Source organism: Comamonas sp. CAH-2 (assembly GCF_009668305.1).
Classification (GTDB): Bacteria; Pseudomonadota; Gammaproteobacteria; order Burkholderiales; family Burkholderiaceae_C; genus Comamonas; species Comamonas aquatica.
On record NZ_VSWF01000011.1, the window covers coordinates 1 to 57101 of the forward strand.

Below are 57101 nucleotides of genomic sequence, written 5' to 3' on the forward strand. Positions count from 1 at the left end.
CCGGTGGCCGCCGCCCCCCTCCCCGCCACCACCGCCCGTGTGGCCGCCTGAACATGCCAGGGCCCCACGTGATCCAGGACTTCGGTCTGGCCGTGCGCCAGCTGCGCGAAGGGCGCGGCTGGTCGCAGGAGCAACTGGCGGCCCAGGCCGACCTGAACCGCACCTATGTGGGCGAGGTCGAGCGCGGCCAGGTCGCCCCCTCGCTGCTCACGCTGCACAAGCTGGCCCAGGCGCTGCAGGTCAGCAGCACCACGCTGCTGGCGCATGCCGAGCGCATCTGCCAGCAGCGCGACCTCCAGCACCAGCGCCTGGCGGCCAGCTTGGTGGCGATAGCCGGTTGAAGCCGCACCGCCCCCGTTGAACACTGGCGCAGAGCTTGGTGCTCCGCCTGCACCCCGTTTTATTCCGACCCGCATCCACCAGGAGCCTTTTTCCATGACAGCAACCGTCGGCGGTACCACCGCCCTGGGCGACAACGCCGCCCGCCAGCTGGCCAATGCCACCAAGACCGCACCGCAGCTGGCCACCATCACGCCCCGCTGGCTGACCCATCTGCTGCAATGGGTGCCGGTGGAGGCCGGCATCTACCGCGTCAACCAGGTCAAGAACCCGGAGGACATCCAGGTCACCTGCACCGCCAAGCAGCACGAGAACCAGTTGCCGCGCACCTATGTGGACTACGACGCCCAGCCGCGCGAGTACTTCCTGAACGCCGTCTCCACCGTGCTGGATGTGCACACCCGCATCTCCGACCTGTACAGCAGCCCGCACGACCAGATCAAGGAACAGCTGCGCCTGACCATCGAGACCATCAAGGAGAACCAGGAAAGCGAGCTGATCAACAACCCCGACTACGGCCTGCTGGCCCAGGTCAGCGACGCGCAACGCATCTTCCCGCTGACCGGCGCGCCCACGCCCGATGACCTGGACGAGCTGCTGACCAAGGTCTGGAAGGAACCCGCCTTCTTCCTGGCCCACCCGCTGACCATTGCCGCCTTCGGCCGCGAAGCCACGCGCCGCGGCACGCCTCCGCCCACGGTCAGCCTGTTCGGCAGCCAGTTCATCACCTGGCGCGGCGTGCCGCTGATCCCTTCGGACAAGGTGCCGGTGGCCGATGGCAAGAGCAAGATTTTGCTGCTGCGCGTGGGCGACCGCCGCCAGGGCGTGGTGGGCCTGTTCCAGCCCGGCCTGCCCGGCGAACAAAGCCCGGGCCTGTCGGTGCGCTTCATGGGCATCAACAACCACGCCATCGCCAGCTACCTGATCTCGCTGTACTGCTCGCTGGCCGTGCTCACCCCCGATGCCGTGGCCGTGCTGGACGACGTGGAAATCCACAAGTACCACGACTACTCGGTGCTGGACACCTACAAGTAAGCCCCGCGCTGCGCGGGCGGTGGTTTGTGAGTCAAAACCACCTCCCGCGCATACCCAGAGCGTGCAAGCAGCTCACCTTTTCATATCGCGCACCACAGGAGATGCGGTTTTGAGCACCACCCCCGCGCACGCGCCCACGCTGGCGGCCGCCCAGGCTGCCCCGCTGGCGCCCTCGTTGCCTTCGCCCCCCGCCGCACCGCTGGACACCGGGGCCCTGGCCCAGCTGGCCACGGCCCTGTTCCGCAGCCTGCCCGGCAGCGCCACACCCCAGCCACCGTCCACGGCCGCCTTCGGTGCCCAGCCGCCCACCACCTGGGCCCCGGGCGGCTCGCCGCTGGCCAGCCCGGCAGGCTTTTCCCCCAATATCCCCGGCACGCCCATTCCCCCAGGGCAGATTCCGGGCACCAACCTGCTGCCCAGCGCCCCCGGCACCGTGCTGGCCCTGGGCCACCGCGCCGAAGCGCTGCGCCCCCACGCAGTGGCCGGCAACGGCGTACCCGACCAGGCGTTTGCCGCCCTGCCCGCCTATGAGCCCCGCCTGGGCCATGCCACCGATGGCGTGCCCCAGGCCGGTTCGACCGCCGCGTCCCACCCCGGGCTGGATGCACTGAGCCAGCAGGCAGTGGCGGCCTTGGGCAACTCTGGGCCTGCCTCCGGCACGCCCTACGTCCCCGGCATCCCTGCGGGCCTGCTCGCGGCACCCGCCGCGCCTGCGGCCGGGCTGCCTGGCAGCAGCCATGCCGCCGCCCCGCAGTTCTACTTTGTCGATGCGGTGCAGCTGCCCAGCGGTTTTGTCACCCCGGCCAAGGCCCATCCCCATGGGGAGCAAGCCAGCACACCGCAGGCCCAGGCCGACCGCCACCCCGGCTTTGACGTGCAGGCCGTGCGCCGCGACTTTCCCATCTTGCAAGAGCGCATCCACGGCAAGCAACTGGTCTGGCTGGACAATGCCGCCACCACGCACAAGCCACGCCAGGTGATCGAGCGCATTGCGCACTTCTACGCGCACGAGAACTCCAACATCCACCGCGCCGCCCACACGCTGGCCGCCCGCGCCACCGATGCCTACGAGCACGCCCGCGAAGTGGTGCGCCGCTTCATCCACGCCCCCGACGTGAACGAAGTCATCTTCGTGCGCGGCACGACCGAGGCCATCAACCTGGTGGCCAAAGCCTGGGGCGGCCAGAACGTGGGCGCAGGCGACGAGATCATCGTCAGCCACCTGGAGCACCACGCAAACATCGTGCCCTGGCAGCAACTGGCCCAGGCCAAGGGCGCCAAGCTGCGCGTGATTCCGGTCGACGACCAGGGCCAGATTCGCCTGGACGCATACGACCAGCTGCTGAGCGACCGCACCAAGATCGTCGCCATCGGCCATGTGTCCAACGTGCTGGGCACGGTGGTGCCGGTCAAGGAGGTGGTGGCGCGTGCCAAAGCGCGCGGCATCACCACGCTGGTGGATGGCGCGCAGTCCATCGCCCACACCCCGGTCGATGTGCAGGACATCGGCGCCGACTTCTTTGTCTTCTCCGGCCACAAGATCTTTGCCCCCACCGGCATCGGCGTGCTCTGGGGCCGCCGTGCCGTGCTGGAAGCCATGCCGCCCTGGCAGGGCGGCGGCAACATGATTGCGGACGTGACGTTCGAGAAGACCGTGTTCCAGCCGCTGCCCAACACCTTCGAGGCGGGCACCGGCAACATTGCCGACGCCGTGGGCCTGGGCGCAGCGCTGGAATATGTAGAGCGCATCGGCATCGCGGCCATCAGCCGCTACGAACACGCGCTGGTGGACTACGGCATGCAGCAGCTGGCCACCATCCCCGGGCTGCGCCTGATCGGCACCGTACCCGGCAAGGCCAGCGTGCTGTCCTTCACGCTGGAAGGCTATACGACGGAGGAAGTCGGCAAGGCGCTGAACGCCGAAGGCATTGCCGTGCGCACCGGCCACCACTGCGCCCAGCCCATCCTGCGCCGCTTTGGCGTGGAAACGGCGGTGCGCCCCTCGCTGGCGTTCTACAACACCTTCGAGGAGGTGGATCTGCTGGTCAAGGAAGTACGCAAGCTGGCGGCCCAGCGCCGCTGAAGCAGTGCATGCCCCTGTGGCGCTGCGCGCCTTCCCTCGCGCTCGCCATGCTGCGCACCGCGGGCAAGGGGACGACACCTTCGCTGCGGGGCGGCCCTTGCTCGGCGTCCCTGGCATGGGCCACGCCAGTTGCGCACCTCGCGCGCGGTACCAAGCCGCTGTGTGGAAAGTTCTGCACAGCGGCTTTATGCTTTTTAAGCCGCCAGCCCTTATCCAGAGAGCGCCAGCAGCTATTCATTTTGCGTCTCAAGGCTTGCGCGGTTGGACCTTGCTGGCGGCCAGCTTGGCCGTCACGCGCGCCTGCTCCACGTCCGCCGCGCGCGCCAGGGCCACGCCCATGCGGCGCTTCACAAAGCTTTCAGGCTTGCCGAACAGGCGCAGGTCGGTGCCGGGCAGTGCCAGCGCTTCGTCCACGCCGTCGAACACCAGGCCTTCGGCATCCTGGCCGCCGTAGATCACGGCGCTGGCGCCGGGGTTGCGCAGGCTGGTGTCCACCGGCAGGCCCAGGATGGCACGGGCATGCAGTTCAAACTCACTCTGCCACTGGGTGGTCAACGTGACCAGGCCCGTATCGTGCGGGCGCGGCGAGACTTCGCTGAACCACACCTGCTCGCCCTTGACGAACAGCTCCACGCCGAACAGGCCCAGGCCGCCCAGGTTGTCGGTCACGGCCTGGGCAATCTGCTGCGACTTCGCCTGGGCCGTGGCGGACATGGGATGGGGCTGCCAGCTTTCCACATAGTCGCCCGCCTGCTGGATGTGGCCGACCGGATCGCAGAAATGGGTCTGGACCTGGCCATCCGCACCCTTGGCGCGCACCGTCAACTGGGTGATTTCGTAGTCGAAATCGATGAAGCCTTCGACGATCACGCGGCCCTTGGCCACGCGGCCACCGGCCATGGCGTAGTCCCAGGCTTGCTGCACATCGGCCGGGCCGTCGATCTTGCTCTGGCCCTTGCCCGAGCTGCTCATCACCGGCTTGACCACACAGGGGTAGCCAATGGCGCCCTGGCCGTCGGTGCCATCAATGGCGGCTTGCAACTCTTCGGCGGAATCGCAGAAGCGGTAGGGGCTGGTGGGCAGGCCCAGGGTTTCGGCCGCCAGGCGGCGGATGCCTTCGCGGTCCATGGTCAGGCGCGTGGCGCGCGCCGTGGGGATGACGGTGACCACGCCAGCGGCTTCCAGTTCTTCCAGCATGGGCGTGGCAATCGCTTCGATCTCGGGCACGACCAGATCAGGCTTCTCGGCTTCGATCAAGGCCTTGAGCTGCGCCGGATCGCTCATGGTGGTGGTGCGCGCATGGTGGGCCACCTGCTGGCCGGGGGCGTGGTCATAGCGGTCGACCGCGATGGTCTCCACACCCAGGCGTTGCAGGGCGATCAGCACTTCCTTGCCCAGCTCGCCGCTGCCCAGCAGCATGACTTTGGTGGCGTGGGGGGTGAGAGGGGTTCCGAGGGTGGTCATGGCAAGCTTCAAGTCCAGAAAAAAGTGGGCATCCCGCACACCCCGGACAGCCCCAAGGCCCCCCAGCATGCGCACACTGCGCAGCATCATAAAGTTTTGCGCGCCCTCCACCCCCCAAGCGGCGTGCGTCGATCACGGCGGCCCCCCTCAGGGTCGTGAAGCCGTGCGGTACCCCGCAGTGAGCCCTGCTTAACCCCTGGCCCCCCTTGGCTAAGGCGGCTGCCCGAAGATGCGGGCCTGCGCGCGCCAGGGCTGCCCTGCCGGCGTGCCCTGCGCCTGGTTCCGTCTGTTGCCCCCTCCCCTATGAAGCTCCGTCTCCAACTGCCGCTGGTGATTGCCAGTGCCCTGCTGCTCATGCTGTGCGCAGCCCTGTTTGGCCTGCTGCGCCAGCAACAGGCCCTGTCGCTGTACCACGACGATGTGGCCCGCCACATGGCGCACGAACGGCTGACCAGCCTGATGCTCAACGATTTCAAGCTGCAGGCCCAGGAGTGGAAGAACATCCTGCTGCGCGGCCACCAGGACCAGGACCGCACCCGCTACTGGCAGGCCTTCGAAAGCCAGGAGCAGGCCATCCAGGCGCACAGCCAGCAGTTGCTGGACCAGTTGCCGGCCGGTCTGGCCCGCCAGCAGGTCGAACAATTCCTGCAGGCCCACCGCCAAATGGGCCAGGCCTACCGCCGTGGGATGGAGGCGTTCATCGCCAGCGGCCACGACCCGCGCGTGGGCGATGCCCAGGTCCGCGGCATCGACCGCCAGCCCGCCGCCCTGCTGGAGCAGGCCGCCCGGCAGATCGCTGCCGACAGCGCCGCCCTGTCGCTGCAGGCCCAGGCCATGGCCGAGCAGGCCCGCTGGCTCAGCCTGGGGGTGTGCCTGCTGGTGTTTGCCGTGGGGCTGGCGATCAGCGTCGGCTACAGCCGCCACATCACCCGCCCGCTGGCCCAGGCCGTGGACGTGGCCCGGGGCATCGCCGCAGGCGACCTGCGCCAACCGATCACCATCACGGGCCGCAACGAAATCACCGACCTGATGCGGGCCCTGCAGCACATGCAATCCAGCCTGTCCGAGCTGGTGCAGCAGGTGCGCGCCGACGCCGAGCAGGTGGCCACCGCCAGCCAGCAGATTGCCGGCGGCAACCACGACCTGTCACGCCGCACCGAAAGCCAGGCCAGCGCGCTGCAGCAAAGCAATGCCAGCATGGAGGCCCTGGCCGGCAACGTGCGCCACACCGCCGACAACGCGCAATCCGCCCTGGCGCTGGCGCGCCAGGCCAGCCAGGTGGCCACCGACGGCCGCGGCAGCATGCTGCAGCTGGTACAGACCATGCAGGACATCGAACACAGCAGCCAGCGCATTGCCGACATCACCAGCCTGATCCACAGCATTGCCTTCCAGACCAACATCCTGGCGCTGAACGCGGCCGTGGAAGCCGCGCGCGCCGGCGAGCAGGGCCGCGGTTTTGCCGTGGTCGCCAGCGAGGTGCGGGCCCTGTCGCAGCGCACCACGGCGGCGGCCAAGGACATCAGCACGCTGATCGCGCGCAGCGCCGAGCGCGTGACCGCCGGTGTGCAGCAGGCCGGCGCCACCGGCAGCACCATGGACAGCATCGAAGCCACCATCCACCGCGTGACCGCGCTGGTGCAGGACATTGCCCAGGCCAGCCAGGCGCAGAGCACGGGCGTGCTGCAGATGGGCGGTGCCCTGTCCGACATCGACAACAGCACCCAGCACAACGCCGCCCTGGTGGAAGAGATGGCTGCCGCGGCCAGCAGCCTGCACAGCCAGTCCCAGGGTCTGCTGCGCAGTGCCAGCGCGTTCCAGACCGACGCGGGCACACCTCGCCCGGCCGTCCCGGCCCTGCAGGCCTGAGGCCCCGCCGTCCGCGCCCCCGCTGGCGGCCCGACGGGCGGTTCAGTGCGTGGTGGCCTGCCCGGCGGCGGCGCCACCACCGTCGCGGCGCGGGATGTGGCCCAGGGCAAAGTCCATGTCTTCGGTCCACACCACGCTGTCCCACAGCCAGGGGCTGCTGGCGGTCTCCAGGCTCAGCAGCTGCACACCGGCCGCATCCTGCAGGCGGCCGCGCAGCCAGTCGATCTGGTCATCGCGCACGAACACCAGCAGGCCGATGCTCCAGTCACTGCCCGTCACCTGCAGGCGCTGCAGTTGCTCCAGCAGCGGCGCATACCATTTCTCCACGCGCTGGTTCACCTTGTCCACCAGGCCCAGCGGGTAACCCGAGGCCGAGACCTCAACCACCCACACCTGCTTCTTGGCCGGGCGCAGCGCCACCAGGCTGGGTCGCATCCAGCCGGCCGCCACGTCGTAGTGCGCCGCGATGAAGGTGTCCCCGTTCGCAGTCATCAGCTGCATCACCGCCTCTTCGTGCCGGTCCATGGCATTCCTTTAAAAGTTTGATAGCTGTCTGCGCTGATGGAATCTGCGCCCAAGGCCTATTTTGCTTATAAAAAAAGGAGCCGCAAGGCTCCTTGACCGGTGCACGACCGTCGGGCTCAGAAGGTTTCCCAGTCGTCGTCGTTGGGGGCCGTGGCCTTGCTGGACAGCGGAGCAGGCTTGAGCAGCTGGGGCGCTGCCGCCGGCTTGGCCGCAGCGGGGGCCTTCTTGGCCGGCGCAGGTGCCACGGCGGCAGGCGGGGTCACGGCGGGCTGGGCGCTGGCCACACCCTGGGCGCCCCGCTGGGCCGGCGCCACAGGGGCACGCGCAGCAGGCGCCGCCACGGTCGGCCGGGCCAGGGCCGCCACGGCCCCCTGCCCCACGTTGAACACGGCCACCACGTCGGCCAAGCGCTGCGCCTGCTCGTTCATCGAGGTGGCCGCCGCGCTGGATTCCTCGACCAGGGCGGCGTTCTGCTGCGTCATCTGGTCCAGGTTGCTCACCGCCTGGTTGACCTGGCCGATGCCATCGCGCTGCTCGGTGGCCGAGGCCGTGATCTCGCCAATCAGATCCGTCACGCGGCGCACGCTGGCCACGATCTCCTGCATGCTTTCACCGGCCTGCGCCACCTGGGCCGAACCGGCGTCCACATTGCCCACGCTGGCGGTGATCAGCTGCTTGATTTCCTTGGCCGCCTCGGCGCTGCGCTGCGCCAGGCTGCGCACCTCTCCGGCCACCACGGCGAAGCCCCGGCCCTGCTCGCCGGCGCGGGCCGCTTCCACGGCGGCGTTCAGCGCCAGGATGTTGGTCTGGAAGGCGATGCCGTCGATGACGCCGATGATGTCGCCGATCTTGCGGCTGGAGGTGTTGATCTGCTCCATGCTGCGCACCACCTGGTTCACCACCTCGCCGCCCCGTTCGGCGGCCTGCACGGCGGTGGAGGCCAGCTGGTTGGCCTGGCGCGCGGTGTCGGCCGACTGGGTCACGGTGGCGGTCAGCTCCTCGATGCTGGCCGCGGTTTCTTCCAGGTTGGCGGCGGTCTGCTCGGTGCGGGCCGACAGGTCCTGGTTGCCGGTGGCAATCTGGCTGGCGGCCGAAGAGACGGAATCCACACCGTTGCGCACCTCGCCCACCACGCTGCGCAGTTTCTGCGTCATGGCACTCAGGCTGCGCAGCAACTCGCCCAGTTCGTCCTTGCGGTCATCGTGCACGTCCTGCGTCAGGTTGCCGGCCGCAATCGCATGCGACAGCGCCACGGCCCGCGCCAGCGGGGCGGTCAGCTGGCGCACCAGCCAGACCGCCAGCAGCAGGCCCAGCACCACCACCACGGCCAGGGCCGCCAGCCCCAGGGCATAGCTGGTCGTGCGTTCACGCTCGGCCTGCGCCAGGGTGCTAGCCAGCATCTGCTCCTGCAATTGCACCAGGGCGTTCAGGTCCGCGATGAAGCTCTCGACCGCCGGCACCAGGTCGGCGCGCACCAGGCGCACCACGTCGCCGTCGTTGCGGCGCTCCAGGCCCACCTGCTCGGCCACGGTGTTGAGCTTGGCGCGCTTGTCCACGATTTGCTGGAACAGGGCCCGGCCTTCGGCACTTCGCAGGCGCGACTCGGTCGACTGCATCAGCTCGGTCATGTGGGCCGCCGCCTGGCCAAACTTGCCCTCGAAGAACTGCATGGACTCGCTGTCCTGCGCCAGGTTGCCGGCGATCAGGTAGCCCGCCGCCGTCTCCACGCTGCCGCGCAGCTCCACCACCAGGCGGATGCGTTCTTCCATGGTCTGGACTTCTTCCCGCAGGTGGCTTTCCAGCTGCTTCATGCTGGCGGTCATTCCCACCCCGGCCAGCAGCATGGCCGCCATCACCAGGAGCATCAACAGCCAAATTTTCTTGGCAACGGACAAATTTTTGAACTGCATACCGACTCTGAAAAGGAAAAGCCGCGAAGCCAACGCATCGCGGCACAGGGGCTACAAACGGCAACAATTACACAGGGAATACCCGCAACCTCCAAATTTTTTTAACGTTTGCTGACATAAATCGCTGCGGATTGCGTGCAACAAAAAAGCAGCCTGCGGGCTGCTTTGCTGTGCGATCGGCGCAAAAACCGCTCAATGCGCAACTTCTCCCAGGCAAATACCAATATCGCGCGCCATGGTCAGCAAGGGGTGCGCCAGGTCGATCCTGCGTTGCGTATTGGCAACCTGGGCGATCTCCACGCTGCCGATCTGGCCCTGCTGCAGCGTGACCATGCGGCCAAAGCGGCCCGACAGCACCAGCTGCGCGGCATGGTGGCCGAACTGCGTGGCCAGCACGCGGTCGAACGGCGTGGGATCGCCCCCGCGCTGCACGTGGCCCAGCACCGTGGTGCGGACCTCGCTGCGCAGGTGGGGCTGCAGGCGTTCGCGCAGCACATGGCCGACGCCGCCCAGGCGCACCGGGTCGGGGCTGTGGGCGATGGTCTCGCGCACCGTCAGGCTGTGGCCGCTTTCCTTGGCACCCTCGCCGATGCAGATGATGGTGTAGCGCTGGCGTTGCTCGCGCGCCCGGCAGACGTCGACGATGGCCTGCAGGTCGTAATCGATCTCCGGCAGCAGGATGATGTCGGCCGCGCCGGCCACGCCCGCCTCCAGCGCCAGCCAGCCGGCGTTGCGGCCCATGGTCTCGACGATCATCACGCGGTGGTGGCTGTTGGCCGTGCTTTCGATGCGGCGCAGCGCCTCGGTGGCCGTGGCCACCGCCGTGTCGAAGCCAAAGCTGCGCTCGCAGCTGGCAATGTCGTTGTCGATGGTCTTGGGCACACCCACGCACTGCATGCCCACGGCATTCGCCAGGCCGTTGGCCAGGCTCATGGTGCCGTCGCCCCCGATGGCCACCACCACGTCCAGGCCCAGCGCCTGCACATTGCTTTTCACCTGGGCCAGCGTGGCCTCGCTTTTGAGCGGGTTGGCGCTGTTGCTGGTGCCCAGGATGGTGCCGCCGATGTGCAGGATGCCCGAGACTTCGTCCCAGGTCAGCGGCTTGACCCGCGGGGCAGCTTCCATCAGGCCCTCGAAACCATCGGCAATACCGATGACCTCGCACTGGCCCTGGCTGATCAAGGATTTCGTGACCGCGCGGATCACGGCATTCAGGCCTGGGCAATCGCCGCCGCCTGTCAATACGCCCACTTTCATTGCTTGCTTCATTCCGTTCACTTCAACAAACCCAGGGCGTCGCGGTAGGCCGGCTGCAGCATCAGCTCGTCCCACGGCTGGGGCACGGTCTCGGGCAGCAGCGCCACGCGGCGCGATTCGGAGTCGGCATCAGGCACCCAGCGCCCGGTGCGCAGGGCATCGTCCATGCCGTCCAGCAGTTCATCCACGTGCGCGCCCAGGCCCAGGCTCTGGTTGCACAGCAGCACCATGTCGCAGCCGGCGGCCAGGGCGCGCAGCGCGGCCTCGGTGTAGCTGATGACCTGGCCGTCGATGCGGCGCGCCGCCTCCATGCTCAGGTCGTCGCTGAAGATGGCGCCGTCGTAGCGCAGCTCGCCGCGCAGGACGTCCTGCAGCCAGACCTTGGAAAAACCCGCGGGCAGCGCATCGACCTTGGGGTAGATCACATGGGCCGGCATGACGGCGGTGAGCACGCTGGACAGCCAGGGATAAGGGGCCGCATCGTCGGCCAGGATCTTCTTGAGCTTGCGCTTGTCCACCGGCATGTCCACGTGCGAATCCAGCGTGACATGGCCGTGGCCGGGGAAATGCTTGCCGCAGTTGCCCATGCCGGCCTGCAGCAGGCCGTGCATCAGGCTCTTGGCCAGGGCGGCGACCACGCGCGGATCGCGGTGGAAGCTGCGGTCGCCGATCACGCCGCTGGCGCCATGGTCCAGGTCCAGCACGGGCGTGAAGCTGAAATCCACGCCGCAGGCACGCAGCTCGCTGCCCAGCACATAGCCGGCGGCCGTGGCGGCGTTCATGGCGCGCATGGCGCCGTGGCCCTTGTGGCGCTTCTTGCCCTTGCCGTCGTCCATCCACATCTCGCCGAAGGCGCGCATGGGCGGCAGGTGGGTGAAGCCATCGGTCTTGAAGCGCTGCACGCGGCCGCCTTCATGGTCCACGCAGATCAGCAGGTCGGGCTTGACGGCCTTGATGTCGGCGCACAGCTGCACCAGCTGGGCACGGTCCTCCCAGTTGCGGGTGAACAGGATGATGCCGCCAACCAGCGGGTGCGCCAGGCGGTCACGGTCGGTATCGGTCAGGGCCTTGCCGGCGATGTCGATGATCAGGGGTGCGTGGAGTGCGGTCATACGGGCCTTCGGTGTCACTGGCGCGGCGGGGCGCCTGCCATGCCATAAAGCCTCCAGTATGACCGCGAAGCAGGCCCGTCGGAATCTGCCGCGGGGCGCCGGGGGCTCAGACGTTGAGGGACGTCAGCAGCACCCACACCAGGGCCAGGCCGGCGAGGGGAAACAAGACTGGCATTTATTCCCCCTTGCGCTCCACCACGCAGAAGCTGGCGGCGTATTCGCTCTCGTCGGTCATGGTGATGTGGGCGGTCAGGCCGCGCGCCTCGAACCAGTCGCGCAGCGCGCCGTACAACACGATGGTCGGCTGGCCGCTGGGCAGGTTGGCGATTTCGCAGCTGCGCCAGGTCATGGGCATGGTCATGCCCAGGCCCACGGCCTTGCTGAAGGCTTCCTTGGCCGAAAAGCGCGTGGCCAGGTACTTCACGCCGCGCTCGGGCCAGCGGCTGCTGCGCAGGCGCCAGACGGCCAGCTCGTTGGTGGTGAGGACTTTCTCGGCAAAGCGATCGCCGTGGCGCTCCAGGCTGGCGCGGATGCGGCGGATGTCGCAAATGTCGGTGCCGATACCGTAAATCATGATTACAAGCCAAATTGGCATCCAGCGCTTGCCCAGCAAGCGCCAGCAGCTCATCTTTTAGAAAAACCTCAAGGGCGTTGCGCCATGCCGGCGTCGATACAGGCCTGGTAGGCCGTCACGGTCGCCGCATAGCCCAGCTCCAGCGCATCGGCAATCAGGGCGTGGCCGATGGAGACCTCGGCCAACCCCGGCACCTGGGCCACGAAGGCGGCCAGGTTGTCACGGTTCAGGTCGTGGCCGGCGTTGACCTCCAGCCCGGCGTCCAGCGCCGCCTGGGCCGCCTGGGCATAGAGTGCCAACTGCGCGTTTTGTTCCGCCGTGCCCCAGGCTGCGGCATAAGGCTCGGTGTACAGCTCGACACGGTCGGCGCCCACGGCCTGGGCCGCCGCCATCTGCGCGGGCACGGGGTCCATGAACAGGCTGACGCGCACGCCCAGGGCCCGGCATTCGGCGATCAGCGGCGCCAGGCGCTCGGCATCCTGCGGGAAGTTCCAGCCGTGGTCGCTGGTGAACTGGTCCTCGCTGTCGGGCACGAAGGTGGCCTGGTGCGGGCGCACCTCGCGGATGAAGGCCATCAGGTTCTGCGTGGGATTGCCCTCGATGTTGAACTCGGCCTGCGGCCAGTCGCGCATCAGCGCGGCCAGCTCGAACACGTCGGTGCCGCGGATGTGGCGCTCGTCCGGGCGCGGGTGGATGGTGATGCCCTGCGCGCCCGCCGCCAGGCACAGCTGGGCCGCGCGCGTGACCGAGGGAATGCCCAGGTGGCGCGTGTTGCGCACCAGGGCGACCTTGTTGACATTCACGGACAGGGCCGTGCGGCGGGAGGGGGTCGAAGCGGTCATAGGGTTTGCAGGTCCATCATCAGCTGCCGCGTGCGCAGCAGCGGGCTGCCGCAATGGTATTGCAGCAGGTGTCTCAACTGGGGCTTCAGGGCCGTGGCCACGGCGGCGCAGGCGCGCACGGTGGCCGAGTAGGCGCTCTCGCCCTGGGCCAGGGCCTGCTGCAGCAGGCCCCACTGGCGTCCGGTCAGCGCGGCACGGTCGCTGTCCAGCGCCGGGCGCAGGCCCATCTCGGCCACCAGCACGTACAGGGCCTCGGGCTGCAGCGGCTGCAGCGTCAGGGTTTCCTCGTGCAGCGTGGGCAGCAGGCCCAGCTCGCGCAGCACGATCAGCTCGAAGGCACGCAGCACCGGCTCGATCACCTCTTCGGGCTGGGTGGCCAGCAGCTTGACCACGGCGCCATAAACATCGAACAGGTAGGCGTACGGGTCGTCGCGCGCCAGCAGGCGCATCAGCAGCTCGTTCAGGTACAGCCCGGTGAGCAGGTTGTTGCCCATGGGCATGATGTGGCCGCCGGCCCATTCCGCGCCCTTGAGGACGTGGATGTCGGCCTGGCCGTCGCCCGACAGGGTGTAGCTGACCTTGAGCGGCTGCAGCGCCAGCAGCACCGGCCGGAAGTTGGAGGTGTGCTTCTTGGCCCCCTTGGCGACCAGCGCCACGCGCCCGCGGTGGCGCGTGAACACCTCCAGGATCAAGCTGGATTCACTCCAGTCGTAGCGGTGCAGGATGAACGCGGGCTCTTCGCCCACCCGTTTGGCGGCCATAGGTTTTCACAAAGACAAAAAGGCCTCGGAGAGACCTTTTGAACAAGCACAGTGCTGCAAGTGTCGCACAGCCGGGGGCGCCGGTGACCGCGGCGCGGGTGTGGCCCGCAGACTGCGGCAGGGTCACGGCCAGCGCAGACCCCAGTCCTCGGCCACGCCAGGCCCTCGAGTTATTCGTAGCCGAAGGATTTGACGCGGGCCTCGTCGTCGGCCCAGCCGGAACGCACCTTGACCCACACTTCCAGGAACACCTTGGCGTCCAGCAGCTTTTCCAGCTCCTGGCGCGCTTCGGAGGAGATGCGCTTGAGGCGCTCGCCGCCCTGGCCGATGACCATGGCCTTGTGCCCATCGCGCTCGACCACGATGGTCGCGGCAATGCGCATGAAGCGCTTGTACATCTTGCTGGGCTCTTCCTCGAACTTGTCGATGACCACGGTCGAGGTGTAGGGCAACTCGTCACCGGTGAAGCGGAACAGCTTCTCGCGCACGGTCTCGGAGGCCAGGAACTTCTCGCTGCGGTCGGTCAGCTCGTCCTCGCCGTAAAACCAGGGCTGCTGCGGCAGGTACTTGCTGCAGATGCCGAACAGGCGCTCGATGTCGCCCTTGTTCTTCGCCGACATGGGCACGAACTCGGCGAAGGGGTGACGCTCCTGCATGCTCTTGAGCCAAGGTGCGATCTCATGGCGGCGGCCCACGGCGTCCAGCTTGTTGGCGATCAGCAGCGTGGGAATGCCGGGCTTGAACAGGCTCAGCACCTTGGCGTCGGCCAGGGTGAAGTTGCCGGCCTCGACCACGAACAGGATCAGGTCCACGTCGCCGATCACGCCCATCACGGCCTTGTTCAGCGACTTGTTCAGCGCCGTGGAATGCTTGGTCTGGAAACCGGGCGTGTCCACGAAGATGAACTGGGTGGCTTCCTTGGTGCGGATGCCGGTGATGCGGTGGCGCGTGGTCTGCGACTTGCGCGAGGTGATGGAGATCTTCTGCCCCACCAGCGCGTTCATCAGCGTGGACTTGCCCACGTTGGGCTTGCCGACGATGGCAATCAGGCCGCAGTGCTGTTCTTCGGGCGCATAGATGCGCACGGACACTTCGGCTTCTGCCGCCTTCTCAGCCTCGATCTCGTGGGCACGGGCCACCAGCGAGGGCGTGGCCCCGGGCTTGGCGGCCGCCAGCATGGCGTCCAGCTCGGCCATGCTCTGGCCGGCCGGCGTCACGTCGGGCAGGCTTTGGGTCTCTTTTTTGCCTTTGGCGCCCTTGGCGCCTGCGGTGCTAGCTACTTTTTTCGCAGCATCGTTCATGGGTGTTTCGCTTTCAAAATTTCCAGCATGGCGGCCGCAGCGGCCTGCTCGCCGGCGCGGCGCGAGCCGCCTTGGCCCCGCGCGCCCAGGCGCAGTTCGGGAATCACGCATTCCACCTCAAAGGTCTGCTTGTGCGCAGCGCCTGTGATCTGGGACACACTGTATTGCGGCAGCTGCATGCGCCGCCCTTGCAGCCACTCCTGCAACGCGGTCTTGGGGTCCTTCTCGGCCGCGCGCATGTGGGGGTTGATCTCCACGCCCTCGAACAGGCGGTGCACCACCTGCTCGCCGGCGGCGTAGCCGGCATCCAGGTACACCGCACCCAGGATGGCTTCCACGGCATCGGCCAGGATGGAGGGGCGCGCCTTGCCGCCGGACTTGGATTCGCCCTCGCCCAGGCGCAGCAGCTCGGGCAGGCCCAGCTGCAAGGCGATCTGGTGGAGCGTGCCTTCCTTGACGAGGTTGGAGCGCACGCGCGAGAGATCGCCCTCGGGCAGATCGTTCAGGCGCTGGTACAGCAGGCTGGAGATGGCCAGGCTCAACACCGAGTCGCCCAGGAATTCCAGCCGTTCATTGTTGTCTGCCGAAAAGCTGCGGTGCGTCAGTGCGCGCTGCAGCAAGGCAGGGTTTTGGAAAGAATGCTGCAGCTGGCGCTGCAGGTCGTGCAGGGTGATTGGCACCTAGTTGGTCTGGTAAGAAAAACGGTAAACAAGGTAGGCCGGGCCTACCAGCGGGATGTCGCGCTCGTACTCGAAGCCCACCACCACGCGCTCATTGACTTTGCTGACGTCCAGGTCCTGACCACGCAGGCTCTTGATGTCGTCGATCTGTGCGGCACGGTCGAAGATGTTGCGGACTTCGGGCACGGTGGTGCCTTCGTTGGCGGCCTTCTGGGATGCTTTCTTGGCGGCTTGGTATTCCAGCCACATGGGCAGCGATTGTCCGCCAATCGCAAAAACCGCGACGGCCAGCACAGCAATCAGCACAAATCCGATGAAGGACAGCCCCTTCTGGCTGTGACGTGGTGCACTACGCATGATCCCCCTCCTCTAGTGAAAGTGGCCGCATCAGCGGCCACAGAATCTTTGGATGACGCCCCGGGCGTTCAGTTGAAACTGCCGATGCGTTTGAGATTACCGAAATTCATCCAAACGAAAAAGGCCTTTCCGACAATGTTCTCGTCCGGCACGAAGCCCCAGTAGCGCGAATCCAGCGAATTGTCGCGGTTGTCGCCCATGGTGAAGTAGTGGCCTTCGGGCACCTTGCAGGTCACACCTTCGACGGTGTAAGTGCAGTTCTCACGGAAGGGGAACTCGCTGGCGCCCTGGACGAAGGCCGGCATGCCCTTGGTGTTCAGCAGGCGGTGCGGCTTGTCGCCCAGCTGCTCCTCGAACTGCGCGAAGTAGCGCATGGCATCGGTGTCGAAGAAGTCGGGCAGGTCCTTGGTCGGCACTTCCTGGCCGTTGATGGTCAGGCGCTTGTTCAGGTAGGCCACGGTGTCCCCGGGCACCCCCACCACACGCTTGATGTAGTCCAGCGTGGGCTGCGGGGGATAGCGGAACACCATCACATCGCCGCGCTGCGGGGCGTTGCCCTGCGTCACCTTGGTGTTGAGCACGGGCAGGCGGACGCCATAGGTGTACTTGTTCACCAGGATCAGGTCGCCCACCAGCAGGGTGGGGATCATGGAGCCGGACGGAATCTTGAACGGCTCGAACAGGAACGAACGCAGCACGAAGACCACGAACAGCACGGGGAAGAGGCCGGCCGTCCAGTCCAGCCACCAGGGCTGCTTGAGGATGCGGGTCTCGCCCTCCGTGGTGTCGACCATGTCATGGCGCAGGCCCTGGCGCTCCAGCTCGGCGCGGCGCGCGGCGGCCTCGGCGTTCAGGCGCTCGGCCTCCTTCTTGCGCTGGGGCCAGAAGTAAAAGCGCTCGGCCAGCCAGTACAGGCCGGTGATGAAGGTGGCCAGGAACATCAGCAAGGCGAAGTTGCCCTCGATGGCACCGGTGTACCAGGCACCGATGTAGCCCACAAAAGCGGCCAGGATGACCGCGGTGATCCACTGCATGGCTTGCATGAGTTTCCTTGTTAGTCTTCGACCTGCAGGATCGCCAGGAAGGCTTCCTGGGGCACTTCCACCGCGCCGATCTGCTTCATGCGCTTCTTGCCCGCCTTCTGCTTTTCCAACAGCTTGCGCTTGCGGGTGATGTCACCGCCATAGCACTTGGCCAGCACGTTCTTGCGCAGGGCCTTGACGGTCTCGCGCGCAATGATGTTGGCACCGATGGCGGCCTGGATGGCCACGTCGAACATCTGGCGGCTGATGATCTCGCGCATCTTGGCCACCACGGCACGGCCGCGGTACTGCGACTGGCTGCGGTGCACGATGATGGACAGCGCGTCCACCTTCTCGCCGTTGAGCAGGATGTCGACCTTGACCACGTCCGAGGCACGGTATTCCTTGAACTCGTAGTCCATGGAGGCGTAGCCGCGCGACACGCTCTTGAGCTTGTCGAAGAAGTCCAACACGATCTCGCCCAGCGGCATCTCGTAGGTCAGCATGACCTGGCGGCCGTGGTAGGCCATGTTCATCTGCACGCCACGCTTCTGATTGGCCAGGGTCATCACCGGGCCGACGTATTCCTGGGGCATGTACAGGTGCACGGTGACGATGGGCTCGCGCACTTCCTCGATACGGCCGGCGTCGGGCATCTTGGAGGGGTTTTCCACGTCGATCAGTTCGCCATCGCCCTTGAGCACCTGGTAGACCACGCTGGGCGCGGTGGTGATCAGGTCCTGGTCGAACTCACGCTCCAGGCGCTCCTGCACGATTTCCATGTGCAGCAGGCCCAGGAAGCCGCAGCGGAAGCCAAAGCCCAGCGCCTGCGAGACTTCGGGTTCGAACTGCAGCGCCGCATCGTTGAGCTGCAGCTTTTCCAGCGCATCACGCAGCTGGTCGTATTCAGAGGCTTCCGTGGGGTACAGGCCGGCGAACACCTGGGGCTTGACTTCCTTGAAGCCGGGCAGCGCCTTCTCGGCCGGGCCCAGGTTGTTCGGCAGCTTCTTTTCCAGGGTGATGGTGTCGCCCACCTTGGCGGCCTTCAATTCCTTGATGCCGGCAATGATGTAGCCCACCTCACCCGCCTTCAACGCATCGCGCGGCGAGTTGGCCGGCGTGAACACGCCGACGTTGTTGGCTTCATAGGCCGCGCCCGTGGCCATCATCTTGAAGCGCTCGCCCTTCTTGAGCTGACCGTCCACCACGCGCACCAGCATCACGACGCCCACATAGGGGTCGAACCAGCTGTCCACGATCATGGCGCGCAGCGGCGCGTCGGGATCGCCCTTGGGCGCCGGCACCTTGGCCACGATGGCTTCCAGGATCTCGTCGATGCCCATGCCGGTCTTGGCCGAGCAAGGGATGGCGTCGCTGGCATCGATGCCGATCACGTCCTCGATCTCGGCCTTGGCGTTGTCCGGATCGGCCTGGGGCAGGTCCATCTTGTTCAGCACGGCGAACACCTCGACCCCCAGGTCCAGCGCGGTGTAGCAGTTGGCCACGGTCTGGGCTTCCACGCCCTGCGAGGCATCGACCACCAACAGCGCACCTTCACAGGCCGACAGCGAGCGCGAGACTTCGTACGAGAAGTCCACGTGACCGGGGGTGTCGATCAGGTTCAGGTTGTAGACGTTGCCGTCCTTGGCCTTGTACTGCAGCGCCGCAGTCTGTGCCTTGATGGTGATGCCACGCTCTTTCTCGATGTCCATCGAGTCCAGCACCTGCGCCTCCATCTCACGCTCGGCCAAGCCACCACAGCGTTGGATCAAGCGGTCGGCCAGCGTCGATTTGCCGTGGTCAATATGCGCAATGATGGAAAAATTTCGGATGTGCTTCATCAACGATAAGCGTCTGTAAATAAAGGGGAAAGCGGGCTCTTGGCAAGAAAAAAGGGCGCGTCTTCAAGCGACGCGCCCTGAACCAACAATCTCTGGCAACTGCGATTGGTTGGATGGCCGATTGTAGGCAAAACTGCCCAAAATCCAAGCATCCATTTCCGATGGCTGGGGCATAGCTGGATGCCTCAAAACCACTTATCTACAATTTATCCACAGCTCCGTTGATCACTCACAGGCGGGGAACCGGGCCCTTGTCTGCTTTCCGTTCACAGCAAGTGCTCGCTCGTGCATGGCCTGTAGCCGCGCTCATTACTCGGGCATTCTACCCAAGGCCCCGGGTAAAACCCGGGAGGCCCTCAGTAGGTCAGTCCTACACAAGGAATAGCCTCCCCTGTACAGAACCGACAGGGCAGCGCTTTACTTGCCGTTGGGGCGAATGAGGACGTACTGGGTCCACTCGCCACGGCGCACCAGCAGGCTCAGGGGCTTGCTCTTGTCCACCTTGGCCAGCACGGCTTCGAAGGCCTTGACGTTGCTTACTTCGCTGTTGGCGATCGCCAGCACCACATCGCCCTCGCGCAGGCCCGCACGGGCGGCTGCATCTGCGGCCGAGACGATACGCACCCCGCCCTTGATGGCCAGCGACTTCTTCTGTGCCTCGGTCAGGTCGGCCACCACCAGACCAATCTGCTTGGCCGTGGCCGTGGCCCCGGGGGAGGACTTGCCTTCGGCACGCGCCACCTGGGCCTCGTCGGGCTCGACCTCGGCCACGGTGATCGTCAGATCGCGCATCTGCCCGCGGCGGAACACGCTGATGCTGCTCTTGGTGCCAGGCTTGGTGTTGCCCACCAGGCGTGGCAGGTCGGCGACCTTGTCGATGGACTTGCCATCGTATTTCACGATGATGTCGCCGGCCTCGATGCCGGCCTTGGCCGCGGGCGAATCCGGCTCCACCGCCGACACCAGGGCGCCGCGCGCCGTGCCCAGGCCGATCGACTCGGCCACATCCTTGGTCACCTGGCCGATCTGCACGCCGATGCGCCCACGCGTGACCTTGCCGGTGGCGCGCAGCTGATCGCTGACCCGCACCGCCTCATCGATCGGGATGGCGAACGAAATGCCCATGAAGCCGCCGGAACGCGAGTAGATCTGGCTGTTGATGCCCACCACCTCGCCGCGCATGTTCAGCAGGGGACCGCCCGAGTTGCCGGGGTTGATGGCCACGTCGGTCTGGATGAAGGGCAGGTAGTCGCCTGTGTCACGCTGCTTGGCCGAGACGATGCCGGCCGTCACCGAGTTCTCCAGGCCGAAGGGCGAGCCGATGGCCATCACCCATTCACCGACCTTCAGGCGGCCGACGTCGCCGATCTTCACCGCGGGCAGGCCCTTGGCGTCGATCTTGACCACGGCCACGTCGGTGCGCTTGTCCGAGCCGATGATCTTGGCCTTGAACTCGCGCTTGTCGGTCAGCGTCACGATCACCTCGCTGGCGCCTTCGACCACGTGGGCATTCGTCATCACGTAGCCGTCAGGGCTGAGGATGAAGCCGGAGCCCACACCGCTGGGGCGCTCCTCGCCCTCGTCGGCATTGCCCCCGGGCGTGCCCTGGCGGGGCACGTTCGGCACAGGCAGGCCGAAGCGGCGGAAGAACTCGAGCATGTCCTCGTCCATGCCGCTCATCGAGGGCTGGGTGGAGATTTTTTCCGTGGTGCGGATATTGACCACGGCGGGGCCGACAGCGTCGACCAGTTGCGTGAAGTCGGGCAGGCCCGTCACCAGCGGCGCGGTGGCCGGCGCGGTCTGCGCGTGGGCCGGTGCGATCAGCTGGTGGTCCGAAGCGCCCCACCACGCACCGGTGGCGGCACCCGCAGCAATCGCCAGGGACAGCACCGCAGCATGGATGGGCTTGGGTTGCATAGAAGGCATTGTGGTCATCCTTTCCAAAATCACAGCCTGCGCAGCGCGCAGTTACATCCTCAGAAAACCGCCACGCGATTTGGTTCCCGCATCCTGCGGTTTGCACGTGGCAGTGGTGCCTGCAAGGCAAGGTGTACAGCAAAAAAAAGAGCGCCTTGTGTGCGCTCTTTCTTGAGTTCATAGTGTTTTACCGCTGAAACGCTTGATATTCAAGCGCAGTCAGCTCACTTTTTTTGTCAGCCAGACGCTCGAATTGACCAACGGTCACTGGTTAGCGGCCTGCGTGCTGCGCGCCGCAAAGCTGGCGTTGCGCAGGAAATCGGCGGGCGCCTGCAGGGCGGCGCGGTACTGCTGGTGGCTGGCCATCAGGGCGTCCAGGCGCGGGTCACGCAGCACTTCGCCGTTCTCGGTGGCCACCACCACAGGCGCAGCGCCCAAGCCATTGCTGGCCAGCTGGGCCCCCTGGCCGCCGGCCGGGGTGGTGCTCACCAGGTTCCAGCCCAGTGCCGCCACGGCGGCGACGGTGGCAAAACTGGCCGCCACCTTCCAGCGGAAGACCGAGGTGTTGGCCGCCGGGTCGCGCAGGGCCACCACCGGGGTCTGCTGCGCCAGGCCGGCTGTGACCTGCTCCAGCTGCGCGGGCTGCAGGCGCAGCGCCGGCTCGGCCGCCAGCTGCTGGCGCAAGCCGGACAGCAGGTCGTGCTGGCTGTGGTGCGCCAGGTCGGGCGAGCGCAGCACATCGCCGACCAGGTGGTACAGCTCCCAGCTTGCGCAGCCGTCGGCACTTTCCGCGCACGCCAAGGCCTGCTCCAGCTCATCGCCGTGGAGCTCGCCGTCCACCAGGGCGGACAGCAATTCCTTGTTCATCTCTTGTTCCATCATGGGTTCACCTGCTCACTGGCTTTTGACCGATGTCGCTACCTTCACCACCGTTTGCCCCCCTGCCGCTCCAGCAAGGGCTTGACACGTGCCGAGATGGCCTCGCGGGCCCGGAAGATGCGCGAACGCACCGTGCCGATGGGACAGTTCATGGCAGCCGCAATCTCTTCGTAGCTCAGGCCCTCGATTTCGCGCAGCGTCACAGCTTGGCGCAAATCTTCAGGCAGCGCTTCCATGGCCGCATTCACCGCGGCGGCAATCTCTTGCGCAGCCAAGACGGTCTCAGGCGTCTCGTCGGTGGTTGGTTCATGGCGAGGGCGGAAAGTTTCATCCTCGTCGTCGGCAATGTGTAACGCACTCTCCAGCACCACCGGGTCGCGCCGCATGTCCACCAGGGCCTTCTTGGCCGTGTTGACGGCAATCCGGTACAGCCAGGTGTAGAACTGCGCTTCGCCGCGAAACTGGTGCAAGGCGCGGTAGGCCCGCAAAAAGGTTTCCTGCGCGATGTCCTGCACCAGATCCGGGTCGCGCACCATGCGCGCAATCAGGCGCTCGATGCGCCGCTGGTACTTGATCACCAACAGCTCGTAGGCGCGCTGATCGCCGGCGACGGTGCGCTCGACCAGTTGCAGATCGCTGTCAGAGGAAGAAGAAGGCGCAGAGGCAGATGTCATGAATGCGAAGTCTCGCGAGAACGCCTGACCGCAATGCTGCATCCGGCGCCCTCCCAGGCTGGGAGCGTCGGCACATCTTACGGAGGATGGGCTGGTGAATATACCGCACGCCGCACATCGCCCCAGGCATGCGGCGCCCAATCCCTCTGTAGCCAAAAGCGCTGGCCCCGCTGTGCGCTGCCGGGCCAGCGCAGCAACAGCAGCGACTGCCCGTCCAGCACCACCTGCACGCTCCCCACCAGCACGGCCGACGCCCCGGGCCCCTGCCAGGTCCAGACACGGCCATCCCACTGCAGCGCCCCCACCGGCATCGCACGCCAAGCCTGCCAGCCCCAGACGGCACAACCACTCCAGATCGCCACCGCCCCCGCCATGCGCAGCCATTGCCAGCGGTCATGACCTGCGCCCTCGACAGCCCACAGGGCCAGAAGCACGGCCTCCAGGATCAGCACCGCCCACAGGCCGTTGCGCAACAGCGGCACAGCGCGCAAGGGGTAGGTCACCGCAGGGCTGTGGCGTTCTGGCATGGCAGGCTCTCGCTAGCCAAGAAAAAACCCGCGGCTTGGCAGGCAAGCAGCGGGTTGTAAGGAGGTCACAGAAGGCATGCGTGCCCTTGTGCTGTCGGGGTTCAGATGCGCTTGAAGATCAGCGAACCGTTGGTGCCGCCGAAACCGAAGTTGTTCTTCAGCGCGACGTCGATCTTGGCGTCCCGCGCCACATTCGCGCAGTAGTCCAGATCACAGTCAGGGTCCTGGTTCAGCAGGTTGATGGTCGGCGGAATCTTCTGGTCATGGAGGGCCATGACCGTGAACACGCTTTCCACACCACCGGCACCACCCAGCAGGTGGCCGGTCATGGACTTGGTGGAGCTGACCACGGTCTTGTAAGCGGCATCGCCCAGCGCAGCCTTGATGGCGTTGCTCTCGTTCTTGTCGCCCAAGGGGGTCGAGGTACCGTGCGCGTTCAGATAGTTGATCTGGTCCGGGTTCACACCGGCATTGCGCATGGCATTGATCATGGCGCGGCGGGGGCCGTCCATGTTGGGCGCCGTCATGTGGCCGGCATCGGCACTCATGCCGTAGCCACCCAGTTCGGCGTAGATCTTGGCACCGCGTGCCTTGGCGTGCTCGTACTCTTCCAGCACCAGCACACCTGCGCCTTCGCCCAGCACGAAGCCATCGCGATCACGGTCCCAGGGGCGCGAGGCAGACTGGGGATCGTCGTTGCGTGTGGACAGGGCGCGCATGGACGCAAAGCCACCGATGCCCAGGGGGGACACGGTCGACTCAGCGCCACCGGCGACGACGATGTCGGCGTCGCCGTATTCAATCATGCGCCCGGCTTCGCCGATGCAGTGCAGGCCCGTGGTACAGGCTGTCACCACCGACAGGTTCGGACCCTTGAAGCCGAAGCGCATGGATACGTGACCGGCCACCATGTTGATGATGGAGGCGGGCACGAAAAATGGGGTGATGCGGCGGGGACCGCGATTGGACAGTTCGATCTGGGTGTTCTCGATCAGGGGCAAGCCCCCGATACCGGACCCAATCACGCAACCGATGCGGGTAGAAAGATCATCGGACAAGGCCTCGCCCGTGGGCAGACCTGCATCCCTGACCGCTTGCTCCGCTGCCGCAATGCCAAAGTGAATGAAAGTGTCCATGGTGCGCGCATCCTTGGCGCTCATGTACTCCTCCACGTTGAATCCCTTGACCTCGCCCGCGATCTGGCAGGAGAAGTTCGAGGCATCAAACTTGGTGATGCGGTCAATGCCGGACTTGCCGGCCAAAAGATTGGCCCAGGCATCGGCCACCGTGTTACCCACGGGGCTGATACATCCCAGGCCGGTCACGACAACGCGACGACGGCTCATGCGTTCAAACCTTATTCTTATCGCTCGGTGCGTAAAGACCTATTAGGCCTTGTGGTGGGTGTTGGCGTAGTCGATGGCGTTTTGCACCGTCGTGATCTTTTCAGCATCTTCATCGGGGATTTCGATGCCGAATTCATCTTCCAGGGCCATCACCAGTTCGACCGTGTCCAGGGAGTCAGCGCCCAGGTCAGCCACGAAGGCCTTTTCGTTGGTCACTTGGGACTCTTCAACGCCGAGTTGTTCAGCAATGATTTTTTTGACACGTGCTTCGATATCGCTCATGGTTTCCCTCAGGGGGTTGTGAATGAACCCGCGATTCTAGCCGCTTCGAGGAACTTGCCTCTGTTCGGCCTGCCGTCGCGAGGAAACGGCTTAACTTTCGTTAATTTACATGTACATACCGCCATTGACATGCAATTCGTGGCCGGTGATGTAACCCGCGCCTTCGGAGGCCAAAAAGGCCACGGCATGTGCAATGTCGGAGGGCTTGCCCAGATCCCCCATGGGGATCTGAGAAGTCAGCGCCTTCTTCTGCTCTTCTGGCAGAACCGATGTCATATCTGTAGCAATGAAGCCAGGCGCCACGCAGTTCACGGTGATACCGCGGCTGCCCAGTTCGCGAGCCAGCGCACGGCTCATGCCGGCCACGCCGGCCTTGGCGGCCGCGTAGTTGGCCTGACCGGCATTGCCCATCGCGCCGACCACGCTGGTCACGCTGATGATGCGCCCAAAGCGCTGTTTCATCATCGGGCGAATAGCCGCACGGCTGAGTCGGAAAACCGCTTGCAAGTTGGTGTCGATGACGGCGGACCAGTCATCGTCCTTCATGCGCATGGCCAGGGTGTCACGGGTGATGCCAGCATTGTTCACCAGCACATGCAGGCCGCCATCGGTCTTGAGGATGTCGTCCAGCAGGGCATCCACGCCGGCGGCATCGTTCACGTTCAGATTCACGCCGCGGCCGCCCTTGGCAGCCAGGGTTTCGCCGATGCGGGCCGCGCCAGCGTCGGTCGTGGCTGTGCCGATCACGGTGTAGCCGCGCTCGGCCAGCTCCAGCGCAATCGCGGCGCCAATGCCACGCGAGGCACCGGTCACCAGCGCCACTTGTTTCTTTTGTTCGGTCATGCGAGCAATTCTTTCACTTCAGCCAGGGTGGCCGGGTCAAACAGGGCCACGCCCACCAGGTCCGCGTCGATGCGCTTGGTCATGCCAGCCAACACCTTGCCAGGGCCGCACTCTACCAAATGCGTGATGCCACGGGCTTTCATGGCCTGTACGCATTCCACCCAACGCACGGGGCCAAAAGCTTGACGGTACAGCGCATCGCGGATAGCAGCTGCTTCGGTTTGCACCGCCACATCGATGTTGTTGACCACCGGAATCTGGGGCACACCCAGCTCCAGCGCCTCCAGCGCCAGCTTGAGCTTTTCGGCCGCAGGCTTCATCAGGCTGGAGTGGAAAGGGGCAGACACCGGCAGCGGCAGGGCACGCTTGGCGCCCGCTTCCTTGGCGGCCGCGCTGGCAGCCTCGACCGCGGCCTTGGAGCCAGCGATCACGGTCTGGCCGGGGTCGTTGAAGTTCACGGCTTCCACCACTTCAGCACCACCCAGCTGCGCCGTCACGGCAGCGCAGACTTCGCGGACCTTGTCGGCCGGCAGGCCCAGCACCGCAGCCATGGCCCCCGTGCCCACGGGCACGGCTTCCTGCATGGCAGCGGCACGCAGGCGCACCAGCGGCGCAGCCTGAGCCAGCGTCAGCACGCCGGAGGCCACCAGGGCGGAATACTCGCCCAGCGAATGGCCGGCCACCGCAGCAGGGGTCGCCCCGCCTTCGGCCTGCCACACGCGCCATGCGGCGACGCCAGCCACCAGCATCACGGGCTGGGTGTTGGTGGTCAACGCCAGATCTTCCTTGGGGCCGTTCTTGATCAGCGCACCGATGTCTTCACCCAGGGCGTCCGAGGCTTCCTGCAGGGTCTGGGCCACCACGGGGTGATCACCCCAGGCATCCAGCATGCCCACCGATTGCGAGCCCTGGCCGGGAAAGACAAATGCAAATTTGCTCATATTGCGGTCTCTCATTCTTCGTAAAAACAGGCTTCAACGCTTGCGCAGCAAGCGCTTACAGCTACATATTCAAAAGCACCGCACCCCAGGTGAAGCCCCCGCCCACCCCTTCCAGCAGCACGGTCTGACCGGGCTTGACCTGACCGTTGCGCACGCCATGGTCCAGCGCCAGCGGGATCGAGGCCGCCGAGGTATTGCCATGCTGGTCCACGGTGACGATCACCTTGTCCATGGGCAACTTGAGCTTGCGGGCCGTGCTCTGCATGATGCGGATGTTGGCCTGGTGGGGAATCAGCCAGTCGATGTCGGCATCGGTCTTGCCCGCCTTTTCCAGCGTGGCACGCGCCGCTTTCTCCAGCACGCCCACGGCCAGCTTGAACACCGCCTGACCGTCCATGGTCAGCAGGGGCGAGCCCAGCACCTGCCCTCCCGAGACGTTGCCGGGCACGCACAGGATGCCGACGTGGCTGCCATCGGCGTGCAGGTCGCTGGCCAGGATGCCTGGCGCATCGGAAGCCTCCAGCACCACGGCGCCGGCGCCGTCTCCGAACAGCACGCAGGTGGTGCGGTCGTTGAAATCCAGGATGCGGCTGAACACCTCGGCCCCGACCACCAGCGCACGGCGGGCCCCGCCGGAGCGGATCATGGCGTCGGCCACGGTCAAGGCATAGACAAAACCGCTGCACACGGCCTGCACGTCAAAGGCTGCACAGCCGTTGGCGCCCAGCTTGTTCTGCAAGATGCAGGCGGTGGAAGGGAACACCATGTCGGGCGTCGAGGTCGCGACGATGATGAGGTCGATGTCCTGCGGTGCCAGGCCTGCGGCCTCCAGCGCCTTGCGCGAAGCCTCCAGCGCCAGATCGCTGCTGCTGGTGGCGGCATCGGCAAAGTGGCGCGCCTCAATGCCGGTGCGCTCCACGATCCATTCGTGCGAAGTCTCGATCCCACGTTCAGCCAGCTCGGCCGCCAAATCGTGGTTGGTCAGACGGCGCGGAGGCAGATAGCTGCCCGTGCCGGTAATGCGTGCGTAACGTGTCATCTCGTCTCAATCTGCCGCAGCAGCAGGCGCGGAAGGGGTGCCCGACGCTGCCAACAGCGTGGCCGCCTGGGCAATCCGACCTTGCACACGGTCTAGAAGGTTGTTGCGGGCTGCATCATAAGCGCGGTTGAGCGCATGCTCGTAAGCCGACTTGTCTGCGGAGCCATGGCTCTTGAACACCAGGCCGCGCAGACCCAGCAAGGCGGCGCCGTTGTAGCGACGGTGATCCATGCGCTTCATCAGCGCTTTTAGCACCGGATACGCCACGATGGCCGCAAGTTTCGTCAAGATATTGCGCTTGAATTCGGTCTTCAAGCCACCCACGATCATGGCTGCCACGCCTTCGGAGGCCTTCAACGCCACATTGCCGACAAAACCGTCACACACGACGATGTCCACGTTGCCCTTGAAGATGTCGTTGCCTTCCACGTTACCGATGAACTGGATGGCCTTGGCATCACCCGCCGCGCGCAGCAGTTCGCCCGTGCGCTTGATGACTTCGTTGCCCTTGATGGCTTCCTCGCCGATGTTCAGCAAGCCCACCGAAGGTTCGGCATGACCAGCGTCCAGCGCTGTCACCAGCGCCGAGCCCATGACGGCAAACTGCAGCAGGTGCTCGGGCTGGCAATCCACGTTGGCCCCCAGGTCCAGCACCGTGGTGGCACCACCCTGGTCGTTGGGCAGTTGCGTGGCAATCGCCGGGCGGTCGATACCGTCCATGGTCTTGAGCAGGTAGCGCGACACGGCCATCAAAGCGCCGGTGTTGCCGGCGGACACCGCCGCCTGGGCCTTGCCGTCCTTGACCTGCTGGATGGCCACACGCATGGAGGAATCTTTTTTGCGACGCAAGGCCACCTCGACGGCGTCGTCCATGGTCACCACTTCCGAGGCATGCACGATCTCGGCGCGCTCATGCGACTGCCACCCCGCAAACGCCTGCGGCAGGCCGACCAGCAGCAAGCGCACATCCGGGTGGGTGGTGAGAAATTGGCGGCACGCGGGAAACGTGACGCTGGGGCCGTGGTCGCCCCCCATGCAATCGACTGCCAGTGTGATCATGAATAGCATTACCCGTCTGCACGAGACCGGTAACCAGTGACTAATAAATAAGCGGCATTAAAAAGCACAAAAGCCCGAGCTACAACAAAAGTAGCTGCGGGCCTTGGATCAGCCGAGGCGAATTAGGCTTCGGACTTGTTCTTCAGCACTTGACGGCCACGGTACACGCCGTTGGGGCTGATGTGGTGACGCAGGTGCACTTCACCGGTGGTGGTTTCCACAGCGATGCCGGGCACATTCAGAGCGTTGTGCGAACGGTGCATGCCGCGCTTGGAAGGGGACTTTTTGTTTTGCTGAACAGCCATGATGGCTCCTGGTCTTGAAAGGGTTGGTGAAAAACGCGATCAGCCCATTAAAGACACGAGGGGGTTTCGCGCGAAGCCCCCGATTATAGCTCAAACCCTTGGAACAAAGCGAACCACCCCGCAACTTGGCAAGATGACCTCGGTACACACCGGTTCACACCACGTATCTTCCACAGCTTGGTCGCTGGGTTACCCACAGCGCACCAACAGGAAACCGCCTTGCGGCGGCTTGCAACTGATCACCAAAAAACGTCAGTCTTGGCCGCTATTCTTGCGCAGCCCGGCCAACACTGCAAACGGATTGGTCTTTTCCGTGACGGCCTGCTCGAAGTCTTCATCGCTGGAGGCCATGGGCACCACGGCCGGGCACACCTCGTGCATGGGCACCAGGGGCAGCTCCATCAGCAGCTCATCCTCGATCAGCTCGCGCAGGTTGAAGTCCTTGCTGATGGCCAACAGGTCTTCTTCCGCCTCGTCATCCAGGACTTCGGCCGTGGCCTCGTCCTTCACAAAGCGGAAGGAGCGCTCGGCATGCAGCGCAATCTCGGCCACTTCCAGGCAGCGCTGGCAGACCATGGGCACGCTGCAGTCGGCCTGCAGGTGCAGCCAGATGTGGCCGGCGCCACCCATTTCGGCCACATGCTCGCCTTCGGCACTCCAGGTGACGACCGCTGCATCCTGCACCGGAGCTTGCGCCTCCTGCTGCAGACGCTCATACATCGATAGCGGATCCTGACCTTCCAGCAGCGCGCCAGCCTTGGCAAACGCGGCCACATCAAGGTGATCCAGAGAAAAGTCCTTGCTCATGGCGGCAGTGTAAGAGAATCCCAGCATGTCTGAATCCCACACCCCACAGCGCCCCTTGATCCTGGGGTCCACCTCCCGCTACCGCCGCGAACTGGTGGAGCGCCTGAACCTGCCCTTCACCACCGTTTCGCCCGAAGTCGACGAAACCCCGCTGCCCGGCGAAGCCCCCGGCGCGCTGGCCCTGCGCCTGGCCCTAGCCAAGGCCCATGCCGTGGCCGCCCTGCACCCCGAAGCCATCGTGATCGGCTCCGACCAGGTCTCGGACCTGAACGGCCAGCCCATGGGCAAACCCGGCACGCACGAGCGCGCGGTCGAGATGCTGCGCGCCATGCGCGGCCAGACGGTGATGTTCCACACGGCCGTGGCCGTGGTGTGCCATGCCACCGGATTTGCACAAAGCGATGTCGCCGTCATCCGGACCGTGTTCCGCAGCGACCTGAGCGACGACGCGATCGAGCGCTACCTGCGTGCCGAGCAGCCCTACGACTGCGCCGGCAGTGCCAAGAGCGAAGGCCTGGGTATCAGTCTGCTGGACGCCATCCACAGCGACGACCCCACCGCCCTGATCGGCCTGCCCATGATTCGCACCTGCCGCATGGTGCGCGCCGCCGGGATTACCCTGCCATGAGCACGCCGGGCACGCTGTACCTGGTCCCCGCGCCGCTGGACTTCGGCTGCGCCACGCAATCCCCCATCACCGATGTGCTGCCGGAGCTGACGCTGCGCACCGCCGCGCGCCTGCAGCACTGGGTGTGTGAGAACGCCAAGAGCACCCGCGCCTACCTCAAGCGCGTGGGCGAACACCACCCCCTGGCCGTGCCGCTGCAGCAGATGCAGCTGCAGGAACTGCCGCGCGAAGCCCATAAAAAAGGTGACCACGGCGGCCAAGGTGGCGCGGTGTTTGATGCCAAGGCCCTGCTGGCGCCAGCCCTGGCGGGCCACGACATGGGCCTGGTCAGCGAAGCCGGCATGCCCGCCGTGGCCGACCCTGGCAGCTCCATCGTGCGCGCGGCACACGATGCCGGCATCCCGGTGGTGCCACTGGTGGGCCCCGTGTCGCTGCTGATGACCCTGGCGGCCAGCGGCCTGAACGGCCAGAACTTCGCCTTCGTCGGCTACCTGCCCCAGGATGCCGCCCAGCGCGTGCAGCGCATCAAGGAGCTGGAGCAGCTGGCCCAGCGCCACAACCAGGCCCAGCTGTTCATCGAAACGCCCTACCGCAACCCGGCCCTGTGGCAGGCGCTGCTGGGCAGCCTGCAAGCCGGCACCCGCCTAGCCCTGGCCAGCGGGCTGACGCTGGAGAGCGCGCGGATTGCCAGCCGCAGCGTGAAGGACTGGAAGAAGCTGGGCACCGAGCCGGACAACCGGACCCCGGTGGTGTTTGCCATCGGCCAATAGGCAACCACCAACAACCAGAGCGCCTTGCGCTTGGCCTGCAAGACTTTCAGAGGCAAAACCATCTGAAAACCACAGCAGACCAGCGCAAGGCGCTCTTTTTTTATGCAGAACCCACCGCTGCAGCAGCGGCGGGCTGACGATCAGCGGATGGCGGGCAGCATGCCGTGCAGCGCATCCACCGCACCACCGCCCACGGCAGCGCCGAAGCGCTTGGCAAAGCGCTCGGCAATGTTCTCGCTGCGTGTGTAGTCGATCACCTGCTCGGCCTGCACCACATCGCGGGCCACGCTGTCCAGGGTGCCGTACTTGTCGGCCAGGCCCTGCTCGATCGCTTCCTGGCCCGTCCAGAACAGGCCGCTGAAGGTGTCATCGGTTTCCTTCAGGCGCTCGCCGCGCCCCTGGCGCACCACATCGATGAACTGCTGGTGGATCTGGTTCAGCATGGTCTGCGCGTGGGCGCGCTGCCCAGGCTCCAAGGGGCTGAAGGGGTCCAGCATGCCCTTGTTGCTGCCGGCGGTCAGCAGGCGGCGCTCCACGCCCAGCTTGTCCATGGCGCCGGTGAAGCCAAAGCCGTCCATCAGCACGCCGATGCTGCCGACGATGCTGGCCTTGTCGACAAAAATCTCGTCGGCGGCGGCGGCAATGTAATAGGCCGCCGAGGCGCAGGTCTCCCCGACCACGGCGTAAATGGGTTTCTGGTGCTGGGCCTTCAGGCGGCGGATTTCGTCGTTGATCATGCCCGCCTGCACGGGGCTGCCGCCGGGCGAGTTGATCATCAGCACCAGGGCGCGCGAGCCCTGGTCTTCCAGCGCGCTGCGCATGGCGGCGATGATGAATTCCGCGTTCGCGTTCGCATCGCTGGCGATGGCGCCCTTGATCTCGACCACCGCCGTGTGCGGCCCGCTCATCGCCGCCGTGGCGCTGTCACGCCCCAGCCACCAGAACGTGGCCAGAAAGGCGCCCAGCCATGCAAAGCGCCAGAAGATGCGCCAGCGCCGCGCGGCGCGCTGCTCGCGCACCGTGGCGAACACCAGGCGCTCCAGCACATCCCGCTCCCAGCCCGGAGCGGCAGGCGGTGCCGCCTGCGGGGCACCCGATGCGGCACGCGCCCACAGATCCTGCCCCGGCTGCGGTTCAGACGATGGAAACCCCTCGCGATCGGGGGTGGATGGTGTGCTCATGGGTGCTCTATTCTCAAAATCAGGCCAGAACGGCAGTATGCCAGCGCGGCCGCGGGCAGCGGGGGCAAAGTGCGCCGCTCAGGCATTGCTGCGCAGCCACTGGTGCAAGTCTGCGACATCCGCCGCCACGTGCAGGGGCTGGCAGGCCTGCAGGTCCCGGGGGTCGTGCGCGCCATAGGCCACCGCCACGCTGGCGCAACCGGCGTTGCGCGCCATCTGCAGGTCGTGCGTGGTATCGCCGATCATCAGCAGGCGCTCGGGCGGCACGTCCAGCTCGGCCATCAGCTCCTGCAGCATCAGCGGGTGGGGTTTGCCGGCGGTCTCATCGGCCGTGCGCGAGCTGTCGAACATGCCGCGCAGGTCGGCATGCTGCAGCGCCTCGTTCAGCCCGCGGCGGCTTTTGCCCGTGGCCACGGCCAGCCAGTGCCCACGCTCGCGCAACGCTTCCAGCATCGGCAGCACGCCGGCAAACAGGGTGATCAGCTCCTGCTGCTTCAGATAGTGGTAGCGGTAGCGGTTGGCCAGGTCGTTGTACTTCTCCTGGGGCACGTCGGGCGCGGCATGGGCCAAGGCCGGCAGCAGCGCCATCCCGATCACGTAGGAGGCCTGGGCGTCCGACGGCACCGTGCCGCCAACATCGGCCACCGCCAGCTGGATGCTGCGGGTGATCGCCGCGGTGGAGTCGAACAGGGTGCCGTCCCAATCGAAGGCGATCAAATCAAATTTACGAGCAGACATCGCAATACAGTTCCAGGTTGCAGGCCATTCAGGCCACAAAGTCCGCCAGCTCCGGCGGCAGTTCGGCCCGCAGCTCGATGCGCTCGTCCGTGGCCGGATGGTTGAACTGCAGGCGCCAGGCATGCAGGAACATGCGCTTCAGCCCCTGCTTGGGCAGGCGCTTGTTCAGGTCGAAATCACCATACTTGTCGTCCCCCGCAATCGCATGCCCTTGCGAGGCCAGGTGCACGCGGATCTGGTGGGTGCGACCGGTCTTGATGGTGACTTCCAGCAAACTCATCGCCGGCAGCCCCTGCAGCGGGCGCGGCGCATGCTGGCTGCGCACCTTCACCAGGGTCAGGGCCCGCATGGCATCGGGATCGTCGGCCGTGGTGGTGCGCACACGGCGCTCCCCGTCGGGCAGCAGGTATTTGTGCAGCGGGGCGTCGATGACCTTCTTGTTGGCCGGCCAGACGCCGGGCACCAGGGCCAGGTAGGTCTTGCCGGTTTCGCGCTCGCGGAACTGGTCCTGCAGCTTGGTCAGCGCCGAGCGCTTCTTGGCCACCAGCAGGATGCCCGAGGTCTCGCGGTCCAGGCGGTGCACCAGCTCCAGGAACTTGGCCTGGGGCCGCGCCTGGCGCAGTTGCTCGATCACGCCGAAGCTCACACCAGAGCCGCCATGCACGGCCACACCGGCCGGCTTGTCCAGGGCGATCAGGTGGTCATCTTCAAACAGTATGGGAAACTCGCGCGCGGGCGCCGGACGCTCGGCCTTTTCCTGCACCCTGTCGGAAATGCGCACCGGCGGCACGCGCACCACATCCCCAGCTTCCACTCGGGTATCGGCATGGCAGCGCCCCTTGTTGATGCGCACCTCGCCGCTGCGGATGATGCGATAGACATGGGTCTTGGGCACGCCTTTCAGGTGGCGCATCAGAAAGTTATCCAGGCGCTGGCCCGCACCATCTTCGTCCACCGCAATCAACCGTACAGCGGAAGCTGCGGGGTTCTGGGTAGGTTCTGGGGGCTGTTTGCCCTCTATAATGTGTTTCACCTGCGCGATATATAGTGTAAGTGGTTGATTTTTTTGGATTTTAGTCCACACAGCCATTTCCCCGGCGCAGGCAGGTCGATGCCACGGATGCCGTGCCCATCAAAATCCACCCGATTGTCGGTGGTCTCGGGGCGGGATCTGGCTGGTTGACGCATTGAAACACTGAACGGAATCTTCACGTGGATGGTGGTGTTTGGAGCCGCTTGCTCCAAGCCATCCACGTCTTCGAAATCGGCGAGTATGTGGGTACTTCTTTCTTGGTTGCTTGGTATGACGCAGCGGCAGATGCCGGTGCTGCGTGCCCGCACGCCAGGCGCCCACCCTGTCCTTCACGCTGCCACAGGCCATCACCGCACGGTGCGGGACCTGCGCACAGCGTCACTCGCCCCCTGCCCCCTGCCCTTGCCACCGTTGCTGACCTAAGCAACGCCATCGCAATCAGGCCCAGGTCGATTCCCCCTTCTTTTCGTTTCAGCGCGGCAACCCGGCATCTTCGGCTCCTACAGAGCCTGTCTTTGATGAAGAGTCAAAGGCGTGTCGGTACCGCAGCGCGTTGCTGCTGGCCGGCCGCCACACAACGAAAAGGATATGCATCATGAAACGGATGCTGATTAACGCGACGCAGTCTGAAGAACGCCGCCTGGCCATCGTCGATGGCCAGAAGCTGCTGGACTACGAGATCGAGATCGAAGGTCGCGAACAACGCAAGGGCAACATCTACAAGGCGGTGGTCACCCGCGTGGAGCCCTCGCTGGAAGCCTGCTTCGTGGATTACGGCGAAGACCGCCACGGCTTCCTGCCCTTCAAGGAAATCTCCAAGCAGTACTTCGCCGAAGGCGTGGCCCCCAGCCAGGCCCGCATCAACGATGTGATCCGCGAAGGCCAGGAGCTGATCGTCCAGGTCGAGAAGGAAGAACGTGGCAACAAGGGCGCCGCCCTGACCACCTTCATCTCCCTGGCGGGCCGCTATGTGGTGCTGATGCCCAATAACCCCCGTGGCGGTGGCGTCTCGCGCCGCATCGAGGGCGAAGAGCGCGCCGAACTCAAGGAGGCGATGGACCAGCTCGAGTACCCCAAGGGCATGTCCATCATCGCGCGCACGGCCGGTATCGGTCGCTCCGCCCCCGAACTGCAGTGGGACCTGAACTACCTGCTGCAACTGTGGACCGCCATCGACGGCGCGGCCAAGGGCGGCAAGGGTGCCTTCCTGATCTACCAGGAATCCAGCCTGGTGATCCGCGCCATCCGCGACTACTTCAACAATGACATCGGTGACATCCTGATCGACACCGACGACATCTACGAGCAGGCGCAGCAGTTCATGGCGCACGTCATGCCAGAGCATGCCGCCCGCGTGAAGCGCTACCGCGACGACGCCCCGCTGTTCAGCCGCTTCCAGATCGAACACCAGATCGAGTCGGCCTACTCCCGCGTGGTGCAGTTGCCCTCCGGCGGCGCCATCGTGATCGACCACACCGAAGCCCTGGTGTCGGTGGACGTGAACTCGGCCCGCGCCATCAAGGGCGGTGACATCGAGGAAACCGCCACCCGCACCAACCTGGAAGCCGCCGACGAAGTGGCCCGCCAGATGCGCCTGCGCGACCTGGGTGGTCTGATCGTGATCGACTTCATCGACATGGAAGAGTCGAAGAACCGCCGCGAAGTGGAAAACCGCCTGCGCGACGCCCTGCGCCAGGACCGTGCCCGCGTGCAGTTCGGCACCATCAGCAAGTTCGGCCTGATGGAAATGAGCCGCCAGCGCCTCAAGCCCGCGCTGAGCGAAGGCGCCCACATCAATTGCCCACGCTGCGGTGGTTCCGGCCACATCCGCGACACCGAGTCCTCGGCGCTGCAGATTCTGCGCATCATCCAGGAAGAGTCCATGAAGGACAACACGGCCGCCGTGCACTGCCAGGTGCCCGTGGAAGTGGCCTCCTTCCTGCTCAACGAGAAGCGCACCGAGATCGCCAAGATCGAACTCAAGCAGCGCGTCTCCGTGCTGATGGTGCCCAACAAGTCGATGGAGACGCCGCACTACAAGCTGGAGCGCCTCAAGCACGACGATCCACGTCTGGAAAACCTGGACGCCAGCTATAAGCTGGCCGAGGAAACGGAAGACGTGACCAAGGTGACGCGCCGCTCGCAGGAACCCACCAACAAGCAGACGCCGCTCATCAAGGGTGTGCTGCCCGATGCGCCGCCCGCGCCCGAAGCGCGTCCCCAGCCTGTCGCCCGCAGCGCCGACAAGCCCCGCACCGGTGGTGCCCAGCGCCCCCAAGCCGCCGCAGCGGCTGCGCCACGCACCGAAGTGCGCGAGCAAGGCTTCTTTGCCTGGCTCAAGAGCCTGTTCGGCTTCGGCGCCAAGCCGGCGGCGGAATCTGTGGCACCGACCAAGGCCGAGACCCCGCGCGAAGGCCGCCAGGGCGAGCGCAATGGTCGCAACGGTGAGCGCAATGGCCGCAATGGCGAGCGCGGCAACCGCCGTGGCGAGCGCAGCGAACGCGGTGACAACAGCGAACGCGGTCCCCGCAACGAAGCCGGTGGCAGCGAACGTGGCCGCCGCGGCGAACCGCGCAACGACCGGAACGAGCGCGGCGAACGCAGCGAACAGCGTTCGGGCGACAGCAACCGCCCCCAGCGCGAGCCCCGCGGCCGTGAACGCCAGCCACGCAATGCCGAGGTGAGCGAGCAGCGCAACCTGCAAGCTGCGGCCCCTGGTGACGCCAGCCTGCAAGCCCCGGAGACCGAACGCGCGGAACGTACCGAGCGCCAGCCACGCCGCGAGCGCGGTGAGCGCCGTGACCGCCGTCAGGGCGACGCACCGGCCCTGCCCGTGGCTGACACCAACGTGCAGGACGTGACCGGGGACCTCCAGGCCGTGGAAGGCCAGGATCCCAGCGCGACCAGCGCCGAGGACGCGCCCCGCAATGGCCGCCGCTCGCGCGACCGCTACGGCCGCGATCGCCGCAACGGCCGCGACCGCAACGGTGCGCCCCGTGACGAGGACACCGTGAACGGTGAGGAAGACGCTGCCGTGGTGGCCCCTGCCGCCGTGGACGCCGACGCCGAGACCGTGGTGGACAGCACGCCGCGCCGCAGCTACTTCAGCCAGGTGACAGCCGCCGAAGAGGCCACCCCGGCCGCCGCAGACACCGCCGTGGCTGCACCGGTCGAAGCAGCCCCTGTCGCTGCGGCACCCGCCCCTGTGGTTGTGGCCGAAGTGGCAGCGGCCCCCGCAGCCCCTGCTGTGGCACCCGCCGCCCCGGCCGCTGCAGCCGCCATGCCCCGTGTGCAGGCCTATGCCCTGCCCGTGGGTGAGCTGGTGCAGCTGGCACGCGATGTAGGCCTGGAATGGGTCAACTCGGACGCCGACAAGGTGGCCGCCGTGCAGGCTGCGATTGCCGCGGAACCACAACCCGTGCGCATCCCGCGCGAACGCCCCCCCGTGGTGGTGATCGACGAAGGCCCGCTGGTCCTGGTCGAGACCCGCAAGGACCTGAGCGACATGGTCCTGCCGTTCGAGCAGACCAGCACCACAGCCTAAAACGCTGACAGCTACCGGGGGCCTAGGGCCCCCGGTGCTTTATTGACGCCCGCTGTTGCCGCCCTACCGACCGTGCCCATGCTGTTGTTGCTCTCGCCCGCCAAATCCCTGGATTACGAACGTCCGCTGCCTGCCGGACTGCCCCACACCCTGCCCCCCTTCATTGCGCAATCCGCCGAACTCATCGCCCACTTGCGCCAGCTGCCACCGCAGGACGTGGCGGCGCTGATGTCGATCAGCGACAAGCTGGCCCAGTTGAACACGGCGCGCTACGCCGCCTGGCAGCCGGAGTTCACGCCCGACAACGCGCGCCAGGCGCTGTTTGCCTTCAACGGTGACGTGTACGAGGGGCTGGATGCCTATTCCCTGAGCTCCGACGACATCGCCTGGGCGCAAAACCACGTGCTGATGCTCAGCGGCCTGTACGGCGCCCTGCGCCCGCTGGACTGGATGCAGCCCTACCGACTGGAAATGGGCACGCGCCTGGCCACGGCCCACGGCAGCAACCTCTACCACTTCTGGGGGACACGCATCGCCCAGCTGCTCAACGAACGGCAGGCCCGCAGCGCACAGCCGGTGGTGGTCAATCTGGCCTCGCAGGAATATTTCAAGTCCGTCGATCTGAAGCACCTCCAGGCCCGCGTGGTGGAGTGCGTGTTCGAGGACTACAAGGGCGGCAAGTACAAGATCATCAGCTTCCACGCCAAGCATGCCCGCGGGCTGATGGCGCGCTATGCCATCCAGCACCGGCTGACCCGGCCCGAGCAGTTGATGCAGTTTGACGAAAAGGGCTACGCTTACGCCCCAGAGGTCTCGTCCCCCGACCGCCTGGTCTTCCGGCGCAACGCCGCCTGAGCCCGCAGGCGGCCCCGCCCACCCTGAGGACGCGCCCACGACAAGGAGATTGCCGTGCCCCAGTCTTTGGAACAGTTGTCGGCCCAGGTCCCCGGCAGCACCCCCGCCCTGCTGCAATGGGTTCAGACCCAGCTGACCGCCGGCCACTGCCCGGCCGCGCTGCAGCACAGCCTGGTCACCGCGGGCTGGTCGGCGCCCATTGCCCAGGCTGCCACCGACCTGCTGCTGCGCCCGACGGCTGCCGCACCGGGTGCATCCGTGGAGATGCCGGACCTGCGCCTGCAGGACGGCTGCAACGCGCTGGACGCCGGCGACCGCCACGTCCAGGTGCTGCTGTCCATGCAGCGCCCGCGCCTGGTGCTGCTGGACCAGTTGCTGAGCCCCGAGGAATGCGCCCAGCTGATTGCCGAAGCCCGCCCGGCGATGGCCCGCTCCAGGACCGTGGCCAAAGAGGCCGGCGGCGAAGAGATCAATCCCGACCGCACCAGCGATGGCATGTTCTTCCAGCGCGGCCAGACCCCAACGGTGCGCGCCCTGGAGGCCCGCATCGCCCACCTGCTGCAGTGGCCGGTGGAACGCGGCGAAGGCCTGCAGGTGCTGAACTACCGGCCCGGCGCCCAGTACAAGCCCCACCACGACTACTTCAACCCGCAGGACCCGGGCAGTGCGCCGGTGCTGCGCCGCGGTGGGCAGCGCGTCGCCACCCTGGTGATCTACCTCAACACGGTCAGCGCCGGGGGCTGCACCTATTTCCCTGAAAGCCAGCTGCGCATTCACCCACGCCCGGGGCAGGCGGTGTTCTTCCGCTACCCTCACCCCGAAGCCCAGAGCCTGACCCTGCACGCCGGCGACCCCGTGCTGCAAGGCGAAAAATGGATCGCCACCAAATGGCTGCGCGAGCAGGCCTTTGCCTGATCCCTCAAAGTTTGACCCCCAATCGCCCGACAGCGCTCACCCAGCCTGCGCAGGCAGCTATGAATATCTATGAATACACCTGAACAATCGCAACTGGGCAAGGCCTCTGCCTATGCCGACCAGTACGACCCCAGCCTGCTGTTTCCCATTCCGCGCAGCGGCAAGCGCGAGGAAATCGGCATCACCGGGGCCCTGCCCTTCTTCGGTGCCGACCTGTGGACCGCGTTCGAGCTGTCGTGGCTGAATGCCCGTGGCAAGCCCCAGGTGGCGCTGGCGCACTTCACCATCCCCTGCGAGACCCCGCACATCATCGAGAGCAAGTCGTTCAAGCTGTACCTCAACAGCTTCAACAACAGCCGCTTCGACAGCCTGGAGGCCGTGCAGGAGCGCCTGCGCGAGGACGTCAACGAGGCCCTGTGGCGCAGCGCCGCCGTGCGCCAGTCGTCGGCCAGCGTGCGCGTCATCGCCCAGGATGCCTTCGAGCTGCAGAAGGTGCAGGAGCTGCAGGGCCTCAACCTGGACCGCCTGGACATCGAATGCAGCGACTACACGCCGCGCCCCGACCTGCTCAAGGCCGACCACGACAACCCGCCCGTGTCAGAGACCCTGGTCAGCCACCTGCTCAAGAGCAATTGCCTGGTCACCGGCCAGCCCGACTGGGGCAGCGTGCAGATCAGCTACACCGGCGCGGCCATCGACCAGGAAAGCCTGCTGCGCTACATCGTGAGCTTTCGCAACCACAACGAATTCCACGAACAATGTGTGGAACGCATCTTTATGGACATCACGCGCCAGTGCCGCCCGCTCAAGCTCAGCGTCTACGCGCGCTATACGCGCCGTGGCGGTCTGGACATCAATCCGCTGCGCACCAGCCACCCCATGGCTTTGCTGCCAAATGTGCGCACAGCCCGCCAGTAGCCTACGCAGACAGCTATGAAAAAAGGAACCCAAAGGTTCCCTTTTTTTCATGGACACGGCCCGCAGCCGGCCTGCGGGCCGGCATGGCCTCAGGCAGCAAAAGTAGCGGGATCGAAATCCAGCACATAGTTCTGCGGTCCCTTGGACGCCACCTTCAGTGCCCCCACGCGGTTGCCCAGCGCCGCGCAGCGTACCAGGGACCAGCCCTGCTCCAGACCGAACAGCAGCGCACCACGCCAGGCATCGCCGCAGCCGGTGGGGTCAACCACCTCGGTGGGCGCCACCGGCGCCACCAGGGTCTTCACGCCCTGCTCCCAGACTTCGCAGCCCTGGGCGCCCAGGGTCACCACCAGGCCCAGCACCTTGTGGCTCAGCGCCGCCAGGTCCAGACCGGTGCGGTCGCACAGCATCTTGGCCTCGTAGTCGTTCACGGCAATCCAGCTGGCCTGCTCGACAAAGGTCAGCAGCTCCTGGCCATTGAACATGGGCAGGCCCTGGCCCGGATCGAACACAAACGGAATGCCCGCGGCCTGGAACTGCGCGGCGTGCTGCTGCATGGCATCGCGGCCATCGGGTGAGACGATGCCCACGGCGGCGCCTTCGCTGCCGTCGATGACGTTGACATGGGCCTCGGTCATGGCACCGGGGTGGAAGGCCGTGATCTGGTTGTTGTCGCTGTCGGTCATGATCATGGCCTGGGCGGTGTAGGTGTCGTCCAGCTGCCGCACATGGCGCGTCTCGATGCCCAGGGCGCGCATGCGGCCCAGGTAGCTGGTGCCATCCTCGCCCACGGTGGCCATGGGCAGGGGCTGGCCGCCGAGCAGCTTCAGGCTGTAGGCGATGTTGCCGGCGCAGCCGCCAAAATCGCGGCGCAGCGAAGGCACCAGGAACGACACGTTCAGGATGTGCAACTGCTCCGGCAGGATCTGATTGGCAAACTTGCCCTCAAAACTCATGATGGTGTCAAAGGCGAGGGAACCGCAAATCAGTGCAGCCATGGTCAAACTTTCGTGAGGAGAAAAAGAAATCAGGGATAGAAGGCCAGCACCCGGTAGCCGGACACGGCCAGGTGCAGCCCTTGGGTGACCACCGACAGGCTGCCCTCCCATTCGGTCTGGGCGGACAGCTCGACCGGCGCGCCGATGTCGCTGGGCAGCAGCACCTTGCGCACCAGCACCTGGTCCTGGGCATCGGTCAGCGTCAATTCCACCGCCGGCGTGGCCACCGAGGTGGTCGCCTGGTTCTGGATGCTCAGCTCCAGACGGTAGCGGTGGGGTTGCGCATCCTGCCGGAACGAGGAGCCGGTCAATACCACGGCCGCAATGTGCTGGCGCGGCGCCAGTTCACAGCGCAGCGCGATGCACATGGTCTGGAAAAAAGGGCGCCACTGGGGTTTCCAGGCGACCAGGGTGTTGCGCTCGTGCACGGCGATCTGCAGCAGCAAGGCCAGCGGCAGCAGGATCACCAGCATGCCCATGGCAAAACGCACGCCGGGCTGGTTCCACCAAGCCTTGCGCTGGGCTTCCTTGACAAAGCTGGGCAGGGCCTCGGTTTCGAGATCGTCGGTTTCTTCGACCTGCAGGGCCTCAGGGGCCGTGGGTGCGTGCAGTGACGGTTCTGGTGCCACGACCTCCTGGGCCCCAAGCTCCGTGACCATCGGGGGCAGCGGCTCGGGTTCGGACTGCGTTTGGGGTGGAGTCTGCAGCGCCTGCTGCCAGGCCGCTGCCTGGGCTTCCTCGGCAGGCAAGGCCTGCTGTGGCTCCCAAGGGGCGGCCTCCTCCCAGACGGGCTCGCGCGGTGATGTAGCACCGGCAGCACCAGCACGCCACACTGGCGCATCGTGGACTGCCGCCATCGGCTGGTCCAGCCAGGCTTCCGGGGCCAGCTCGCTGTCCGGATCCACCGGCGCGGGCAGTTCATAGCCCGCCGCCAAGGGCTCGGCGCGCGGCGCCAGCGTGGACAGTTCCACAGGCACGGCAGCCAGTGGCACAGCAGGCAGGGAGACTGGCTCTGGCTCTGGCTCTGGCTCTGGCTCTGGCTCTGGCTCTGGCTCTGGCTCTGGCTCTGGCTCTGGCTCTGGCCGGGTGACCGCAACGGCCACAGGTGCCAGCACCTCAGGCGCAGCAGGCACGGGCGCAGGCGCCGCCGGGGGTGCCTCTTCCAGGGCCTGGGCCGCATCGAACACTTCCTGACAACGACCACAGCGCACCCAGCCATCGGAGATGCGCAGTTGATCGGCCACCACACGGAATTTGGTGCCGCAAGAAGGACAGCAGGTAATCAGGCTCATCGCGCGTGGATTGTAGAAGCTGGGGCACACGCCCCCTGGCAGGCAGAAGATGTCCGATGTTAATCAGCCACGCGCCAGGGCACGCGGCCAGGTTCAGGCGCGGTGCGCGGTCATCAGGATCCAGCCGTCCTCGCTGTCGGCCACTTCCAGCTGCAGGTAGGGCGCGTAGGCTTCCTTCAGCTCGTCGGCCTGGCGCTCCAGGATGCCGGCCAGCACCAGATGGCCGCCGGGCTGCACGTGGGCGCACAGCAGGGGGGCCAGGACCTTCAGCGGCGTGGCCAGGATGTTGGCCAGCACGGTCTGGTAGCTGCCCTGGGCCTTGTCCGGCAGACCGGCCTTGAGCGTGACCTCATTGGCCTGGGCATTCAGCTCGCACGACACCACGGCATCCTGGTCGATATCGACCGCATCGATGTCCTGTGCGCCGAACTTGGCCGCACCGATCGCCAAAATGCCGGAGCCGCAGCCATAGTCCAGCGTGCGGCCCAACGCCCCTTGGGGCTGGCGTGCAATCCAGCGCAGGCACATGCGGGTCGTGGGGTGGGTCCCGGTGCCGAAGGCCAGGCCGGGGTCCAGGCGGATGCTGACCTTGGCGGCTGGCGGCAGTTCATGCCAGGTGGGCACGATCCAGAATTCGGGGGTGATGTCCACGGGCTGGAACTGGGACTGCGTCAGGCGCACCCAGTCCTGCTGTTCGACTTCCTGGATGCCCAGCACCTGGCAGCCAGCAAAGAAGTCCTGCAACTGCAGCAGCACCTGGGCCTGCTGGGCCGCGTCCTCGGTCGGGAACAGGGCCACGATGCGGCTGCGGTTCCAGCCTTCCTTGGGGGCTGGCATGCCGGGTTCGCCGAACAAGGGCTGCTCGGACTCGGTTTGCGCATCCATGTCTTCGACCGAGACGCTCAGCGCATCCAGGGCATCGAGCGCATCGCTCACATCTTCGACCCGTTCTTCGGGACACATCAGGCTGAGCTCAAACATGAGGCAGCTCCTTCAAGCTTTATAAAAACGAAATGCTGGCCCCCGTCGCCAGGGGCCAGCATGTGGGTGCTCAATGCACGGGGATCAGCGCTTGCGCTGCTCCAGCCATTGTTCCAGGTAGTGGATGTTGGTGCCGCCTTCGGCGAACTTGGCGTCCACCATCAGGTCCTGGTGCAGGGGCACATTGGTCTTGATGCCTTCGACCACCACTTCCGACAGGGCCGTGCGCATACGCGCCATGGCCTGCTCGCGGGTGTCACCGTAGACGATCAGCTTGCCGATCATCGAGTCGTAGTTCGGTGGAACGAAGTAGTTGTTGTACACGTGGGAGTCCACACGCACCCCGGGGCCACCAGGCATGTGCCACATGGTCACACGGCCGGGCGAGGGGATGAACTTGTAGGGATCTTCCGCGTTGATACGGCACTCGATCGCATGGCCCCGCATCTGGCTGTTGACCTGGCGCTGGGTGAAGGGCAGCTTTTCGCCGGCCGCCACCATGATCTGTGTCTTCACGATGTCGATGCCGGTGATCAGTTCGGTCACGGGGTGCTCGACCTGCACACGGGTGTTCATCTCGATGAAGTAGAACTCGCCGTTTTCAAACAGGAACTCGAAAGTTCCCGCGCCACGGTAGCCGATCTTCTTGCAGGCGGCGACGCAGCGCTCGCCCACCTTCTCCACCAGACGGCGGGGAATGCCAGGCGCAGGCGCCTCTTCGATCACCTTCTGGTGGCGACGCTGCATGGAGCAGTCGCGCTCGCCCAGGTACACGGCGTTCTTGTGCTGGTCGGCCAGCACCTGGATTTCGACATGGCGGGGGTTCTGGAGGAACTTCTCCATGTACACCGCGGGATTGCCGAAGGCGGCACCGGCTTCGGCCTTGGTCATCTGCACGGCATTGACCAGAGCGGCTTCGGTGTGCACCACGCGCATGCCGCGACCACCGCCGCCACCGGCGGCCTTGATGATCACGGGATAGCCGATCGCCTTGGCAATGCGCTTGATCTGACCGGGGTCATCGGGCAGCTCGCCATCCGAACCGGGCACGCAAGGCACGCCGGCCTTGATCATCGCCTGCTTGGCCGACACCTTGTCGCCCATGATGCGGATGGAATCGGCCGTCGGGCCGATGAACTGGAAACCGCTTTGCTCGACACGTTCGGCAAAGTCGGCATTTTCGCTCAGGAAGCCATAGCCGGGGTGGATGGCTTCGGCGTCCGTCACCTCGGCGGCCGAGATGATGGCCGGCATGTTGAGGTAGCTCAGGGGCGATGCGGCGGGGCCAATGCACACCGCTTCGTCGGCCAGCTTGACGTATTTCGCGTCGCGGTCGGCCTCGGAGTAGACCATCACGGCCTTGATGCCCATCTCGCGGCAAGCGCGCTGGATGCGCAGGGCGATTTCACCCCGGTTGGCAACCAAAATTTTCTTAAACATGGAAGTCCTCGTTGTTCACCGCCCCTCGCGGGGCGAATCGTGGAATCTGGTCAGCCCCACAGGGTGGGACTGCGGCAGATCTCACTCGATCACGAACAGCGGTTGTCCGTATTCCACGGCTTGGCCATTGTCGGCCAGGATACGGGTCACGGTACCCGACTTGTCAGCCTCGATCTCGTTGAGGATCTTCATGGCTTCGATGATGCACAGGGTCTCGCCTTCCTTGACCTGGGAGCCAACTTCCACGAACGACTTGGCGCCTGGGCTGGAAGCACGGTAGAAGGTACCCACCATGGGGGACTTGACCTGGTGACCGACCACGGCCGCAGGGGCGGCAGGTGCTTCGGCCGCAGCAGGGGCAGCGGCAACAGGGGCGGCGGCTTGCACGGGGGCGGCTTGCATGGGCGCGGCAACGAACTGCTGCACCACGTTGCCTCCGCTCTTGACGATGCGGACTTTGCCCTCTGCCTCGGTAATTTCCAGTTCCGAAACATTCGATTCGGACACCAAGTCGATGAGGGTCTTGAGTTTACGCAGATCCATGGAAGCTCCAACGGCTAAAACTAAATAAGGGCGCGAATTTACCCTAAATCCGCCCTTCTGCGCGCTTTGTTAGATATTTTTCGCCATCGCCATTGAGGTTTTTTTTGATGAAACCCGGCTGGATGGTCGTGTCCACTAGCTGAAAGTGGCCCATTGCTGCAGTTCTTTTTCTGAAAGTTCGCCGATTTTACGCGCTTGCACATGACCCTTGCCGTCCAACAAGATGGTGAACGGCAAGCCCCCATTGATATTGCCCAGGCTGCGTGTCAGCGTGACCCCACCGGCACCGGCCAGGGCCACGGGAAAGCTCAGGGGTTGGCGCGCCAGCCATTTGTTCACGGCGGCCGCCTGGTCCACGGCAATACCCAGCACGCGCACGGCATGCGTCCCGCGCGCAGCCTGGGCCTGGGCAAACTGATTGATCAAGGGCAGCTCGCGCACACAGGGGGGGCACCAGGTGGCCCAGAAATTCACCAGCAGGGGCTGGCCGCGCAGGGAGGCCAGGGGCAGGACGCCCCCCTCGGGCTGCTGCAGCTGCAATTGCCAGAATGCTTCCAGCGCGGCGTCGTTGCTGGTGGCGCTGCGGGTTTGCTCCCAGGCCAGCCAGGCGCCGCCTGCGGCCGCGGTCAGCGCCACCCCTCCGGCCAACCAGCGCCGCCGCGCCACGGACATGGGCGGGTGCGCGCTCATACCGCCTCCTCGGCCAGCAGCTGGCGCACGGCCTCGGCGTCGCCACGCTGGCTGCGCCCTTGTGCATCGTTGCGGCGAGCCCCACGCAGGTCGTCATAGTCGTACACCATCAGGTGCACGCCGACCACTTCGTTCAGGGGCTTGCACAGGCTGCTGATGCTCAGCGCATCCACCGCCTCGCCATGGAAGCCTGCAACCTGCGTCACGTCGTACTGGACGTTGTTGTTGATCAGCGCAATCTCGGCCGACTTGGAGTCGTCGCAAAACAGCTGGATATAGATGTCGGAGTTGCGCGTGGCCGTGCCGCGCCACACGGCACCGGCCAGGTGGGGGCGGAATTCCTGCAGCCGGTCCATCCACACCAGGGCCAGCTCGCGCAGGGCCCGCAGCTCCTGCGGCTGGGTGTCGGCGCAAAAGATCTCGATGTATTCGCGCACGGCGGCTTCCAGCGCATCGTTGTCCGGCAAGGGGGTGCGCGGCGGCAACCCCAGTTGCTTGGCGGCGAGGCGTTTGGCGGGGCCCCATTCCAGCCCCTCTTCCACCACCATGCGGGCGGCAGTCTGGGCGATTTCGTGCAGGGCGGAAGATGAATGCATGCCGTGTTCTCTGGTCAACCATCAAAGCCCCGATTATCGGAAGCCAGCGGCCACCCGGGTGGTAGACAGCCCATCGCCCCCAGGGGTTAAAGGCCGGCGCTGCCGGATGGCTCCCATCCCTGGCGCCCCCTTGTCGCCCGCTGCCCAGCCGCCCTGCACCGGACTGCGCATGTTTGCTATCTAAAACAAGAGCTGTTTGCGCTGATAGAACGCGCATTTTCTGACCATATCTATCTGAAGTGCTTGCTGATGCTGCGCAGACCGCTACTGTTTCTATGGATTGCTGCTGTTACCGCTGCTTGCACCAGCTGCACCCAGACGGCCAGCGTGGCGAGCAAAGCACCCAGGGAGCGCACACGAGGCCACCAGTCCCTGCCAATGGCAGCACAAGCATGAACACGCCCTAGAATCCGGGCATGCATATTCATATCTTGGGCATTTGCGGTACGTTCATGGGTGGCGTCGCCGCGCTGGCACGCGAAGCGGGCCACACCGTGACCGGCTGCGACGCGGGCGTGTACCCGCCCATGAGCGACCAGCTGCGCGCCCTGGGCATTGAGCTGATCGAAGGCTTTGGCACCGAACAGCTGGCCCTGCAGCCCGATATGTTCGTGGTCGGCAACGTGGTCAGCCGCGCCCACCTGGCCGATGGCAGCCCCAAGTTCCCGCTGATGGAAGCCATCCTGGACCAGGGGTTGCCCTACACCAGCGGCCCGCAATGGCTGAGCGAGCATGTGCTGCAAGGCCGCCATGTGCTGGCCGTGGCCGGCACGCACGGCAAGACCACCACCACCTCCATGCTGGCCTGGATTCTGGAATGTGCCGGTCTGACCCCAGGCTTTCTGGTCGGCGGCGTGCCGCTGAACTTCGGCGTCTCGGCCCGGCTGGGTCAGCTGGCCACCGCCCAGGAGCGCCCGCTGTTCGTGATCGAGGCCGACGAGTACGACACGGCCTTCTTCGACAAGCGCAGCAAGTTTGTGCACTACCGCCCCCGCACGGCGGTGTTGAACAACCTGGAGTTCGACCACGCCGACATCTTCCCGGACCTGGCCGCCATCGAGCGCCAGTTCCACCACCTGGTGCGCACCGTCCCCGCTTCGGGCCGCGTGGTCTGGAACGGGCTGGAGGAAGCCCTGGCCCGCGTGCTGCACCAGGGCTGCTGGAGCACCCAGCGCAGCTTTGGCGCGGCGGTCAGCGACTTCACCGCCGAAGGCGCCCACCATGCCTTCGATGTGCTGCAGCAAGGCCGCAAGGTCGGCCGTGTGGAGTGGGAGCTGAGCGGTGAGCACAACCAGCTCAACGCGCTGGCCGCCATCGCCGCGGCCGAGCACGTCGGCGTCTCTCCGGCCGTGGCTGCCGAGGCCCTGGGGCGCTTTCACAACGTCAAGCGCCGCATGGAGCTGCGCGGCAGCGTGCGTGGTGTCACCGTCTACGACGACTTTGCCCACCATCCGACGGCCATCCGCACCACGCTGGACGGCCTGCGCCAACGCATCGGCCAGCAGCAGCGCATCCTGGCCGTGTTCGAGCCGCGCAGCAACACCATGAAGCTGGGCACCATGAAGGCCCAGTTGCCCTGGTCGCTCAAGGAGGCCGATCTGGCCTTTTGCCACACCGCCGGCCTGGACTGGAACGCCGCCGAAGCGCTGGAGCCGCTGGGCGATGCGGCTTTCACCACCGACAACATCGACACCCTGGTGCAGCAGGTGCTGGCCCAGGTGCGCCCGGGCGACCACATCGTCTGCATGAGCAATGGCGGCTTTGGCGGTGTGCACGGCAAACTGCTGGAGGCGCTGCAAGCGCACCTCGCGGCCTGACCGCACACGCTTGGCAACTTAGCAATAAAAAAACCGACTGGGAGCAGTCGGTTTTTTTGTGGCGGCCCGGTGCGCTGCAGGCACAGCGGGCGGTGGTGCGGACTCAGTAAGTCACGGTCATTGCGGCCACGTCGACCTTGATCATCGGACGTGCCAGCACGGCATGGGCCGCGCGCGCATAGGTCTGGAACCAGGCCTCATCCCCCAGGCGGCGGGCACCGGCCTCGCGCGCCACCACCAGCACCTTGTCGGCCAGCAGCACCTTGCCGCTGGGGCGCAGGGGCTCGCAATCCAGGGCGGTGAACTGCTCATCCAGCCAGCGGCGCGCCTCTTCGTTGCCCATGGGTGCCAGGCGGTCCACATCGGCACGGAACTGCTGGTCGGCGCTGAGTTGCACAATGACTTCACTGATCATGGGGAGCCTTTCCGAAAAGCGGTGTTCCTTGGCGCTGCAGCGGGCCCCGAACGCCACGGGGCGTGAAGGAAAGATGCCCGCTGGACACCACGGAAACATGTAGAAAACAAGAGCTACCTACACAATACCAGCAAGCGTTTGCGGCAAAAGTCACTGCAAAGACAATCCCCGCAGATCTTCCGCACACCGGGCCTGCCGGGCAGGCCCTGCACGCTCAGGCCGCAAGGGCAGCGGCGGCCTGGGGCTGCACCACCTCACGGCGCTTTTGCACCGCCCCCGACAGGCGATCCAGCACCTCCAGCGTATCGTTCCAGCCGATGCAGGCATCGGTGATGCTCTGGCCATAGTGCAGGCCACAGATCTGGTCCTTGCCGGGGGTGAACTTCTGCGCCCCTGCGACCAGGTGGCTTTCCAGCATGACACCGAAGATGCTGCGCGAGCCAGCTTCCATCTGCGCAGCAATGTCGGCCACCACGTCCTTCTGGCGCTCGTGCTGCTTGAGGCTGTTGGCATGGCTGCAGTCCACCATCAGGCTGGCCGGCAGGCCGGCCTTGCCCAGGTCGGCACAGGCCGCCTGCACGCTGGCGGCGTCGTAATTCGGCGTCTTGCCGCCGCGCAGGATGACATGGCAGTCCTGGTTGCCGGCGGTGTGGACGATGGCGACCTGGCCGTTCTTGTGCACGGACAGGAAGTGGTGTCCATGGCTGGCGGACTGGATGGCGTCGGTGGCGATGCGGATGTTGCCGTCGGTGCCGTTCTTGAAGCCGATGGGCGCCGAGATGCCCGAAGCCAGTTCGCGGTGGATCTGGCTTTCGGTGGTGCGCGCGCCGATCGCGCCCCAACTGATCAGGTCACCGATGTACTGGGGCGAGATCACGTCCAGGAACTCGCTGGCCGCCGGCACGCCCAGGCGGTTGATGTCGATCAGCAGCTGCCGGGCAATGCGCAGGCCCTCGTCGATGCGGTAGCTGCCATCCAGGTAGGGGTCGTTGATCAATCCCTTCCAGCCGACGGTGGTGCGGGGCTTTTCGAAGTACACGCGCATCACGACTTCCAGCGTGTCCTTGTACTGCTCGCGCACATCGGCCAGACGGCGGGCGTAATCCAGCGCAGCCGCTGGGTCGTGGATGGAGCAAGGTCCCACGATCACCAGCAGCCGGTCGTCGTTGCGCCCATGCATGATGTTGCGGATGGCGCGGCGCGTGTTGCTGACCAGCGACTCCACGGGTGTGCCTTGGATGGGGAAGAAGCGGATGAGGTGCTCGGGAGGGGGCAACACGGTAATGTCCTTGATACGTTCGTCGTCAGTCTGGCCAGTCTTTTGTACAGAGCTGCGATACCAAGCGTCGCCGGTGGAGGTGTTGTGAGCGTTCATGTCTGCCTCGTGGTCCTGTGGAGTGTTGGAATACATGGGTGAAAAAAAACCGCCGGGCTTTTCAGCTTCGGCGGTTTTTTGGAGGGTGTTCGTGTGTGCGAGCGCTTGCCTCTCATCCGCCTGGGACCGAGAACCAAAAGTAAAAATAGAAAGCGCTACGTACTTGCATGGCGAAAGACTTTAACACCAGGAATCGTGCACTGCAACACAGCGCAGCGCACATCATTCAGGAAAAAACCAAAAATACCTACAAAAAAGGCTGATCCATCGAAACAAATCAGCTTTTTTCACAATCACCGCAGGAATACTGCAAACAATTCCAATTTAAGCCGTACCACCCACGGTCAACCCGTCGATGCGCATGGTCGGCTGACCCACCCCCACGGGCACGCTCTGGCCTTCCTTGCCACAGGTACCCACACCGCTGTCCAGACGCATGTCATTGCCGATCAGGCTGACCTTCTTCATGCACTCGGGACCGTTGCCGACCAGCGTGGCCCCCTTGACGGGATACTGGATCTTGCCGTTCTCCACCCAGTAAGCTTGGCTGGCCGAGAACACGAACTTGCCGCTGGTGATGTCCACCTGACCGCCGCCGAAGTTGGTGGCGTACAAGCCCTTCTTGATCGAAGCGATGATTTCCTGTGGATCCTTGTCACCGCCCAACATGTAGGTGTTGGTCATGCGTGGCATGGGCAGGTGGGCATAGCTTTCGCGACGACCATTGCCGGTGGGCTTGACGCCCATCAGGCGCGCATTCAATGCATCCTGGATGTAGCCTTTAAGAATGCCGTCCTCGATCAGGACATTCGCCTGCGAGGGGCAGCCTTCGTCGTCCACGTTCAACGAGCCACGGCGATCAGCCAGCGTGCCGTCGTCCAGAATCGTCACACCCTTGGCTGCCACCCGCTGACCGATGCGGTCACTGAAGGCGCTGGAACCCTTGCGGTTGAAATCACCCTCCAGACCATGGCCCACGGCTTCGTGCAGCAGCACGCCGGGCCAACCAGGGCCCAGCACCACGGTCATTTCGCCCGCAGGGGCGGGGCGGGACTCCAGATTGACCAAGGCCTGGTCGACAGCTTCGTTCACATACTCGGCAATCTGTGCATCGCTGAAATAGGCCAGGCCAAAGCGGCCGCCACCACCGGAAGAACCCACTTCACGGCGCCCGCTCTGCTCTGCAATCACGGTCACCGACAGGCGCACCAGGGGACGCACATCGGCGGCCAGCGTGCCATCCGCACGCGCCACCATCACCACGTCGTACTCGCTGGCCAGGCCGGCCATCACCTGCACGATGCGCGGATCCTTGCCACGAGCCAGGGTTTCCACCTTGCCCAGCAGGGCTACCTTCTCGGTGCTGTCCATCGTGGCGATGGGGTCGAGGCCGGGATACAAGCTGCGCGAAGGCGCCACCTTGGCCTTGGGAATGCGCACCTTGCGCTCCTGGTGGTTGCCGGAAATGGCACGCACGGCATGGGCTGCATCTAGCAAGGAGGCCAGCGAAATGTCGTCGGAATAGGCAAACGCGGTCTTCTCGCCACTGACGGCGCGTACCCCGACACCCTGGTCGATGGAGAAGGAGCCGGTCTTGACAATGCCCTCCTCCAGGCTCCACCCCTCGGCACGGGTGTACTGGAAGTACAGATCTGCATCGTCCACCTGGTGAGCGCGGATCTCCGCCAGCGCACGCGACAGGTGGGTTTCATCCAGGCCAAAAGGATCTAGCAACAGTTGCCGGGCCGTGGCCAGGCGCTCGATGGTGGGTTCGCGAGAGATCATGGTTGCCATTGTAGGCAGGCTGCCATGCCCCCGCCGGGCGACGGCATGCCACGCCCATGGCCAGGGCAGCACAAAAGCAAGGGCGGACACCGCCATTCAACGGTGCCCGCCCTGCAGAGTTAGCTCACTCGCTGCTTGGCACCCTTGTGCATCAGGGATGCAAAGCGCGCCGCACAACTCAATTGTGGCCGTCAATCAGCAGCTTGCCCTGCTGTATCAGGTTATGGATCAGTTTGTTCTGGTCACCATGGGCGCTCCCCACAAGATCCACACCTTCAAGAGTAATGAGCTGATCGTAGTTCTTCACTGAGTCACCCCCGATCATCTTCAAGTCGCCAGAGCTGGAAATCTTCACCACGGTGTTCCCACCCTGTTTATCGAAGTGCAAGAACTGCGACAGATCTTCAGTTTTCTCCTCGCCCTGCAGCAAATCGCTCAAATCCAGTTTGTCATTCCCCTGCTTGCCAAAGTTCTGAACGGTATCATTGCCTGGATTTTTGATCGTACCTCTGTCCGCCCACTGCCAGATGAACACGTCATCGCCGGATGACCCCAGCAAGGAGTCATTCCCGAGGGTGGCATGCTGCTCATGCACATCCGGCTGGGCAGAGGCATCAAAAGTGGCCGAGTCGGTGCCGGTGGCCTCAGAGTTGGTGCCATCCTCCACGCTGGCATGGACCTTGACGGTCACATCACCGGTGGCTCCCTTGCCTGGAATCACCTGCACGCCCGTGATCGTGACCTGACCGGTGACGGGATCCACCACCACCTGATAGCCCACTGGGTGGTCCAGTGGCAGCTCATAGAGGCCGCCTCCCAAGTGCTTACCCACATTGAGGCTGGCACCCGCAGAGACCTCCACCACCACCTTGCTCACAGACTCGGAATAATCCACGTCCTGCGGCAGCACCACGATGTCCAGCTTGTGCGCCGTTTGCGCCACGTCATAGGTGATCTCGTGAATGAGGTAGTCGTCATTACTACCCTGCGCGCTGAAGACGATGCTGCCAATCGCGTGGTTGTAAAGATTCCCCGTCAAGGTCACAGCGTCATCAATCACATCGGTCTTACCCTTGATGTCGCCTTCACCAATCTTTTTGCCATTCACGTCGTACAGCACGTAGTGCGCTGTCTCGCCCGATGCCAGCCAAGACATCTTGACTTGCACATTGGTCACGCCCTGGTCGAACTTGACCGTCAGCGTTTCCTTGTAGCCCAGCTCCTTGTCATCACCGCTGGCTGAACCGGCCACACCAAAACCACTGACCTTGCCGCCTGCACCAGCCGTCGGCACATTGCTCAGTGCCGCCGTCTTGCCATTCGCGCCATTCGCAGTGATGGTGTAACCACGTCCCGTATCTCCCGCGTTGTCGCGGTTGATGGAGCCGTGCACGATCTCGGGAGTGCTCTGAACAGTCACGCTCACCAGTGGTGTGTCGGCCACAGGGGTGACGCCAATGTTCACGGTACTGGTCGCCGTTCCGCCCTTGCCATCGCTGACGATCACGGTGAAGCTGTCCGAACCACTGAAATCCTTGTGCGGCGTATAGGTGTATTTGCCGTCCGCATCCACTGTCACAGTCCCGTGCGCAGGCGCACGGCCCTGGGCATAGGTCAGCGAGTCTCCATCGGTATCGCTCCCCTTTACCTGCCCAGCAGCCTTGCCATCTTCTTTGATGTCATGGTTGTAATCAGTCACTTCAGGCGCATCGTTGACCAGCTCCACCGCTGGGGTGTCGGCGTCGGTGCCCGTCAGGCCGCCCTTGTCGGTCACGGTCAGCTCCACCGCCGGCAGCTGGTGGCCAGCGTTCACGTAGGCCGCTCCCTTTTCGGTCAGCACCACTTGGCCGTCTTTGATCTCGTAGTAGCCCTGGGCGTTGCTGCCAGGGGTGAAGCCCACCACCAGGTTCGCCGCTGCGTCTTCCTCGTCCGAGGCCACCCAGGTGGCCGCCACTTGGCCCGCCGCAGCGCTGTTTTCTACAAACTCCTTGGCCGTCACGGTGATCTCAGGCGCATCGTTGACCAGCTCCACCACGGGGGTGTCGGCACCATTGCCCGTCAGGCCACCCTTGTCGGTCACGGTCAGCTCCACCGCCGGCAGCTGGTGGCCAGCGTTCACGTAGGCCGCTCCCTTTTCGGTCAGCACCACCTGGCCGCCCACGATGGCGTAGTAGCCTTCGTTGTTGCTGCCAGGGGTGAAGCCCACCACCAGGTCCGCCGCTGCGTCTTCCTCGTCCGAGGCCACCCAGGTGGCCGCCACTTGGCCCGCCGCAGCGCTGTTTTCCACAAACTCCTTGGCCGTCACGGTGATCTCAGGCGCATCGTTGACCAGCTCCACCACGGGGGTGTCGGCACCGTTGCCCGTCAGGCCACCCTTGTCGGTCACGGTCAGCTCCACCGCCGGCAGCTGGTGGCCAGCGTTCACGTGCACGTGTTGAGGATGATAAAAAATCACCCTGCCCTGGTAATTGGCGCCAAAGCCAATACAAGTAGATACAACCGCAAAAGTTGCTAACAACCATGTCCTGACCGCTCGTCACCCAGGCATGACAGCGACCGTCCTGACGGACGGTCGCTGTCCAGCAGCCATGGGCTGCTGGTGGCTCTGTGGGCTTGGAGCGATGAAGTGTTGCCTGTTGGCTACAGGCTGTGTTTGGGCTCCGCCATGGACAGCCGCTGCGCGCGGGCGACCGACATCAGCACCCCCAGGGCCAGCCCCAGGGTCACCATGGCCGTGCCGCCGTAGCTGATGAACGGAAGGGGCACGCCCACCACGGGCAGGATGCCGCTGACCATGCCCATGTTCACGAAGGCGTAGGTGAAGAAGATCATCGCCACGGCCGAAGCCATCAGGCGGCCGAACAGGTTCTGCGCCTTGACGGCGATGGCCAGGCCACGCCAAACCAGCAGCAAAAAGCCCAGCAGCAGGCACAGGTTGCCGATCAGGCCGAACTCCTCGGAGAACGCCGCGAAGATGAAGTCGGTGGTGCGTTCGGGGATGAATTCCAGGTGGGTCTGCGTGCCGGCCATGAAGCCCTTGCCCCAGACGCCACCAGAGCCGATGGCAATCATGCCCTGGATGATGTGGAAGCCCCGGCCCAGCGGGTCGCGCATCGGGTCCAGCAGGGTGCACACCCGCGTGCGCTGGTAGTCGTGCAGAAAGTACCAGCTCATGCCGTCCTGGCACAGCCAGGGCTCGTTCCAGATCAGCCAGGCGATGCCCACGGCCCCTAGCACCACGGGCGGCACCACCAGCTTCCACGGCAGGCCGGCAAAAAAGATCACCGACAGGCCCGCCGCCATCACCAGCAGGGCCGTACCCAGGTCCGGCTGCTTCATGATCAGGGCCACAGGCACCATCAGCAGCACAAAGGCAACCACGAAGTCGATGGCCCGCAGCACGCCCTCCCGCTGGTGGAACCACCAGGCCAGCATCAGCGGGCCGGCGATCTTCAGAATCTCGGAGGGCTGGATCACCACGCCCACGTTCACCCAGCGCTGCGCCCCCTTGCGCGTGATGCCGAACAGCAACACCGCCACCAGCAGCACCACCCCCAGGGTGTACAAGGGCACGGCCACGGCCATCAGCTTGTGCGGGGGGATCTGGGCCACCACAAACAGGATGGCCGCCGCCAGCAGCATGTTGCGCCCATGATCGGCAAAGCGCGTGCCATGGTCGTAGCCGGCCGAATACATGGCCAGCAGGCCCAGGGACGCCATGCCGGCGATGATCAGCAGCAAAAGCGGATCAAAGCCACGAAACAGCGGCAAGATGCGTTGGAGAATGTTGGGCTTGTCAAATTCGGCGGCCATAGTCCACCATTATCTGCTGCCCGCTTTGCCCCTGGAACGTGTGGACGCTCACCAGCGGCGCAGCACCCGCCCATCCACAGACACCTGCCCATGCCCACCACCCACCTGCTGTACCTGCACGGCTTTCGCTCCTCGCCCCAGTCCACCAAGGCCCGCACCATGGCCGAGTACGTGCAGCGCCGGCACCCGCAGGTGAGCTGGTACTGCCCGCAGCTGCCGCCCTCGCCGCGCGCCGCGATGGAGCTGGTGATGACACAGGTGCGCGACTGGCCCGGCGAGCGCATGGCGGTGATCGGCTCCTCCCTGGGTGGCTACTACGCCACCTGGGTGGCGCACCACAAGCACTGCAAGGCCGTGCTGCTCAACCCCGCGGTCTGGCCGGACCACTCGCTGGAGCAGTACATCGGCCAGCAGACCAGTTGGCACCACCCCGAGGAAGCCTTTTTCTTCCGCCCCGAGTACATCCAGGAGCTGCGCGACCTGGCACTGCACGAACAGGCCGCCACCGCCCCGCAACTGGGCGTGTTTGCCAAGGGCGACGAGGTGCTGGACTGGCGCCAGATGGTGGCGCGCTACCCCGAGGCAGAGCAGCTCATCCTGGAAGGCGGCGACCACGCCCTCAGCGACTTTGACAGCCACCTCTCGCGCATCCTGGACTTCCTGGACCTGGCCTGAAGCCAAAAACATAGCGGATGGCGCACGTTGCACAAGCACTTCAGGCTGAAAATGCTTTGAAACGACCGTTGCACGTGCGCAACCCACTTTTCTTTGGATAGCTTGCCGCTGGCACTGCCGCCGCGGGCAAGCGCCCTCCGGGGGAAATTCGCGGCGTGGGACAATCGCGGCATGCACGCATTGTTTGAAGATGCCGGTAAGTTTTTGGCCGGCCGTATCCTGTCCGAGGCCGATGCCTCCTCCCAAATCGAGCTGGCCTCTGGCAAGCGCGTCAAGGTCAAGGCCGCCAACGTCCTGCTCAAGTTCGAAAAACCCGAGCCCGCCGAGCTGATGGCCAAGGCCGAGGCCATCGCCGCCAGCGTCGAGCTGGACCTGGCCTGGGAATTCGCCCCCGAAGAAGAGTTCGGCTTTGCCGACATTGCGCGCGACTATTTCTCCGAGTCCGCCCCGCTGAGCGAACAGGCAGGCATGCTGTTTGCGCTGTACGGCGCGCCGCACTACTTCCGCC

At 65.3% G+C, this 57101-nt stretch carries 53 protein-coding genes and 1 pseudogene (1 of these 54 running past the window's edge); 13 read left to right on the forward strand and 41 right to left on the reverse strand.

Going from position 1 to position 57101, the window contains the following annotated elements:
* From FYM52_RS08590 to FYM52_RS08600, 3 genes are all read left to right on the forward strand, one after another.
* Positions 1–341: helix-turn-helix domain-containing protein (locus tag FYM52_RS08590; RefSeq protein ID WP_370513815.1), on the forward strand; the 341-nt coding region annotated here is incomplete at its 5' end.
* A 94-nt stretch (positions 342–435) separates the two neighbouring features.
* Positions 436–1374, forward strand: coding sequence for a family 2A encapsulin nanocompartment shell protein (locus tag FYM52_RS08595; RefSeq protein WP_154163777.1), 939 nt, complete (start codon positions 436–438; stop codon positions 1372–1374).
* A gap of 109 nt (positions 1375–1483) precedes the next feature.
* Positions 1484–3457 carry a family 2A encapsulin nanocompartment cargo protein cysteine desulfurase gene (locus FYM52_RS08600; RefSeq protein ID WP_370513816.1) on the forward strand — a complete coding sequence of 658 codons (1974 nt, stop codon included), beginning with the start codon at positions 1484–1486 and terminating at the stop codon, positions 3455–3457.
* Between the two features lie 246 nt (positions 3458–3703).
* Here the strand turns inward: FYM52_RS08600 and purT are convergent, their stop codons facing one another.
* Positions 3704–4921 carry a formate-dependent phosphoribosylglycinamide formyltransferase gene (purT, locus tag FYM52_RS08605; protein ID WP_154163778.1) on the reverse strand — a complete coding sequence of 406 codons (1218 nt, stop codon included), beginning with the start codon at positions 4919–4921 and terminating at the stop codon, positions 3704–3706.
* A gap of 303 nt (positions 4922–5224) precedes the next feature.
* Between purT and FYM52_RS08610 the strand changes: the two genes are divergently transcribed.
* Positions 5225–6790, forward strand: coding sequence for a methyl-accepting chemotaxis protein (locus FYM52_RS08610; protein WP_154163779.1), 1566 nt, complete (start codon positions 5225–5227; stop codon positions 6788–6790).
* 42 nt (positions 6791–6832) lie between these two features.
* Here the strand turns inward: FYM52_RS08610 and FYM52_RS08615 are convergent, their stop codons facing one another.
* From FYM52_RS08615 to FYM52_RS08730, 24 genes are all read right to left on the reverse strand, one after another.
* The gene (locus FYM52_RS08615) at positions 6833–7315 is read right to left on the reverse strand and encodes a hypothetical protein (protein WP_154163780.1); all 483 of its coding nucleotides are present in this window, start codon (positions 7313–7315) and stop codon (positions 6833–6835) included.
* Between the two features lie 116 nt (positions 7316–7431).
* On the reverse strand, positions 7432–9225 hold the full coding sequence (locus tag FYM52_RS08620) for a methyl-accepting chemotaxis protein (RefSeq protein WP_154163781.1): 1794 nt from the start codon (positions 9223–9225) through the stop codon (positions 7432–7434).
* Positions 9226–9417: 192 nt separating this feature from the next.
* The gene (locus tag FYM52_RS08625; RefSeq protein WP_154163835.1) at positions 9418–10482 is read right to left on the reverse strand and encodes a 6-phosphofructokinase; all 1065 of its coding nucleotides are present in this window, start codon (positions 10480–10482) and stop codon (positions 9418–9420) included.
* Between the two features lie 17 nt (positions 10483–10499).
* Positions 10500–11594 carry a beta-N-acetylhexosaminidase gene (gene nagZ / locus FYM52_RS08630; RefSeq protein ID WP_043379593.1) on the reverse strand — a complete coding sequence of 365 codons (1095 nt, stop codon included), beginning with the start codon at positions 11592–11594 and terminating at the stop codon, positions 10500–10502.
* A gap of 175 nt (positions 11595–11769) precedes the next feature.
* Positions 11770–12168 carry a holo-ACP synthase gene (acpS, locus tag FYM52_RS08635; protein WP_043379587.1) on the reverse strand — a complete coding sequence of 133 codons (399 nt, stop codon included), beginning with the start codon at positions 12166–12168 and terminating at the stop codon, positions 11770–11772.
* 68 nt (positions 12169–12236) lie between these two features.
* A complete protein-coding gene (locus FYM52_RS08640; protein ID WP_154163782.1) occupies positions 12237–13010 on the reverse strand; it encodes a pyridoxine 5'-phosphate synthase in 774 nt (257 codons plus the stop codon).
* On the reverse strand, positions 13007–13771 hold the full coding sequence (gene recO, locus FYM52_RS08645; protein WP_154163783.1) for a DNA repair protein RecO: 765 nt from the start codon (positions 13769–13771) through the stop codon (positions 13007–13009). Before recO ends, FYM52_RS08640 begins: the two co-directional genes overlap by 4 nt.
* Before the next feature lie 170 nt (positions 13772–13941).
* On the reverse strand, positions 13942–15072 hold the full coding sequence (era, locus tag FYM52_RS08650; RefSeq protein WP_154163784.1) for a GTPase Era: 1131 nt from the start codon (positions 15070–15072) through the stop codon (positions 13942–13944).
* Positions 15069–15752, reverse strand: coding sequence for a ribonuclease III (rnc, locus tag FYM52_RS08655; RefSeq protein ID WP_042411308.1), 684 nt, complete (start codon positions 15750–15752; stop codon positions 15069–15071). The genes era and rnc overlap by 4 nt, the downstream gene beginning before the upstream one ends.
* Positions 15753–16109: a DUF4845 domain-containing protein gene (locus tag FYM52_RS08660; RefSeq protein WP_045267322.1), complete on the reverse strand. Its 357-nt coding sequence runs from the start codon at positions 16107–16109 to the stop codon at positions 15753–15755.
* Between the two features lie 68 nt (positions 16110–16177).
* Complete coding sequence (gene lepB / locus FYM52_RS08665) at positions 16178–17152, reverse strand: signal peptidase I (protein WP_042411314.1); 975 nt, start codon at positions 17150–17152, stop codon at positions 16178–16180.
* 11 nt (positions 17153–17163) lie between these two features.
* Entirely contained in the window at positions 17164–18972 is a 1809-nt protein-coding gene (lepA, locus tag FYM52_RS08670) for a translation elongation factor 4 (RefSeq protein ID WP_154163785.1), read from the reverse strand.
* 417 nt (positions 18973–19389) lie between these two features.
* Complete coding sequence (locus tag FYM52_RS08675; RefSeq protein WP_370513817.1) at positions 19390–20907, reverse strand: DegQ family serine endoprotease; 1518 nt, start codon at positions 20905–20907, stop codon at positions 19390–19392.
* 246 nt (positions 20908–21153) lie between these two features.
* Positions 21154–21771 carry a sigma-E factor negative regulatory protein gene (locus FYM52_RS08680; RefSeq protein ID WP_154163786.1) on the reverse strand — a complete coding sequence of 206 codons (618 nt, stop codon included), beginning with the start codon at positions 21769–21771 and terminating at the stop codon, positions 21154–21156.
* Positions 21772–21812: 41 nt separating this feature from the next.
* Entirely contained in the window at positions 21813–22442 is a 630-nt protein-coding gene (gene rpoE / locus FYM52_RS08685; RefSeq protein ID WP_154163787.1) for an RNA polymerase sigma factor RpoE, read from the reverse strand.
* Positions 22443–22519: 77 nt separating this feature from the next.
* Positions 22520–22969, reverse strand: coding sequence for a hypothetical protein (locus tag FYM52_RS08690; RefSeq protein ID WP_154163788.1), 450 nt, complete (start codon positions 22967–22969; stop codon positions 22520–22522).
* Positions 22970–23070: 101 nt separating this feature from the next.
* Positions 23071–24315, reverse strand: coding sequence for a beta-ketoacyl-ACP synthase II (fabF, locus tag FYM52_RS08695; protein WP_154163789.1), 1245 nt, complete (start codon positions 24313–24315; stop codon positions 23071–23073).
* Positions 24316–24357: 42 nt separating this feature from the next.
* Complete coding sequence (acpP, locus tag FYM52_RS08700) at positions 24358–24597, reverse strand: acyl carrier protein (protein WP_019575021.1); 240 nt, start codon at positions 24595–24597, stop codon at positions 24358–24360.
* A gap of 105 nt (positions 24598–24702) precedes the next feature.
* Positions 24703–25440, reverse strand: a complete 738-nt coding sequence (fabG, locus tag FYM52_RS08705; RefSeq protein ID WP_042411325.1) for a 3-oxoacyl-ACP reductase FabG — start codon at positions 25438–25440, stop codon at positions 24703–24705.
* Positions 25437–26381 (reverse strand): ACP S-malonyltransferase, encoded by a 945-nt coding sequence (gene fabD / locus FYM52_RS08710; RefSeq protein ID WP_154163790.1) that lies wholly within the window; start codon positions 26379–26381, stop codon positions 25437–25439. Before fabD ends, fabG begins: the two co-directional genes overlap by 4 nt.
* A 61-nt stretch (positions 26382–26442) precedes the next feature.
* Positions 26443–27420 (reverse strand): beta-ketoacyl-ACP synthase III, encoded by a 978-nt coding sequence (locus FYM52_RS08715; protein ID WP_154163791.1) that lies wholly within the window; start codon positions 27418–27420, stop codon positions 26443–26445.
* A gap of 6 nt (positions 27421–27426) precedes the next feature.
* A complete protein-coding gene (gene plsX, locus FYM52_RS08720; protein WP_043379574.1) occupies positions 27427–28479 on the reverse strand; it encodes a phosphate acyltransferase PlsX in 1053 nt (350 codons plus the stop codon).
* Positions 28480–28601: 122 nt separating this feature from the next.
* Positions 28602–28784 carry a 50S ribosomal protein L32 gene (gene rpmF / locus FYM52_RS08725; protein WP_042411339.1) on the reverse strand — a complete coding sequence of 61 codons (183 nt, stop codon included), beginning with the start codon at positions 28782–28784 and terminating at the stop codon, positions 28602–28604.
* 252 nt (positions 28785–29036) lie between these two features.
* On the reverse strand, positions 29037–29591 hold the full coding sequence (locus FYM52_RS08730; RefSeq protein ID WP_154163792.1) for a DUF177 domain-containing protein: 555 nt from the start codon (positions 29589–29591) through the stop codon (positions 29037–29039).
* A 25-nt stretch (positions 29592–29616) separates the two neighbouring features.
* On the opposite strand from FYM52_RS08730, the gene FYM52_RS08735 reads away from it, so the two are divergent.
* Positions 29617–30219: a Maf family nucleotide pyrophosphatase gene (locus FYM52_RS08735; protein ID WP_043379001.1), complete on the forward strand. Its 603-nt coding sequence runs from the start codon at positions 29617–29619 to the stop codon at positions 30217–30219.
* Positions 30216–30989, forward strand: coding sequence for an SAM-dependent methyltransferase (locus FYM52_RS08740; protein ID WP_154163793.1), 774 nt, complete (start codon positions 30216–30218; stop codon positions 30987–30989). Before FYM52_RS08735 ends, FYM52_RS08740 begins: the two co-directional genes overlap by 4 nt.
* A 140-nt stretch (positions 30990–31129) precedes the next feature.
* Here FYM52_RS08740 and FYM52_RS08745 read toward each other — a convergent pair whose 3' ends face one another.
* The 3 genes from FYM52_RS08745 to FYM52_RS08755 all read right to left on the reverse strand — a co-directional run bounded on the left by FYM52_RS08745 (position 31130) and on the right by FYM52_RS08755 (position 33941).
* Positions 31130–32170 (reverse strand): S49 family peptidase, encoded by a 1041-nt coding sequence (locus tag FYM52_RS08745; protein WP_154163794.1) that lies wholly within the window; start codon positions 32168–32170, stop codon positions 31130–31132.
* Between the two features lie 78 nt (positions 32171–32248).
* A complete protein-coding gene (locus FYM52_RS08750) occupies positions 32249–32908 on the reverse strand; it encodes an HAD family hydrolase (RefSeq protein ID WP_045267331.1) in 660 nt (219 codons plus the stop codon).
* A 28-nt stretch (positions 32909–32936) separates the two neighbouring features.
* Complete coding sequence (locus FYM52_RS08755) at positions 32937–33941, reverse strand: RluA family pseudouridine synthase (protein ID WP_370513819.1); 1005 nt, start codon at positions 33939–33941, stop codon at positions 32937–32939.
* A 595-nt stretch (positions 33942–34536) separates the two neighbouring features.
* Between FYM52_RS08755 and FYM52_RS08760 the strand changes: the two genes are divergently transcribed.
* The 4 genes from FYM52_RS08760 (at position 34537) to queF (ending at position 40173) form a co-directional block, all read left to right on the forward strand.
* Positions 34537–37485, forward strand: a complete 2949-nt coding sequence (locus tag FYM52_RS08760) for an Rne/Rng family ribonuclease (RefSeq protein WP_154163796.1) — start codon at positions 34537–34539, stop codon at positions 37483–37485.
* A 78-nt stretch (positions 37486–37563) separates the two neighbouring features.
* Positions 37564–38340 carry a peroxide stress protein YaaA gene (gene yaaA / locus FYM52_RS08765; RefSeq protein WP_154163797.1) on the forward strand — a complete coding sequence of 259 codons (777 nt, stop codon included), beginning with the start codon at positions 37564–37566 and terminating at the stop codon, positions 38338–38340.
* 54 nt (positions 38341–38394) lie between these two features.
* The gene (locus FYM52_RS08770; protein ID WP_370513820.1) at positions 38395–39255 is read left to right on the forward strand and encodes a 2OG-Fe(II) oxygenase; all 861 of its coding nucleotides are present in this window, start codon (positions 38395–38397) and stop codon (positions 39253–39255) included.
* A gap of 69 nt (positions 39256–39324) precedes the next feature.
* Positions 39325–40173, forward strand: a complete 849-nt coding sequence (gene queF, locus FYM52_RS08775) for an NADPH-dependent 7-cyano-7-deazaguanine reductase QueF (RefSeq protein WP_154163798.1) — start codon at positions 39325–39327, stop codon at positions 40171–40173.
* An 89-nt stretch (positions 40174–40262) separates the two neighbouring features.
* Here queF and FYM52_RS08780 read toward each other — a convergent pair whose 3' ends face one another.
* The 8 genes and pseudogenes from FYM52_RS08780 to FYM52_RS08810 form a co-directional block, all read right to left on the reverse strand.
* Positions 40263–41171: a carbohydrate kinase family protein gene (locus FYM52_RS08780; protein ID WP_154163799.1), complete on the reverse strand. Its 909-nt coding sequence runs from the start codon at positions 41169–41171 to the stop codon at positions 40263–40265.
* Between the two features lie 29 nt (positions 41172–41200).
* Positions 41201–42163: a DUF3426 domain-containing protein gene (locus tag FYM52_RS08785; protein ID WP_179954940.1), complete on the reverse strand. Its 963-nt coding sequence runs from the start codon at positions 42161–42163 to the stop codon at positions 41201–41203.
* 195 nt (positions 42164–42358) lie between these two features.
* A pseudogene (locus tag FYM52_RS19170) lies at positions 42359–42463 on the reverse strand (zinc-ribbon domain-containing protein); the annotation flags it as partial.
* Positions 42464–42556: 93 nt separating this feature from the next.
* A complete protein-coding gene (gene prmA / locus FYM52_RS08790; protein ID WP_154163801.1) occupies positions 42557–43444 on the reverse strand; it encodes a 50S ribosomal protein L11 methyltransferase in 888 nt (295 codons plus the stop codon).
* 84 nt (positions 43445–43528) lie between these two features.
* Complete coding sequence (gene accC, locus FYM52_RS08795) at positions 43529–44884, reverse strand: acetyl-CoA carboxylase biotin carboxylase subunit (RefSeq protein WP_045267338.1); 1356 nt, start codon at positions 44882–44884, stop codon at positions 43529–43531.
* 81 nt (positions 44885–44965) lie between these two features.
* Positions 44966–45427, reverse strand: coding sequence for an acetyl-CoA carboxylase biotin carboxyl carrier protein (accB, locus tag FYM52_RS08800; protein ID WP_154163802.1), 462 nt, complete (start codon positions 45425–45427; stop codon positions 44966–44968).
* Between the two features lie 135 nt (positions 45428–45562).
* Positions 45563–46117, reverse strand: coding sequence for a TlpA disulfide reductase family protein (locus tag FYM52_RS08805; RefSeq protein WP_238826159.1), 555 nt, complete (start codon positions 46115–46117; stop codon positions 45563–45565).
* Positions 46114–46713, reverse strand: a complete 600-nt coding sequence (locus FYM52_RS08810) for a hypothetical protein (protein ID WP_154163803.1) — start codon at positions 46711–46713, stop codon at positions 46114–46116. The genes FYM52_RS08805 and FYM52_RS08810 overlap by 4 nt, the downstream gene beginning before the upstream one ends.
* A 416-nt stretch (positions 46714–47129) precedes the next feature.
* Here FYM52_RS08810 and mpl point away from each other — a divergent pair, with 416 nt between their 5' ends.
* Complete coding sequence (gene mpl, locus FYM52_RS08815; protein WP_154163804.1) at positions 47130–48530, forward strand: UDP-N-acetylmuramate:L-alanyl-gamma-D-glutamyl-meso-diaminopimelate ligase; 1401 nt, start codon at positions 47130–47132, stop codon at positions 48528–48530.
* Between the two features lie 103 nt (positions 48531–48633).
* Here mpl and FYM52_RS08820 read toward each other — a convergent pair whose 3' ends face one another.
* The 5 genes from FYM52_RS08820 to rodA form a co-directional block, all read right to left on the reverse strand.
* Positions 48634–48945, reverse strand: a complete 312-nt coding sequence (locus tag FYM52_RS08820) for a hypothetical protein (protein ID WP_154163805.1) — start codon at positions 48943–48945, stop codon at positions 48634–48636.
* A gap of 214 nt (positions 48946–49159) precedes the next feature.
* On the reverse strand, positions 49160–50320 hold the full coding sequence (locus FYM52_RS08825) for a 3-deoxy-7-phosphoheptulonate synthase (protein WP_154163806.1): 1161 nt from the start codon (positions 50318–50320) through the stop codon (positions 49160–49162).
* Between the two features lie 324 nt (positions 50321–50644).
* On the reverse strand, positions 50645–52105 hold the full coding sequence (gene tldD / locus FYM52_RS08830; protein ID WP_154163807.1) for a metalloprotease TldD: 1461 nt from the start codon (positions 52103–52105) through the stop codon (positions 50645–50647).
* Positions 52106–52283: 178 nt separating this feature from the next.
* On the reverse strand, positions 52284–54536 hold the full coding sequence (locus FYM52_RS08835; protein ID WP_162524681.1) for an Ig-like domain-containing protein: 2253 nt from the start codon (positions 54534–54536) through the stop codon (positions 52284–52286).
* Positions 54537–54745: 209 nt separating this feature from the next.
* On the reverse strand, positions 54746–55918 hold the full coding sequence (gene rodA, locus FYM52_RS08840; protein ID WP_154163809.1) for a rod shape-determining protein RodA: 1173 nt from the start codon (positions 55916–55918) through the stop codon (positions 54746–54748).
* Positions 55919–56008: 90 nt separating this feature from the next.
* Between rodA and FYM52_RS08845 the strand changes: the two genes are divergently transcribed.
* The gene (locus tag FYM52_RS08845; RefSeq protein WP_154163810.1) at positions 56009–56593 is read left to right on the forward strand and encodes a YqiA/YcfP family alpha/beta fold hydrolase; all 585 of its coding nucleotides are present in this window, start codon (positions 56009–56011) and stop codon (positions 56591–56593) included.
* Positions 56594–56764: 171 nt separating this feature from the next.
* On the forward strand, positions 56765–57101 hold the beginning of the coding sequence (locus tag FYM52_RS08850; RefSeq protein WP_154163811.1) for a ribonuclease catalytic domain-containing protein. The gene runs 1739 nt beyond the window's last position; 337 of the gene's 2076 nt are visible here — the first part of the coding sequence; its start codon is at positions 56765–56767; the stop codon falls past the right edge of the window.

Coding starts and splice junctions, on each gene's coding strand:
- FYM52_RS08595 (WP_154163777.1), top strand. CDS start 436: ATGACAGCAACCGTCGGCGGTACCACCGCCCTGGGCGACAACGCCGCC.
- purT (WP_154163778.1), bottom strand. CDS start 4,921: ATGACCACCCTCGGAACCCCTCTCACCCCCCACGCCACCAAAGTCATG.
- FYM52_RS08610 (WP_154163779.1), top strand. CDS start 5,225: ATGAAGCTCCGTCTCCAACTGCCGCTGGTGATTGCCAGTGCCCTGCTG.
- FYM52_RS08615 (WP_154163780.1), bottom strand. CDS start 7,315: ATGGACCGGCACGAAGAGGCGGTGATGCAGCTGATGACTGCGAACGGG.
- FYM52_RS08620 (WP_154163781.1), bottom strand. CDS start 9,225: ATGCAGTTCAAAAATTTGTCCGTTGCCAAGAAAATTTGGCTGTTGATG.
- FYM52_RS08625 (WP_154163835.1), bottom strand. CDS start 10,482: ATGAAAGTGGGCGTATTGACAGGCGGCGGCGATTGCCCAGGCCTGAAT.
- nagZ (WP_043379593.1), bottom strand. CDS start 11,594: ATGACCGCACTCCACGCACCCCTGATCATCGACATCGCCGGCAAGGCC.
- acpS (WP_043379587.1), bottom strand. CDS start 12,168: ATGATTTACGGTATCGGCACCGACATTTGCGACATCCGCCGCATCCGC.
- FYM52_RS08640 (WP_154163782.1), bottom strand. CDS start 13,010: ATGACCGCTTCGACCCCCTCCCGCCGCACGGCCCTGTCCGTGAATGTC.
- recO (WP_154163783.1), bottom strand. CDS start 13,771: ATGGCCGCCAAACGGGTGGGCGAAGAGCCCGCGTTCATCCTGCACCGC.
- era (WP_154163784.1), bottom strand. CDS start 15,072: ATGAACGATGCTGCGAAAAAAGTAGCTAGCACCGCAGGCGCCAAGGGC.
- FYM52_RS08660 (WP_045267322.1), bottom strand. CDS start 16,109: ATGCGTAGTGCACCACGTCACAGCCAGAAGGGGCTGTCCTTCATCGGA.
- lepB (WP_042411314.1), bottom strand. CDS start 17,152: ATGCAAGCCATGCAGTGGATCACCGCGGTCATCCTGGCCGCTTTTGTG.
- lepA (WP_154163785.1), bottom strand. CDS start 18,972: ATGAAGCACATCCGAAATTTTTCCATCATTGCGCATATTGACCACGGC.
- FYM52_RS08675 (WP_370513817.1), bottom strand. CDS start 20,907: ATGACCACAATGCCTTCTATGCAACCCAAGCCCATCCATGCTGCGGTG.
- FYM52_RS08680 (WP_154163786.1), bottom strand. CDS start 21,771: ATGATGGAACAAGAGATGAACAAGGAATTGCTGTCCGCCCTGGTGGAC.
- rpoE (WP_154163787.1), bottom strand. CDS start 22,442: ATGACATCTGCCTCTGCGCCTTCTTCTTCCTCTGACAGCGATCTGCAA.
- FYM52_RS08690 (WP_154163788.1), bottom strand. CDS start 22,969: ATGCCAGAACGCCACAGCCCTGCGGTGACCTACCCCTTGCGCGCTGTG.
- fabF (WP_154163789.1), bottom strand. CDS start 24,315: ATGAGCCGTCGTCGCGTTGTCGTGACCGGCCTGGGATGTATCAGCCCC.
- acpP (WP_019575021.1), bottom strand. CDS start 24,597: ATGAGCGATATCGAAGCACGTGTCAAAAAAATCATTGCTGAACAACTC.
- fabG (WP_042411325.1), bottom strand. CDS start 25,440: ATGACCGAACAAAAGAAACAAGTGGCGCTGGTGACCGGTGCCTCGCGT.
- fabD (WP_154163790.1), bottom strand. CDS start 26,381: ATGAGCAAATTTGCATTTGTCTTTCCCGGCCAGGGCTCGCAATCGGTG.
- FYM52_RS08715 (WP_154163791.1), bottom strand. CDS start 27,420: ATGACACGTTACGCACGCATTACCGGCACGGGCAGCTATCTGCCTCCG.
- plsX (WP_043379574.1), bottom strand. CDS start 28,479: ATGATCACACTGGCAGTCGATTGCATGGGGGGCGACCACGGCCCCAGC.
- rpmF (WP_042411339.1), bottom strand. CDS start 28,784: ATGGCTGTTCAGCAAAACAAAAAGTCCCCTTCCAAGCGCGGCATGCAC.
- FYM52_RS08730 (WP_154163792.1), bottom strand. CDS start 29,591: ATGAGCAAGGACTTTTCTCTGGATCACCTTGATGTGGCCGCGTTTGCC.
- FYM52_RS08735 (WP_043379001.1), top strand. CDS start 29,617: ATGTCTGAATCCCACACCCCACAGCGCCCCTTGATCCTGGGGTCCACC.
- FYM52_RS08740 (WP_154163793.1), top strand. CDS start 30,216: ATGAGCACGCCGGGCACGCTGTACCTGGTCCCCGCGCCGCTGGACTTC.
- FYM52_RS08745 (WP_154163794.1), bottom strand. CDS start 32,170: ATGAGCACACCATCCACCCCCGATCGCGAGGGGTTTCCATCGTCTGAA.
- FYM52_RS08750 (WP_045267331.1), bottom strand. CDS start 32,908: ATGTCTGCTCGTAAATTTGATTTGATCGCCTTCGATTGGGACGGCACC.
- FYM52_RS08760 (WP_154163796.1), top strand. CDS start 34,537: ATGAAACGGATGCTGATTAACGCGACGCAGTCTGAAGAACGCCGCCTG.
- yaaA (WP_154163797.1), top strand. CDS start 37,564: ATGCTGTTGTTGCTCTCGCCCGCCAAATCCCTGGATTACGAACGTCCG.
- queF (WP_154163798.1), top strand. CDS start 39,325: ATGAATACACCTGAACAATCGCAACTGGGCAAGGCCTCTGCCTATGCC.
- FYM52_RS08780 (WP_154163799.1), bottom strand. CDS start 41,171: ATGGCTGCACTGATTTGCGGTTCCCTCGCCTTTGACACCATCATGAGT.
- prmA (WP_154163801.1), bottom strand. CDS start 43,444: ATGTTTGAGCTCAGCCTGATGTGTCCCGAAGAACGGGTCGAAGATGTG.
- accC (WP_045267338.1), bottom strand. CDS start 44,884: ATGTTTAAGAAAATTTTGGTTGCCAACCGGGGTGAAATCGCCCTGCGC.
- accB (WP_154163802.1), bottom strand. CDS start 45,427: ATGGATCTGCGTAAACTCAAGACCCTCATCGACTTGGTGTCCGAATCG.
- FYM52_RS08805 (WP_238826159.1), bottom strand. CDS start 46,117: ATGAGCGCGCACCCGCCCATGTCCGTGGCGCGGCGGCGCTGGTTGGCC.
- FYM52_RS08810 (WP_154163803.1), bottom strand. CDS start 46,713: ATGCATTCATCTTCCGCCCTGCACGAAATCGCCCAGACTGCCGCCCGC.
- mpl (WP_154163804.1), top strand. CDS start 47,130: ATGCATATTCATATCTTGGGCATTTGCGGTACGTTCATGGGTGGCGTC.
- FYM52_RS08820 (WP_154163805.1), bottom strand. CDS start 48,945: ATGATCAGTGAAGTCATTGTGCAACTCAGCGCCGACCAGCAGTTCCGT.
- FYM52_RS08825 (WP_154163806.1), bottom strand. CDS start 50,320: ATGAACGCTCACAACACCTCCACCGGCGACGCTTGGTATCGCAGCTCT.
- tldD (WP_154163807.1), bottom strand. CDS start 52,105: ATGATCTCTCGCGAACCCACCATCGAGCGCCTGGCCACGGCCCGGCAA.
- rodA (WP_154163809.1), bottom strand. CDS start 55,918: ATGGCCGCCGAATTTGACAAGCCCAACATTCTCCAACGCATCTTGCCG.
- FYM52_RS08845 (WP_154163810.1), top strand. CDS start 56,009: ATGCCCACCACCCACCTGCTGTACCTGCACGGCTTTCGCTCCTCGCCC.